The 57,671-nt window shown below is 69.4% G+C and carries 46 protein-coding genes (1 of these 46 running past the window's edge); 26 read left to right on the top strand and 20 right to left on the bottom strand.

Annotated elements, in window-relative coordinates; translation table 11 throughout:
- Nucleotides 1–645: the 5' portion of a hypothetical protein gene (locus ACGFH8_RS31010; RefSeq protein ID WP_393374172.1), read on the bottom strand. The gene continues 549 nt to the left of window position 1, outside the view; the window shows 645 of its 1,194 coding nt (coding positions 1–645); its start codon is at nucleotides 643–645; the stop codon falls past the left edge of the window.
- Nucleotides 646–895: 250 nt separating this feature from the next.
- Here ACGFH8_RS31010 and ACGFH8_RS31005 point away from each other — a divergent pair, with 250 nt between their 5' ends.
- On the top strand, nucleotides 896–1,387 hold the full coding sequence (locus ACGFH8_RS31005; protein ID WP_393374169.1) for a hypothetical protein: 492 nt from the start codon (nucleotides 896–898) through the stop codon (nucleotides 1,385–1,387).
- A gap of 330 nt (nucleotides 1,388–1,717) precedes the next feature.
- Here the strand turns inward: ACGFH8_RS31005 and ACGFH8_RS31000 are convergent, their stop codons facing one another.
- From ACGFH8_RS31000 to ACGFH8_RS30970, 7 genes are all read right to left on the bottom strand, one after another.
- A complete protein-coding gene (locus ACGFH8_RS31000) occupies nucleotides 1,718–3,001 on the bottom strand; it encodes a hypothetical protein (protein ID WP_393374167.1) in 1,284 nt (427 codons plus the stop codon).
- A gap of 953 nt (nucleotides 3,002–3,954) precedes the next feature.
- Nucleotides 3,955–4,452, bottom strand: coding sequence for a hypothetical protein (locus ACGFH8_RS30995; protein WP_393374164.1), 498 nt, complete (start codon nucleotides 4,450–4,452; stop codon nucleotides 3,955–3,957).
- Nucleotides 4,453–4,992: 540 nt separating this feature from the next.
- Nucleotides 4,993–5,415, bottom strand: a complete 423-nt coding sequence (locus ACGFH8_RS30990) for a YbaB/EbfC family nucleoid-associated protein (protein WP_393374161.1) — start codon at nucleotides 5,413–5,415, stop codon at nucleotides 4,993–4,995.
- A 45-nt stretch (nucleotides 5,416–5,460) separates the two neighbouring features.
- Nucleotides 5,461–6,024, bottom strand: a complete 564-nt coding sequence (locus ACGFH8_RS30985; protein WP_393374158.1) for a suppressor of fused domain protein — start codon at nucleotides 6,022–6,024, stop codon at nucleotides 5,461–5,463.
- Between the two features lie 32 nt (nucleotides 6,025–6,056).
- A complete protein-coding gene (locus ACGFH8_RS30980; protein WP_393374155.1) occupies nucleotides 6,057–6,560 on the bottom strand; it encodes a GH-E family nuclease in 504 nt (167 codons plus the stop codon).
- Nucleotides 6,561–6,801: 241 nt separating this feature from the next.
- Nucleotides 6,802–7,296, bottom strand: coding sequence for a hypothetical protein (locus tag ACGFH8_RS30975; RefSeq protein WP_357568839.1), 495 nt, complete (start codon nucleotides 7,294–7,296; stop codon nucleotides 6,802–6,804).
- 7 nt (nucleotides 7,297–7,303) lie between these two features.
- Nucleotides 7,304–7,627, bottom strand: a complete 324-nt coding sequence (locus ACGFH8_RS30970; protein WP_393374152.1) for a hypothetical protein — start codon at nucleotides 7,625–7,627, stop codon at nucleotides 7,304–7,306.
- A gap of 167 nt (nucleotides 7,628–7,794) precedes the next feature.
- On the opposite strand from ACGFH8_RS30970, the gene ACGFH8_RS30965 reads away from it, so the two are divergent.
- The 5 genes from ACGFH8_RS30965 to ACGFH8_RS30945 all read left to right on the top strand — a co-directional run bounded on the left by ACGFH8_RS30965 (nucleotide 7,795) and on the right by ACGFH8_RS30945 (nucleotide 13,348).
- Complete coding sequence (locus tag ACGFH8_RS30965) at nucleotides 7,795–8,649, top strand: restriction endonuclease (RefSeq protein ID WP_393374149.1); 855 nt, start codon at nucleotides 7,795–7,797, stop codon at nucleotides 8,647–8,649.
- Nucleotides 8,650–8,834: 185 nt separating this feature from the next.
- Nucleotides 8,835–9,788, top strand: coding sequence for a hypothetical protein (locus ACGFH8_RS30960; protein WP_393374147.1), 954 nt, complete (start codon nucleotides 8,835–8,837; stop codon nucleotides 9,786–9,788).
- Between the two features lie 174 nt (nucleotides 9,789–9,962).
- On the top strand, nucleotides 9,963–10,997 hold the full coding sequence (locus ACGFH8_RS30955) for a PQQ-binding-like beta-propeller repeat protein (RefSeq protein ID WP_393374144.1): 1,035 nt from the start codon (nucleotides 9,963–9,965) through the stop codon (nucleotides 10,995–10,997).
- Between the two features lie 900 nt (nucleotides 10,998–11,897).
- A complete protein-coding gene (locus tag ACGFH8_RS30950; RefSeq protein WP_393374142.1) occupies nucleotides 11,898–12,569 on the top strand; it encodes a DNA polymerase beta superfamily protein in 672 nt (223 codons plus the stop codon).
- A complete protein-coding gene (locus ACGFH8_RS30945) occupies nucleotides 12,569–13,348 on the top strand; it encodes a DNA polymerase beta superfamily protein (RefSeq protein ID WP_393374140.1) in 780 nt (259 codons plus the stop codon). The genes ACGFH8_RS30950 and ACGFH8_RS30945 overlap by 1 nt, the downstream gene beginning before the upstream one ends.
- 141 nt (nucleotides 13,349–13,489) lie before the next feature.
- Here ACGFH8_RS30945 and ACGFH8_RS30940 read toward each other — a convergent pair whose 3' ends face one another.
- The 6 genes from ACGFH8_RS30940 to ACGFH8_RS30915 all read right to left on the bottom strand — a co-directional run bounded on the left by ACGFH8_RS30940 (nucleotide 13,490) and on the right by ACGFH8_RS30915 (nucleotide 20,618).
- Nucleotides 13,490–14,143 (bottom strand): hypothetical protein, encoded by a 654-nt coding sequence (locus tag ACGFH8_RS30940; RefSeq protein ID WP_393374138.1) that lies wholly within the window; start codon nucleotides 14,141–14,143, stop codon nucleotides 13,490–13,492.
- Nucleotides 14,144–14,158: 15 nt separating this feature from the next.
- Nucleotides 14,159–15,904, bottom strand: a complete 1,746-nt coding sequence (locus tag ACGFH8_RS30935; protein ID WP_393374135.1) for a hypothetical protein — start codon at nucleotides 15,902–15,904, stop codon at nucleotides 14,159–14,161.
- A gap of 198 nt (nucleotides 15,905–16,102) precedes the next feature.
- Entirely contained in the window at nucleotides 16,103–16,783 is a 681-nt protein-coding gene (locus ACGFH8_RS30930) for a hypothetical protein (RefSeq protein WP_393374132.1), read from the bottom strand.
- 800 nt (nucleotides 16,784–17,583) lie between these two features.
- The gene (locus ACGFH8_RS30925) at nucleotides 17,584–18,738 is read right to left on the bottom strand and encodes an epoxide hydrolase family protein (RefSeq protein WP_393374130.1); all 1,155 of its coding nucleotides are present in this window, start codon (nucleotides 18,736–18,738) and stop codon (nucleotides 17,584–17,586) included.
- Nucleotides 18,739–19,064: 326 nt separating this feature from the next.
- Entirely contained in the window at nucleotides 19,065–19,802 is a 738-nt protein-coding gene (locus ACGFH8_RS30920; protein WP_393374127.1) for a hypothetical protein, read from the bottom strand.
- Between the two features lie 243 nt (nucleotides 19,803–20,045).
- The gene (locus ACGFH8_RS30915; protein WP_393374124.1) at nucleotides 20,046–20,618 is read right to left on the bottom strand and encodes a hypothetical protein; all 573 of its coding nucleotides are present in this window, start codon (nucleotides 20,616–20,618) and stop codon (nucleotides 20,046–20,048) included.
- Between the two features lie 354 nt (nucleotides 20,619–20,972).
- On the opposite strand from ACGFH8_RS30915, the gene ACGFH8_RS30910 reads away from it, so the two are divergent.
- The 4 genes from ACGFH8_RS30910 (at nucleotide 20,973) to ACGFH8_RS30895 (ending at nucleotide 24,843) form a co-directional block, all read left to right on the top strand.
- A complete protein-coding gene (locus ACGFH8_RS30910; protein WP_393374122.1) occupies nucleotides 20,973–21,545 on the top strand; it encodes an RNA polymerase sigma factor in 573 nt (190 codons plus the stop codon).
- Nucleotides 21,542–22,687 carry a hypothetical protein gene (locus ACGFH8_RS30905; protein WP_393374120.1) on the top strand — a complete coding sequence of 382 codons (1,146 nt, stop codon included), beginning with the start codon at nucleotides 21,542–21,544 and terminating at the stop codon, nucleotides 22,685–22,687. The genes ACGFH8_RS30910 and ACGFH8_RS30905 overlap by 4 nt, the downstream gene beginning before the upstream one ends.
- Nucleotides 22,688–22,963: 276 nt before the next feature.
- Nucleotides 22,964–23,878: an ALF repeat-containing protein gene (locus ACGFH8_RS30900; protein ID WP_393374118.1), complete on the top strand. Its 915-nt coding sequence runs from the start codon at nucleotides 22,964–22,966 to the stop codon at nucleotides 23,876–23,878.
- A 413-nt stretch (nucleotides 23,879–24,291) separates the two neighbouring features.
- A complete protein-coding gene (locus ACGFH8_RS30895) occupies nucleotides 24,292–24,843 on the top strand; it encodes a hypothetical protein (protein WP_393374115.1) in 552 nt (183 codons plus the stop codon).
- Between the two features lie 189 nt (nucleotides 24,844–25,032).
- On the opposite strand, the gene ACGFH8_RS30890 is transcribed toward ACGFH8_RS30895, so the two are convergent.
- Entirely contained in the window at nucleotides 25,033–26,526 is a 1,494-nt protein-coding gene (locus ACGFH8_RS30890; protein WP_393374112.1) for a sulfatase, read from the bottom strand.
- 134 nt (nucleotides 26,527–26,660) lie between these two features.
- Between ACGFH8_RS30890 and ACGFH8_RS30885 the strand changes: the two genes are divergently transcribed.
- Nucleotides 26,661–26,834: a hypothetical protein gene (locus tag ACGFH8_RS30885; protein WP_393374109.1), complete on the top strand. Its 174-nt coding sequence runs from the start codon at nucleotides 26,661–26,663 to the stop codon at nucleotides 26,832–26,834.
- A 46-nt stretch (nucleotides 26,835–26,880) separates the two neighbouring features.
- On the opposite strand, the gene ACGFH8_RS30880 is transcribed toward ACGFH8_RS30885, so the two are convergent.
- From ACGFH8_RS30880 to ACGFH8_RS30870, 3 genes are all read right to left on the bottom strand, one after another.
- Nucleotides 26,881–28,086, bottom strand: coding sequence for a hypothetical protein (locus ACGFH8_RS30880; protein WP_393374107.1), 1,206 nt, complete (start codon nucleotides 28,084–28,086; stop codon nucleotides 26,881–26,883).
- Nucleotides 28,083–28,424 (bottom strand): sigma factor-like helix-turn-helix DNA-binding protein, encoded by a 342-nt coding sequence (locus tag ACGFH8_RS30875; protein ID WP_393374105.1) that lies wholly within the window; start codon nucleotides 28,422–28,424, stop codon nucleotides 28,083–28,085. Before ACGFH8_RS30875 ends, ACGFH8_RS30880 begins: the two co-directional genes overlap by 4 nt.
- Before the next feature lie 150 nt (nucleotides 28,425–28,574).
- Nucleotides 28,575–31,340, bottom strand: coding sequence for an ATP-binding protein (locus tag ACGFH8_RS30870; protein WP_393374103.1), 2,766 nt, complete (start codon nucleotides 31,338–31,340; stop codon nucleotides 28,575–28,577).
- 683 nt (nucleotides 31,341–32,023) lie between these two features.
- Here ACGFH8_RS30870 and ACGFH8_RS30865 point away from each other — a divergent pair.
- The 6 genes from ACGFH8_RS30865 to ACGFH8_RS30840 all read left to right on the top strand — a co-directional run bounded on the left by ACGFH8_RS30865 (nucleotide 32,024) and on the right by ACGFH8_RS30840 (nucleotide 37,246).
- The gene (locus ACGFH8_RS30865) at nucleotides 32,024–32,848 is read left to right on the top strand and encodes an alpha/beta hydrolase (RefSeq protein WP_393374100.1); all 825 of its coding nucleotides are present in this window, start codon (nucleotides 32,024–32,026) and stop codon (nucleotides 32,846–32,848) included.
- The gene (locus ACGFH8_RS30860) at nucleotides 32,845–33,411 is read left to right on the top strand and encodes a hypothetical protein (RefSeq protein ID WP_393374097.1); all 567 of its coding nucleotides are present in this window, start codon (nucleotides 32,845–32,847) and stop codon (nucleotides 33,409–33,411) included. Before ACGFH8_RS30865 ends, ACGFH8_RS30860 begins: the two co-directional genes overlap by 4 nt.
- A gap of 157 nt (nucleotides 33,412–33,568) precedes the next feature.
- The gene (locus ACGFH8_RS30855; protein WP_393374095.1) at nucleotides 33,569–33,787 is read left to right on the top strand and encodes a linaridin-like RiPP; all 219 of its coding nucleotides are present in this window, start codon (nucleotides 33,569–33,571) and stop codon (nucleotides 33,785–33,787) included.
- A 131-nt stretch (nucleotides 33,788–33,918) separates the two neighbouring features.
- Entirely contained in the window at nucleotides 33,919–34,809 is an 891-nt protein-coding gene (locus ACGFH8_RS30850; protein WP_393374092.1) for a hypothetical protein, read from the top strand.
- 96 nt (nucleotides 34,810–34,905) lie between these two features.
- Nucleotides 34,906–35,661, top strand: a complete 756-nt coding sequence (locus ACGFH8_RS30845; protein WP_393374089.1) for a class I SAM-dependent methyltransferase — start codon at nucleotides 34,906–34,908, stop codon at nucleotides 35,659–35,661.
- A 73-nt stretch (nucleotides 35,662–35,734) separates the two neighbouring features.
- Nucleotides 35,735–37,246 carry a phytoene desaturase family protein gene (locus tag ACGFH8_RS30840; RefSeq protein ID WP_393374086.1) on the top strand — a complete coding sequence of 504 codons (1,512 nt, stop codon included), beginning with the start codon at nucleotides 35,735–35,737 and terminating at the stop codon, nucleotides 37,244–37,246.
- Between the two features lie 24 nt (nucleotides 37,247–37,270).
- Here the strand turns inward: ACGFH8_RS30840 and ACGFH8_RS30835 are convergent, their stop codons facing one another.
- The gene (locus tag ACGFH8_RS30835; protein WP_393374084.1) at nucleotides 37,271–37,618 is read right to left on the bottom strand and encodes a hypothetical protein; all 348 of its coding nucleotides are present in this window, start codon (nucleotides 37,616–37,618) and stop codon (nucleotides 37,271–37,273) included.
- 290 nt (nucleotides 37,619–37,908) lie between these two features.
- Between ACGFH8_RS30835 and ACGFH8_RS30830 the strand changes: the two genes are divergently transcribed.
- Nucleotides 37,909–38,940, top strand: a complete 1,032-nt coding sequence (locus ACGFH8_RS30830) for a sulfotransferase family protein (protein ID WP_393374081.1) — start codon at nucleotides 37,909–37,911, stop codon at nucleotides 38,938–38,940.
- A 15-nt stretch (nucleotides 38,941–38,955) separates the two neighbouring features.
- Here ACGFH8_RS30830 and ACGFH8_RS30825 read toward each other — a convergent pair whose 3' ends face one another.
- Nucleotides 38,956–39,591: an NADPH-dependent FMN reductase gene (locus ACGFH8_RS30825; protein WP_393374078.1), complete on the bottom strand. Its 636-nt coding sequence runs from the start codon at nucleotides 39,589–39,591 to the stop codon at nucleotides 38,956–38,958.
- 188 nt (nucleotides 39,592–39,779) lie between these two features.
- Here ACGFH8_RS30825 and dpgA point away from each other — a divergent pair, with 188 nt between their 5' ends.
- The 8 genes from dpgA to ACGFH8_RS30785 all read left to right on the top strand — a co-directional run.
- A complete protein-coding gene (dpgA, locus tag ACGFH8_RS30820; RefSeq protein ID WP_393374076.1) occupies nucleotides 39,780–40,910 on the top strand; it encodes a 3,5-dihydroxyphenylacetyl-CoA synthase DpgA in 1,131 nt (376 codons plus the stop codon).
- 32 nt (nucleotides 40,911–40,942) lie between these two features.
- Nucleotides 40,943–41,638, top strand: a complete 696-nt coding sequence (gene dpgB, locus ACGFH8_RS30815; protein ID WP_393374073.1) for an enoyl-CoA-hydratase DpgB — start codon at nucleotides 40,943–40,945, stop codon at nucleotides 41,636–41,638.
- Nucleotides 41,635–42,945: a (3,5-dihydroxyphenyl)acetyl-CoA 1,2-dioxygenase DpgC gene (gene dpgC / locus ACGFH8_RS30810; RefSeq protein ID WP_393374070.1), complete on the top strand. Its 1,311-nt coding sequence runs from the start codon at nucleotides 41,635–41,637 to the stop codon at nucleotides 42,943–42,945. The genes dpgB and dpgC overlap by 4 nt, the downstream gene beginning before the upstream one ends.
- On the top strand, nucleotides 42,942–44,597 hold the full coding sequence (locus tag ACGFH8_RS30805) for a thiamine pyrophosphate-binding protein (RefSeq protein WP_393374068.1): 1,656 nt from the start codon (nucleotides 42,942–42,944) through the stop codon (nucleotides 44,595–44,597). The genes dpgC and ACGFH8_RS30805 overlap by 4 nt, the downstream gene beginning before the upstream one ends.
- Complete coding sequence (locus ACGFH8_RS30800) at nucleotides 44,594–46,057, top strand: aldehyde dehydrogenase family protein (RefSeq protein ID WP_393374065.1); 1,464 nt, start codon at nucleotides 44,594–44,596, stop codon at nucleotides 46,055–46,057. The genes ACGFH8_RS30805 and ACGFH8_RS30800 overlap by 4 nt, the downstream gene beginning before the upstream one ends.
- A gap of 28 nt (nucleotides 46,058–46,085) precedes the next feature.
- Nucleotides 46,086–46,889, top strand: a complete 804-nt coding sequence (gene dpgD / locus ACGFH8_RS30795; protein WP_393374062.1) for an enoyl-CoA-hydratase DpgD — start codon at nucleotides 46,086–46,088, stop codon at nucleotides 46,887–46,889.
- A 71-nt stretch (nucleotides 46,890–46,960) separates the two neighbouring features.
- A complete protein-coding gene (locus tag ACGFH8_RS30790; protein ID WP_393374059.1) occupies nucleotides 46,961–48,112 on the top strand; it encodes an FG-GAP repeat domain-containing protein in 1,152 nt (383 codons plus the stop codon).
- A gap of 47 nt (nucleotides 48,113–48,159) precedes the next feature.
- On the top strand, nucleotides 48,160–57,671 hold a 9,512-nt coding region (locus ACGFH8_RS30785), incomplete at its 3' end, for an SDR family NAD(P)-dependent oxidoreductase (RefSeq protein WP_393374056.1).

Here is a 57,671-nt window from a genome sequence, read left to right as displayed (position 1 = left end):
TGCGGTATTGGGTCCGCGCCGGATGGTCAACGTGAGCACGCCCAGGCTGGCGGACCGCGCTCGCAGGTCGAACGGGTCCTTCAGGGCGTGGCGGTAGCGTTGGCGCCCCGTCGCCGACTCGTACGCCAGTACCTCGGACGTGTCCAGGTAGTCGAAATACTGACCAACTTGGAAGTCGAGCACGAGGCCGCCGTGGTCGGGCGTGATGGATACAGGCCGGTATACGGCGCCGTTGAAGAGGTGGTCCATGTGGTCGAGTCGGACGAGGGACTCGCTGTAGCGCAGCCGTCTGCCGCCATCCGGGTCGCGTGGCAGGAGGCGGCTCGCTCTGGCGGCGTTGGCCGCGCTTCGATCAGCAGTGATCGGCGCATCGAGCCACCTGAGTCGAACGCGATCAAGGCCGACGGGACTGGGAAGGATCCAGCCGTCGCTAGTTAGCATCGGGACGTCGTGCCGCTTCCAGGCTGAGTCGGCCCGGTTCCAGGCGTCCGCGCTCAACTGCGCCTGGTGCTTGCGCACACGCTCTCGGGTCTTGAGGTAGCTCCTGACGGACCGGCCGCGCAGGGTTGTCCAAATCGCGACGCCGATGCCGACCATGGTTAAGGCAAGACCAACGAGGGCAGTCCAATCCGAGACTTTCATCATGCTCCATGAGTGATGGAGTGGGATCTCACGGCTCCGGCAGGGTCAGTGTCGCAGGGCTGCGCTACGCCAGATGCCACCTGGTTTGGTGCCATCGGCATGCTGTCAAGCAGGCAGTTGCTGCCTCAGGTTGGACCAGGTTTCCGTGCGGCTCTGAGGCCACCGCGCTGACGGCAGGCGAGTCGCCTACCTGACACCGTCCCGTCCGGTCGGTGGGTGCCCAACACCCCGCCCACTCACAACCATGTGTTCGGTGAGCAAACTCAACCGGAAACAGAAAATCGGCCTTGGAATCGCGGCCCTGCTCGGCCTGTGCTGCTGCGGCGGCGGCATCAGCAGCGCGTTCGACGACGACACCAAGCCCGTGTCCGCGCCGAACTCATCCACCCCACCAGCTATCGGGCGACTTATCGACGGCGACACCACGCCCACCCCGGCGGTCGGTGAGACGTCAGCCGACGCGACAACCGCCCCGCCGGTGCCGACACCCACGCCAACGCGCACCGTGAAACCGGCGACGAAGCCCGCGCCCACGAAAACGACCGCTCCGAAGCCGAAGACGACCACGGTTAAGCCCAAACCGAAACCGACCACCGCGAAACCGTCAACGCCGTCAGTGCGGCAGGGCGTGCACCCAGGCGCGTTCTGCGCCCCGGAAGGCGCTCGAGGCGTTACATCGAAAGGCACACCCATGCGGTGCACACGTAAGGCCGGTGAGGAACGGGCACGCTGGCGGGCTGCGTGAGCGTGGACCCATAGAGCCCCGGGCGGTCGAGTCGGTACGCCCGGGGCTATGCCATCAAACCGCGGCGACGCCGCATGGGTGCGGTGAGGGCCGGCGCAGACTCCTCCGACCCGTCGGCTCGAGACGGGTTCGGGCCTGGTCTGACCGGATCGCCACCAGCCTGCGCATCAGCTGGATCATGTAATGCCGCGCCGCGATAGTCGGTGTCTGAGCTGACTAGGGCAGCGGTACCACGCTCGTCGGGTAGTCGCCGCGAATGCGGTACGTGGATGCGGCCTGGAGCACGCGCAGCCGAGAGCGGCGCGCAGGTTTGACGTAGTCGCTCGCGGTTCAACGGACGACGAGTGCGTCGCCGATGCGTAGAACGCTGTCGTCGTGGTGGATGTGCTGAACCTCGTCGAACGCGGTGCTGGTTATTCGGAACCGCGACGGTCGGGTGATCTCCTCGCTGGCGAGAGTCCACGGTACTGCGGGGTCTGCGCCTGGCACCGCGGCGAGTAGGACGGCGCGGCTGTGGTGCGGGACGTCGTAGTCGTCATGGGGCTCGTCGTACCGCGCGTGACGCAGCATGACCGGGCCGGAACGGATCGCCGCAGGTGGCACCTTGGGTGGTACGTGACGCCACCGTTGTTCAAGTTCCGCGAATGCTGTCTGGCGCTCGGCTTCACGGCGTGCGCTCGCGGCAAGGATGGCGCTGCCCGCATCGGCGGCGACACGGCAGATGTCGAGGATCGGGACGCCGGCGGCCAGGTTCGGATAGTGGTGGACCAGCCGAGCGTGGTTCATCAGCATGATGAGCGCTCGAGTGGCGGCCCGCTGCGGTGCGGTCAGGGTCGACGTCGGTGCCGGCTTCCGCCGTTGTGGCCGTGTGTGTGGCGTGGTGAGGTCGGCTGCCTGGCCGGCCGTCGACTCGTACCAGCGCGGGTCGTCGGGCCAGACTGAAGCCTCCGTCGCCTGCAGAAGACCGCTGCGCCCGATCGCCACGGCCGGCCCGAAGCTAGTGCGGCTCACGACCATCCCGATCCGATCGTCGGCGTCGAACTGTAAGTCGGTGACCCCGTTGAAGGTGAACCTCAGCGGCGCGGCGGGCCAGGGCATTGTGGACCCGTCCCGCGAGACACGTCCGGTACTGGGTGTGAACCGCCGTGGAGTGGCCAGGGTCAGGTGTACCAGCAATCCCTCATCCGAGGGTCGTGCCGTGAGCGAGCGCACGCTGCCGTTGGCGAGGTCGTAGTCGTGGGCCAGCGCGTCGATGATTTCCGCGGTCAGCCGGAAGGTGCCCGGGAAGACGCGCCCTTGGTAGTCCCGATGTACGGAACGCTCCGGCCTTGCGGTGGGGAGCACCCTGTCCAGGCTCGGGTCCAGGTCGACTATCAGCCCGCGTCGGTCGGCCCCGAGGTCAGCCATCCACCGCAGGGCGCTGCTGGCTCGTCTGGACCGAAGTGGCCACGGAGCACCTGCGGCGACCACCAGAGGCAGAGTGTTGTTGTCCCAGATGTCGGCGATGCGGCCGATGCGAGTCGCGTCGAAGCTCCGGGCGTCCGTGGCCAGGGTGGCGATCTCCCGGATGGAGCGATCGAGCAGCCCGGCGAAGGTTTCCAGCGGCGAGCTCACGTCGGCGAGTATGGCACCCGCGCGAAGAAGAGGGCCGCGTCGATCACGAGGTGACTTGCCGTGAGGGGTGCTTCCCGATCGACCGATGCGGCTGCTGGAGCCAGCGCTGGTTCCAACCAAGGCACTGGGCCGGCAGCTCACGATCGGTCGGCGGCCCGGTGCGAGGTTGAGGGAGCAGGTTGGGAGCAGCGGGGTGCCCTGAACGGCCTTGAACTGCGTGCAACGGCGACGAACGGCGCTCAACTGCACCCACCCCATCCTGCGGCTCCACGTTGCCGCAGGTCAGAGTCGGTGCGGCGTCCTGGTTCCCGCGGAGTGCTCCGCGGTCCTGTCGAACAGTCGACGACGCTCTATGTTTCCTGGCGGGGTGATGTGCGCAGGTCAAGGCGGTAAGGAGCCGTTGGTTGGCCTGGCCTTGCATCTGGGAGCAGATTGGGTGCAGGTTGGCGAAGGGGTCTCCGCGCCCGAAGTGCTCACCGATGCCGGACAGAGACGAGGGGCTTTGACCTGCGGTGATGGCAGTCGAGCGGTGCGGCGTGAGCTCCCAGTGGATACCGAAGAGGTCAAGCCTCCAGCCCTCGACTGGCTGGTGCCGGCTGTTGAACTGAGGCCTGCCGGCGCCAATCACGAGGCCAGCCCGCATCGATGCACGGCTTTGGCTGTCGTCGCGGTGGCGTTGGTACGGATCCCGCGAGCTGAGACCCAGATCCCACTGGCGAACCTCTGAGCAGGGCTTCCTGAACGTTGACCTCTTCGGCGAGCCCGAAGGTGTCACGAGCCGCCCTTGACCCCGGAGCCTCTGCGGCCCCTCAGGCCGGCGTTGCCGGTAGGCGAGGGCCTGCCGTGATGCGCGCGCCGTATCCCCATCACGGCCTCGTCGCGCGGGTCGAGGCGTTCCGGTGCTTGAACGAGTCGTCAAGGTGAGCTTGACGCCGTAGGGCGTGGCGGTTCGGTCACCGGGGCGGATCGACGTTAACCAACTCGGCGTCCAGCAAATCGGCTGCTTCCTCGACGGTGGCCACGAACTCTTCCGGTGGGATCCTGGCGACGAAAACCTTGCCCAGGTCATCCGGAAAGGGATGGTCTAGCCGCCAGAACGCGAAGACGATCACTCGGTCGTCGTCCAGGTAGGTGTACTTGGAGACGTTGTCGACGGTCTCGCCCCACTGCATGAACCAGGACTGCTCCCGAAACTCCGTGTCGTCTGCGTGGAGTAGCCGGAAGATCTCCTCCGCTGTGCGGCCCGGGAAGGGACAGGGCTTGACGTCGCGTCGGCGCACCTGCGCCGCGCTCGACCGCATAACGCGGATGAAGAACGGGAGGAAGGCGTAGTTGTCCTCGGTGGTCAGCCTCTTGCCAGCCGCCCACAGGTCGACGACGCGGAGTTGGTGCGGCTCGACCTCACCGATCTCCACCGCAAACGTGGCCCGGTCACCGAAGCGTCGTGTCATCAGCCCACGAGCGCAGTCATTAGGAAGGCCGTGCCTGACGGGGTAGCTTGCCATCCCTCGGCCAACGCCTTGCGGACAATCGCAGCGACCGCCGACGGGAGAACGGGCACGGCCGACCCGCCAATCCAGTTACTTGGATGATCCTGAGGCATGCTGGCCAGCAACACCCTGCCCTTGCAATCGACCGGTTCTACAGCGACAACGAGCGGTCGCTCACACGGCCCTTGGACATAGGTTGGTTTGCCGCGCACTCGCCACCTGTAGGTGACCACGCACTACCAGCACGGCAAGCTCGGGCCTCAACGTCGAGCTACCGAGTTTCGGCCAGAGTGCAGCCCCTGCAGCAGCGATGGCCCGGACGTCGGGCAGCCGGACACCTACTCGCCTCGGCACGCCGGCACGTAGTCGTCGTCGGTGAGTTGGCCGTCGAGCACGGCGACCGCGAACTGGAGATCAACCGAGTCGCCCGAGCGGTGCCTGCACACTGGCCGGCGTGGTGACGTGTTGGCCCGCCGAGACCCTGGGCGTATGAGGCGATCGTCAGCGTGATTCGTCGCGGCGGGCGGAGAGCCGGTTCTGTGCCTGAGCGATCGCCTCGATGAAGCCGCTCATCTGGCGTACCGATGTTTCCTGCAGCTTCTCCAGCTGCGCGGTGAGTGCGTTCGGGTCGATGGGCGGCGCGACGTTCGCGGTGGTGGAGGCTTGCAGGGTACGCAAGGCCTCGTTGACGGCGTCGCGGAGCTCTTCGGCGAGCGTCTCGGAGGGCACGCGCATCACACGGGGGTCGAGGCTGATGCGTTCGATCTGGCCGCCGGTGACGGCGGTGACCTCGATCATGCCGGCGGCGCCGGTGCCGGTGCCGATTACCGGCTCGGCGGGAGACTGGGCGACGTTCTTGCGGACGGTCGAACGGAGCGTCTCCAGGAGCTGCCCGAGGTCTTCGTTGCTGTGTTGGGCGGACACGATGCGGTCACCATCCAAGGGTCGTGGTCGGATGCGGGGTGCGGCTCAGACCGCCGAACGTCGGTGCATGTCGAGCAGATCGGTGGCCTGGTTCTCCCACGCGGTGTATAGGTCGTCGATGCTGTTGTTTCTGGCGTAGGTGAGTTCAGCGTGCGTCGCCGGCAGTAGCGTGATCAGCTGTAGCTCCGCCTTTCCGTCGGAGTCCGGCAGGGCGTCGAAACCATCGGCGGCGTACGGGTGGGTGCCAGCCACGACGCCGGCGATCTCGGTGCCGGGGACGACCGGGCCCGGATCCGCGGACATGATCACCTCGTCGAGGCCGAGCCCGGCCCGGCGCCCCATTACGATCTCGGTGGTCAAAGGCACGAGCATGTGTGCCTCCTTCCGTTGCTCCGCGTGTACGGTGCAGACCAACTCCTGCGGCAGCACCACGGTGATCCGCTGGAACCGCAGGCCATTGGTGACCACCGAGACGAGGCTGTTCGGTGCGTAGCAGAACAACAGGCCGTAGCCGCGGTTACGGCCGAGGGCGGTCGGTTCCTCGAACTCCCGAGCCGCGCCCAGGTAGCGCTCTAGGTGTGGCAGAAAGTCCGCGAATCGTTCGGTCATCAGAGGGTCCTCCCGGCCCCGGTGGCCGCTGGCTATCGTCGAAGTCTGGGCCGGCTGGTATCCATCGGCTGGGTCGAGCCGGCCGAAGACGAGCCGCCGCTGTCCGTGGCCGCCGTTGTGCTATCTGTCGTGGTGGTCTGCTGGGGCACCATATGGCTGTAGTGACCATAGCCGGGTTCTGTGGATTCCGATCCATGGGCGACGTTCGTCGGCGGGTGCTCGACCTGAAAGTGCCGGGGCTCGTTTAACTCGTCCCGGAACTGCTTGTTGGTCACCGTGCCGGGATGGTCCTCGACGACCTTGACGAGCCGTCGGTACTCGGAGTCCTCCTTGTGCCCGAAATGGTAGACCGCAGGATCGCCGGATGCGCTGGTCGGGTTGTCAACCGGGTGCGTGTACCCGTTCGGGTCCTGCTGGCCGCGGTCGTTGAACAGCAGCGCGTTGCCGTCGTCATCCCGCTTGCACGGAATGATCGCGCCGGAGTTCGGGCAGACGAAGTCCTCGCCGTTGGACGCCCGCTTGGCATCCTTGAACACGGCACGCCTGGTCGTGGTACGAAGCTTGGGGCGATCCACCGCGAGGACGGCCGGATCAGCCGGATCATTGGGACGGTACTTACGCCGCTTGGGCCGGACTTGCGCCCCGGCCGCCGGCAGCAGAGGCCCGCCGCCGGACGGCTGCTGCGGCGGGTCCTGGCGCCCTCGCCCGGAGCTTCCGCCGGAGGACTGTCCGGAGCCGCCCGAACTCGACGAGCTGCCGCCGCCGCTGCCCCTGCGCCTAGCCACCGAGCAACATTCCCATCGCCTGGTCGATCAGCATGCCGACGACGGCCCTCGCGATCGCCTGAAAGACCGGAATCTCCAGCAGCGACGCGCCGAACGTGGCAACCGCCGTCGCGATTGCCTGCGCCACCTGGACCGCGAGGATGATCAGCTGGACAATCATCTGCACCTTGAGGAAGAGGACCACTGCGGCGCAGACCATCAGCCCGGCACCCAGCACCAGCGCGGCCGTGGCACCGCTCGCGATCGCCGGCACCGGGCTGTCGGACGCCTCCCACCAGGCGCGGAACGCATCCATCGCGTCCCCGCTGTTCTGCGCGACGACCGGCTGCACCGCGCCGGTTGAGTCGCTCACCGTCTGCTCAATGGTGTCGGCGAAGCCGAGCCACGCCTGGCCCATCTCGAACAGCGCGGTCTCGTCGGCGTCGGGCCAGTCGTACCCGATCCAGCTCAGCGCCGTGACCAGCTCGCCGGGAAGCTCGAGTCCCACTCGCGGACTACCCGAGCTGCCCGCTGATCGAGGTGAACATCTGGGCCACCTCGTCCTCGACCGCCTCGTACGCGTCCGCCATACCGACCAGGTCGTCGCCGCCGATCGCCATCTCGTCGGCGGCCACGTACAAGCAGCCGATGATGTATTCGGCGGTCTGCCGGTAGGCGGGGCCAATCAGCGAAGCAAGGTCACCGCTGCCCCACGGCTCGCCGTAACCGGCGAGCGTGGCCTCAAGCGTCTCCACCGCATCGGCGAACCGGTCGCCGGCCTCGGCCAGCCGGGTGCCGCCGTCCCGCAGCGGCTCGGGCACCACGTCGAATCCCGCCACAGCGTCCCCCTGTCCGACTGCCCTACATCGACGCTCTTCTCGGTTGCCGAGTCTACAAGGGTCAGTCGACTGCCTTTCCCGATCGCGTCGGAGGAGCGGCGGGCGGTTATGGGGTGCGCACCACGAGGAAGTAGCGGCGAGGCTGATCCCACCGGCAACCGGGCGCTATGCCGACGCGGCATCCCGGCCAGGATCCCAATCAAGATCGGCCACGCCACCGGTACATCAAGAACACCGACGAGTACAAGCAGATCGCATTCCCGGCGGGGCAACGAACGGCCCTCTACCGGGACGTGCTGTGTCAAAGCACCTTGCGAGTGATCGACGATGTGTTCCGCTCCGACTATCTCGGGCAGGTGGACTCGATCGCTTTCAACGGATACGTCCACGGGCGAGACCCCGCGACAGGACAAGACGCGGACCGGTGCCTGGTAACAGCGATGGTCCGACGCGAGGACCTGCATGGGATACACCTGACAGCTGTTGATGCCGGCAACTGCCTCGCGGCCCTGCGGGGCCAAGTCTCTCCACAGCCGGATCGCCTGGTTGCGGTGCGGCCCGGCCGTCGAGCGGACACAGTCACCGACGCGCCGTCTGTGTCAACGCCTGACGAGACCACCGACGTCGACCTGCACGAGAGGGATCCCGAACAGTTCGAGGACCTGGTCGCGGACCTGTTCCGCGCCCGCAACCTGAAGGTGATGACCACGGCGCGCAGCGGCGACGAGGGCGTCGATGTCATCGCGGAAGATCCTGACCCAATCACGGGTGGCCTGATCGTCATCCAGGTCAAACGCTACCGAGCGACGGTCTCGCCAAGCGTCGTGCGGGACCTGTACGGCGTAGTCCAACATCGGGATGCCACGAAAGGCATCCTCGTCACCACCTCGGGCTTCGGCCCAGGCTCTTACGAATTCACCCAGGGCAAGCCGCTGACGCTCATTGGTGGCACGGAACTGGTGGACCTGCTGGCCCGTCATGGGTTACCCGGATCCCTCCACTCCCGCCTGCCGGACCAGTAGCTGGTTCCGTTAGCTGAGACACCGATCCCACTCGCGGCGCCGTGACCAGCGCATCCTCTGCGGCGACCCCTTCGGTGGATCCGAAGGCGTCAGCGTTGGCCCCCCGCGGAGGCGATAGGGCCGCGTCCGGCACATGTCGATGAGCGGATGTCCTGGAGTCCGTTGGCGTGTGATGATCGGCGGTGATGAGCAGTGGTCGAGATGCTGATGTCGTTCTCGGTGAGGCGCGTCAGCATCACCGGGCGCAGGTGAACGGCGTGCTTCGTCGTCCTGGCATGTATGGCAGGGACGAGATGGCCGAACGGCTTCTGCTCGAGGCGATGGCCGCTGTGGATGGATGCCTCAAGCGGTGGTCGGTGGAGTGCGACGGCCTACGTGAACGTGACGGGTTCACCGCGACAGGTGTCGGGGGCGCTTACCGCAACGTTCTGCCGGCAGGGGCCGTGCGTGATGCCACGGCGTCCGTCTACGCCGAGATCGCGCATCGTCTCGGCTGGCTTGAGCTGGATCGGGCGCTGTCCGAGGCAGAGTATGAGCAGCTCCACGCGGACATCAGCGGCTGGTTGTCGCGGGATCGGACGCTGCCCGAAGTCATCGAGACGTTCGGGCCACCGTCGCTCCAAATCGGGGGAACTAACCCGTATTACCCCAAGACGCTTGCCTACACCACGGCCGATCGTGACCACGACCTCATCTGCTTCCATCTGTGGAATGCCCTCGCGAACACAGCAGTCGAGACGGGGCCGCCGGGCGTCCATCCCGAACCGGTGCTTCTGGCCGTACGCCATCGGCCGGGCAAGTTTCCCGAGTCGTTCTCCTTTACGCCGGAGGGTCAGTACCGCAGGCCTACTGCTGGTCAGCGGAGTCCGCTCAGGTCAACCGTCTGGATCTTCCACGGTGACTCCGCCCGATATGCCTCCGGAGTGTCCGCCACTCTGGACGTCGGGCTGGCTTGGGCTGCCGAGCGCCACGTGACCGGAATTCTGGCCGAGTACGCCATCGGGGGCGCCTACGACGTCGCAGTCAGTGAAGGCCGGTTCACGCCATCGAAAGCGCATCACGGCACCTCGGACCACGTCGCCGCCTTCAGCCCCGGGTTACGTCACGTCCATCTGACCCGTGGCCGCCAAAATCAATAGGCATCTACTCATGCCGCCGATCGGGCGTCACAGTTCGTTACGAGCAGCCCGTGCAGCGAACACCCGGCCCTGCCGATGAGCGGGGGTGCCATCGATGGCCTGCTCGCCAGGCTTGCCGTCCTGGCGTAACGGCGTGCCGCTAGACCCTCGGGTTCGTGCGCGACACTAGGCATCGTGGATCAACCGCTGAAGGTGCTGTGGTCGCGGCTTCTGCACCTGCGCTCGAGCGCGGTGGCGTTGGCGGCGGCGTCCGGCGCCCTTGTCGTAGCGGAGCGGCACTCGCGTCTGGTTCGACTGGACCCCCAGACCGGAGCACCGTTATGGGAGCAGGGCGTTGAGGACTGCTGGGGCACTACCGTTATCGCGGGGGAACGCTGTCTCTATCTGAGTCAGGCTGGGGTCCTGCATTGTTTCGACTTGCACAGCGGGCAGCGGACGTGGTCGACACCGATGCTGCGTCTGCGCCACCACATCAGTGTTAGTGGATCTGTCGCTTTCCTGGGCGGGTGGCGCGGATACCGTCCGCTGATACGGGTGGATCTGGCGAACGGCGAGCTTCTTCCGGGCCAGTTCCCGGGACCCGCGCCGGACAGCAGCCTGGCCTGGCCGCTGCCCCTACGGCTGGACCTGGAGCGGGGCTGCACGACCGATGCGATCCTCATCGCGACTGCCAGTGAGGCGGCACTGCTGCTGTTGGACGCTCAAACCGGCGCTACCAGAGGTCAGTGGTCGCTGCCGGCGCCGGTGCGCTTTCCCGACTCCGGCATCGCCTTTAGCGCCGGCGAAGACGGCCGCATCGCCTTTCTCAGCGGTAGCCGCACCGTCATGGCCCTGCACCCAGCCAGCGGCGTGGAGATCCTGTGGCGGCACGAGCGTGACCTGCCATCGCTGCCGCCGATCCTCACAGGTCGAACGCTGTGGCTGGCCGAAGACACCGGCGTCACGATCATCGATCTCGACTGCGGGGTCCGTACAGAGGTGACGCATCTCCCGCCCGGTGCTACCAGTGAGGGTGTCCCTGTCTCCGGAGGTGCACTCTTCGTCCGTGCCGGTAACCAACTCATCATGGTGAACGGGGCCGGGGACATCGCCGCTTGCGTGCGACTGCCGGCACGCATCGACCGGCTACTTCCCAACGGTCGATCCCTGGTACACGCCATCGGCAAAGGCCACCTCACCACGATCGACATCTCGACCACGCCGAGGTGAGCTCGACCGATGCGGCTGCGGGAGGCAGCGCTGACGCCAACCAAAAGCACTGGGCCGGCAGTTCACGAGCGGCCGGCCGTGCGAGCCCGATCTAGGGGGAGCAGGTTGGGAGCAGTCGGGCGCACTGAACGGCCTCGAACTGCACCCAACGGCGTCGAATGTCGCCCAACTGCACCCGCCCCTACCTGCGGCTCCACGTTTGCGCAGCTCAGAGTGGGTGGAGCGTCCTGTTTCACCGCGGAGTGCTCAGAGCTTTCGGGCGGCAGTCGACAGTCCTCTATGTTTCCTGGCAGGAAAGTACGCGCAGGTTATAGCGGTAAGGAGCTGTCGGGTGGCCCGGCCTTGCAACTGGGAGCAGATTGGGTGCAGGTTGGCGAAGAGGTCTCCGCGTCCGAAGTGCTCACCGACGGCGGACAGAGGCGAGGGGCTTTGACCTGCGGTGATGGAGGTCGAGCGGTGCGGCGTGACCTCCCAGTAGAGATCGAAGTGGTCGGGAGTGTCGTTCCGGGATGGCTGGCGCCGGCCGGTGTCTCGGGTCGCCTGACATCACGCCTCTAGGTTTGCTGCAGGTCGATGAAAGGCATTGCCGACGAGCCGGCTGGAGTCCGTCATGGTTCCGTCATCTGAGACGCCGATCCCACGGGCAGCGCCGTGACCAGGCCATACAGGCTGGTGACCTCTTCGGCAGGTCCGAAGGCGTCAGCACTGGCGGTCCCGGTTGTCACTCCGGCGATGTCCGCCCATGCCGAGATCCGTGCTCTACGGCGACGAGTACGGGCCTAGGTCGCAGTCTGGCCGGACCACCATGAGGTCTTCTTCGTCGAAGAGCCGAACCTCACGGACGCGGAGTGCTCGAAAAGGGTGGCGCGTGCAGGGCGGTGATTGGGTAGCGTCCCGGGCGTGATCGATCTTGTCGAGCGGCATACGGTTCTCGCCGTTGTGGTCGGCTCGCGGGCGTACGGGCTGCATGACCGGGACTCCGACTACGACCGGCGTGGCGTCTATGTAGCGCCCACACGGGCGTTCTGGCACCTCGACAAGCCGCCCACTCACCTCGACGGTCCGGCGGTGGAGCAGTTCTCCTGGGAGTTCGAACGCTTCTGCGTCCTGGCCCTGCAGGGCAACCCGACAGTCCTGGAGGTGCTCTGGTCCCCGCTAGTCGAGACGGTCACCGCCGACGGGGAGTGGTTGCTGGCGGCACGGCAGGCGTTTCTGTCGAGGCGGGTGGCTGAGACCTACGGCAACTACGCCCGGGATCAGCTCAACCGAGTGGCGGCCCGCCGTGAGCGCACCGGCGAGACGAACCACAAGCAGGCCATGCACATGATCCGGCTGCTGGTCGCCGGAGCGCACGTGCTGCGTACCGGGGAGGTGCTGGTCGACGTTCGTCACCTGCGTGACCGGCTGCTCGCGGTGCGGCGCGGCGAGTTGCCCTGGGATGAGGTCGCCGCGTGGGCGGCGGACCTACTTGTTGAGCTCTCCGACGCGACCGCAAGCACCGCGTTGCCTGATCAGCCCGACCGGGTTGACGTGGATCGGCTGCTCGCGGCTGTACGGGAAAGGAACCTGTAGTGACCACCGAGGTGCCGCCGTGGGCTGCCGAGGCGGCCTGCGCCCTGCCCCGTCCGCTGCTGTTCGCCACCGTCAGCGGCGCGCATCTGTACGGATTCGCGTCCATCGACTCCGATCTGGACCTGCGGGCCGTGCACCTGCTCTCGCCCGAGGAAGTCGTCGGGTTGCGCACCGGTCCGCAGACGTTGCAGCACATGGGCGTGCGCGACGACGTCGAGTTGGACGTGGTCAGCCACGATCTGCTGAAGTTCGTCAAGCTGTTGAACAGCCGCAACGGGTACGTTCTGGAGCAGCTGTTGTCACCGCTGGTGGTTGTGACCACCGCGGTGCACGCCGAACTCATTTCCTTGGCCCGGCGGCTGGTCACCCGTCACCATGCGCACCACTACCTCGGCTTCGCCGCCACGCAGGAGAAGTTGTACGCCAAGACCGGGCAGCTTAAGCCGGCGCTGTACACGCTGCGGGTCCTGCTTACCGGGATCCACCTGATGCGGACCGGCCGCGTAGAGACGAACCTTGCCGTGCTCGGAACGAGGTTGTCGTACGTACCGGATCTCATTGCCGCCAAACGGGAGGCCGAGCATGGCCCGCTCCCCGCGGGCGTTGCAGGATGGCTCGCCACCGACGTGTCGCGGCTGCGCGCCGAGTTGGAGACGGCCCGGGACATCTCGGTGTTGCCCGAGCGCGTAGATCCGGCAGTCGTGGACGCCCTGAACGACCTGGTGGTGCGCACCCGACTGCACGGGCTCCCCAACCAGCGTCGTGAGTCAGCGGGCTGAGGTCCGCCGCAGGTCCGTCATCTGAGACACCGATCCCACGGGCAATGTCCTGAGCAGGCCCTTCAGGCTGGCGACCCTTTTCGGCGGATCCGAAGGCGTCAGCGTTTGGCGTCCCCGCAGAGGCGGTAGGGCGGCATCCGCTCATGTCGATGAGAGTGCCGCCGCCGTCATTACCGCGTTGCGCGCGAGGGCCTCGCGGGCACCGTCCGGGCCGAGGGCAATCACCGCGCGAACGCGTTCGAGGATCTCATCCTCCCAGGCGACCGGGTGCGGGCGAGAACGGTTCAGTTCACCGGCCTTCTCAGCCAGCGCTGCCGCGGCCAGCGCCGCGTCCCAGTCACCGCGGATCACATGCAGGTAGGCGAGTTCCTCAGACGCAACCATGTCGGGGTCGGTCAGGCCACGCTCCGCGTCCTGGGCTTCCCACTCTCGCCGGTACGCCAGGAAGCCCTCCACATCCCCGTAACGGTCCAGAAACGGAACGCCCTCCCTCAGAATGACCTCCCGGATGCCCGCCATCACCGGTTCGTAGCCGGCCAGGGTGTCCGGCTCAGGGAACACCCCGTCTAGCCGCCGTGCGCACGTGTAGCTGTCGGCGACCGGCACCGCTAGCAACCAGACGACTACCTCCACCTGGAAGTTGGGCCGTCGGTGCAGTGGTGGTAGCGGCTGCACAGTCTGTGCGGTCCAGCCGACAGTCCCTCGCACCAACCGGCCCTCTGCGGCACGCCAGCCGTCACCCAGAGCGGGTAGCAGGTACGTGTCGACGGCCTTCTCCCACCTGCCGACATCCACGTGCTCATCCCCTTCTCAGCATCGAACCGTGATCGCCGTAACGTTTCTATACCTTGCCGGGAGCTGGTTCTGCAGGTCCCCATACCACTTGGTCTCGAGCCCTTTGGCGCCGGTCTTCAGGTCGAGGAAGAGTTCCGGTCGCAGTTCGTTGACGCCGAGCACGACATCCGGCGCCTTGGCATCCTTCTCCCAGCCCTCCCGCCCGGTGACCGGGTTCTTCCACCTGCTGGCGAGACGACCGCCTCGGTAGCCGACCTCCGCGAACAGGTTGGCCGAGGCCGGTTCCGCACCGACGAGTTCCGCGAGTCGTTTATGCACCCGGTCGCCCCAGTGCTGCGGTGACTCCCCGGGCCACCGCTGCACGTCTTTGCAGGCCTGCTTCGCGAGTTGTTCGACACGGGTCTTCGCCTGCTGCTGACGGGTATTCAGGGTGGGCGGATTCGCGCCGGTTGGCAGGTACTCGTGAGGCTTGTCCGCCGGCTTGACGCCCAACGCGCCGTTGCGTTTGAGCTCGTCAGCGAGGTCCGCGGCCATCTTCTTGGTGTCCGCCGTGGTGACCGCCCGGGCGATCGCCGTGTACGAGGCGTACACCTGGTAGGTCTTGGGTCTTCGGGACGGCGGAATGTAGTAGGACGCGCGGCACTTGATGGTGGCGGTGTCCTTCGGCTTCATGGACAGGATTTGTGGTTGCGGGCAGGTATGCACCGGCTTGCCGCTCAACGTCATGGTGATGCTCACCTCGACGGTAACTTGCTTACCGACCGTCACGTACTTCGATGCCGACGTCACCCTGCTACGGAGCTTCAGGTTCGCGGTGCAGCCGCTGGTGTTGCAGGGGCTGAGGGTCACGTTGCCGGTGAGCGACACCTGGACGATGCTGTCAAGGGACCGCGCCAGGACGCCCATCTGGCGTTCCACCTCGTTGAACAGCATTTGCCGCTGGTCGTCGGTGAGGACCTGCAACTTAGCGCGCAACTCGACGTCGCTGACTCGGTGCGCGATCGTCTGGAAGCCGTTTCCCCCGTCGGCCACCAGGGTGGTGCTCACGCCCAGCAGCTGTTTCGGTTCGGTCGTGCTGATCAGGTACGTGACACCGTTGAGGATCACCGCTCGTGCCTCAACGCCGTCCACCGAGGTGAGCACGCCGAGTTCTAGCGACTCCTCCTGTTGCGGGTAGCCGTTTCCCTCGATGCTCGGCACCATGCCGGTGGCGAGCAGAGCGGGCGCCAGGACGTCACCGAAGTCGAATCCGAAGAGGTCGCCGGCTACCCGCACCCACCGGTTGGCGAAGGCGTTTTCGCGCCCGTCGGTGAGCCCGGCCTCGCGCCAGAACGCGGCACCAACCTGGAGGAATGTTCGATCGCTCAGGTCCAGGATTTCGGCGGTCTGGCCTCCGATGGCCAGCTTGCCTCGCACCGTGCCTTCATTGGTGACCTGGACGTCCATGCTGATGCTGTCGCCGTCTGGTCCGGTGAACGATCCCCGGTAGCGAACCGCCGGCGTGGTGAGCAGCCGCTCAGCCGCCTGCCTCAGCTGCTGATCGGCGGTGTTCGCTGCCGCCTGCGCCTCGGTGGCTCGCTCCTCCTTGTCACCGGGCTTGCCGGTGAGACGGGGCACCATGATGAGCGCGCTGGTCACGCAGATCAGCAGAAAGGCCAGGGCCACGCCACCGAACAGCAGCCCGAGCCGTCGCGGCCGTGTCTGTGCCTGCGGCGAAGGCGGTGGGGGCGGAGGAAACTGCGGCGGCGTTGGGAAGCTCATGGCCTCGGCCCCCGATCCATCGACGGTGAATAGGCCTTTGCCAAGGTATATGGTTCCGCAAGCCCCCCACGTGCCACTGCGCTGGCGCCTGGCAAGCAGGATCGAGTTCACTCTTCTGCCGCGATCCGCGTGATCTGGCCGACCGACCGGATACCGAGCGAGCAGCGTGCTGCCGAGGCGGTCCAGGTGTGCTTGATGTCAGGCCGCCCCGATCGGATATCCAATCGCGGCGACGTCCTGGTGCAGCCCGGCAACGGTTGCTTCCGGCTTCAAAGCTTGCACAACGACGTCAGTAAGCGGACGGTGCGCGACGACGTGTTCGACCACGGTCGGGTCGACCTCGATCTCGTAGTAGTCCTCGGCGAAGGTGACGTACCGATCGACGATGTCGTCGAGCAGGACCTCGAGCAGGTCAGAGCCGTCCGGGGCGTTGTCGTCGTACGGTCCGCGGAGTGGGGGGAACGTGATGGCTTCGCCGGCGCGCCAGCGGTCGTCGCCGGAGAGTCGCCACAGTACAGCGGTGGCGACGAACTGGCCCTCCTCGTCGCCGAATGCTGGTTCCTCGATCTGCGGGCGGAACACCGCCGGGATGCCGTCGAGCAGTCCCGGCCACAGCTCATGGTCCGGATCGAGATAGGGCGTCATCGCCGACTCATGGTCGAACACGCGGATGAATGCGCCGTCTGCGGTGAACACGACAGTCCACTCGTCGCCGCTGCCGTTGTTCATCAGCGCCGCCTCGTCGTCGCCCCAAGAGCGGGTGTAGGCGTAGTAGGGTTCGCCGCCGTCGACGATGCACTCCAGCACGGCGAGTGCCTTGCAGCGGTCCCGTAGCACGTCGATGGTGGGCAGTTTGGCGGCGATGTCGTACACGGTCACCCGGTGAACCTACGCCCAGACAGCACTGGCGCCGTCACGTGCCTTGAGGGCGTCCACGAGCCTCCACCGACAATGACCGCTCATGCCGCTGACAATGCGCGGCGATCATGAGCGTACTTCCCGATCAACCGATGCGGCTAAGGGAGGCCAGCGCTGGTGCCAGCCAAAGCACTGGCCGGCAGTTTACGAGCGGTCAGCGGTCAGCGGTCAGCGGTCAGCGGTCAGCGGTCGGCGAGCCGGTGCGAGCCGGGTTGGGGGAGCAGGTTGGGAGCAGCGGGGTGCCCTGAACGGCTTTGAACTGCGTCCAACGGCATCGAACGGCGCTCAACTGCACCCACCCCTGCCTGCGGCTCCACGTTATTGCAGGTCAGAGCCGGTGCGGCGTCCTGTTTCACACCGAAGAGGTCGCTGGTTCGATACCAGCATCGCCCACTCTCAGTTGTGCAGGTCAGTAGCCCGTTGCCGGAATAGTCGGTAACGGGCTTCGCTGTATGTGCCGCTTACATCGGGAGCAGATGGGGAGCGGCGCGGCTGGTTCTCCGTCTGGGCCGCCATGGAGGTCATGTACCCAGGTGACGGTGCTGTGTCGGGACGTGGCAGCCCACCTCGTTGCGTTCCGTGCCGCGAAGTGATCCAGGGCCTGACGGTCAGTCGCCGCCCATGCGGGAAGCTGCGCTAACCACGCCGTCCTGCATGGCCTCGGTCAGGATTGGACGGTGGTGCACGTCGTGGCCCGCGATCTCCTTGCAGGCGGCGGTGTAGGGCTCGCTAATCTGCAGGGCGGCGTGCCAGCGTTGCCATCAGTTGATGTCAGAGCGCTGCGCGAACGGGTCACGCTGTGCGCGCAGCGGGCGGAAGAACGCTCGCAGCTCCTCGGCGAGCAGCCGCGGCTCCTCGATAGCCGGGAAATGTCCGCCGCGCGGCAGCTCGGTCCAGCGCTCGACCTGGTAGAAACGCTCGGCCAGCTCACGCGGCGGCTTAGGCAGCGGTACGAACTCGTTGGGGAAGAGCGCGAACCCGGCCGGCACCGGGATTCGCTCGGTCACCGGCGTGGGTTGCCGGCGGTGCTCGTAGTACATCCGGATCGATGGCGTAATGGTGCCTGTGGCCCAGTAGAGCGTGAGCGTCGCGAGGAGGTGTGCACGGCCGATCCGTGCGTCGACGTCGCCGTGACTGTCCGACCAGTCGCGGTACTTCTCGACGATCCAGCCGGCCAGCCCGGCAGGGGAGTCGGTCAACCCGTACCCCAAGGTTTGGGGTTTCGTCGCGTGTTGATGTGCGTAAGCGCCCTCGGCGGCTTGCCACTCGTCCATCCAGGCGAGGTACCGCTGCTCCGCGTCGCTCCACGGCTGCTGCGGCCGCGGCATCGCCGTGGCGCTCAGGAGGATGCCGGTGACGCTCCTCGGATGCAGCTTGGCGAGCTGCGTGGTGACGCCCGCGCCGAGGTCGCTGCCGTGGGCGGCGAACGTGCGGTAGCCGAGGCCCTCGGTCATCAGCCGATGCCAGCGGTCCGCGACGACGGCGTTGACCACGCCCGGGGACACTGGCCAGTCGGAGAACCCGAACCCCGGCAGCGACGGCACCACCACGTCGAAGGCGTCGGCCGGGTCGTCGGGCTCGGTGAGCAGTGGGATGAGGTCGCGGTATTCCAGGAAACTGCCGGGCCAGCCGTGGGTGAGCACGATAGGTAGCGGGTCCGGCCCCCGGCCGCGGGCGTGGACGAAATGCGTACCCTCGAACCGGTAGTGCGGCAGCTCGTTGAGCGTCTTCTCGAAGGCCGGCCAATCGAAATCCTGCCACTGGCTCAGCAGCTCGCGCAGGTAACCCGGCTCGGTGCCGGACTCCCATCCTGGCTCCAGCGGTGCCTGCGGCCAGCGCGTGCGGCCGATGCGCTCACGCAGGTCAACAAGCACTTCGGGCTCGACGGAGATGCGATACGGCTCGATCGTCGACACCTGCGAACGATAGCCGATGCACTGCAGGCCGCCCGGTGGCATCGCCGCGAGCTGCCCCAACATCGCTCGTGTGCCCCCCCGTTCACGGGGCACCGATCGTCACAGTGACAGACCTGCTATACATCGATGTCCGGTCGCGTAGTCCCGATGAATTGGCGGGCGAGGTGTGCGCCACCTTGGCGCTTCCTCCCGGCGCCTGGCACGCCATCATCCCCACGCTGGTCATACCGCCGAAGATCGCCGGGTCGTCCTGGCGACCCGCGCGGTTCTAGCAGCAGGCCGGCACCTGGCGCCGCGAGGTGCGCACGCACGGCCGTGCGTGGCCATCAGGTGGGCAGCTTCCGTATCTTCTCCAGGCCAGCACGCAGATCGCGGCGCGCCGCTGGCTTCACCGCGAGCTGGAACCGCAGCCAACCATCGGAATCGAGTACGTCCACATCGCTGGCAGCGTCCTGGGTGAATTGCAGGGCCAGCTCGTTGTCGGACAGCGCCCACCCCCGAAGGCCAGCCTCCGCCACAGCGTGAGCGGGCTCGAAGCACACGACGTTGGGCTCATCGTCATCAGGATCTTGCTGGATGACGATCCCGCGTCCGGTGCCATCAGGGTGCTCGGCAACCCAAACCGAGAAGATGCCCTCGACCAGGCCGGAATCAGCCATCCGGAGCGTGTCCGGCGGGCCGTCCGCGCACCACCGGCAGTCGGTCGGCTCCGGCTGCGGCGGTACGGGTACCGCCCAGATCGCGTCGTCAAGCACGAACTGAGCCTGCCAGTCGCCCTCGCTGTCCATCCACGTCTGAAGGATTCGTCGGCGTGGCCCTCGGTGTACCTGGTAAACCAGCCCGTCGACATTCACATCACCGCAGTATGTTGCAGCGCCATGCCCCGAGTCGGTGTCCAGCGGTGTGACCGTGTAGCCGTCACGGCCCGCGAGGAACGCCCAGTGCTCGACCGCTTCGCGGCGGCCCCGCTCGCCCGCCGCCGGCGCGCCGGACCGTGCGCCGAACAGCAGGGTAGACGGGTCTCGCAGACGACTCAGCTCCGTCAGCTGCTCATACGTCGGCACACCCCGAATCGTAAACGGCGATCCCCGACCCCTTCGAGGCCGCACCCACCACGGTTGCAGGTCAATGGAACAAGTAGCCGATGACAGGATGCCGGAGCCGGCGTAGCACCGCGTTCACCCATCGACTGAGCGACCTGTGGGGCGATGCCTTACGGCAGCTTCGCCAGTCTGGGCACCCTCATCGCCCGGTCACGCTGCCCGTGGCCAGAGGCCGGCCCTCCCGAGAGGGCCGGCCTCTGCGCGTCACGCAGCCGCTCGGCTGATCGCGGCGCTGCCCAGCCCGTTCAACGTGGTCAGGTCGGCCACCCCCAGGTACGAGTCCGACATCATGACCACCACCACGTAGTGGCCAACCGCGGCGGCGACGTAGCCGACGTAGTGGTCGCCCTCGTCGTAGGTGCCGAGGAACAGCACCGTGTCCGGTCCGAGGTGGTCCTCGGCGACCGGGTCGAAGCCCTCCTCGTCGCCGCCCGCCCCGCACCGGGCGAGCTGCGCCTTCAGCTCGGTGATGTACGCGTGTGCCCCGTCGCCGCGATACCGGGCGACGTTCTCGTAGATCCGAAATCGGGTACCGAGATCGGCCGCCGCAGTGCGGCTCACGACCGGCTGCGGTACTGGCGTGTCCGCGCACGGCTGGGGTAGCAGCGACCACACCAGCCCGTCCTCCACCGGCCCCGGCACGGCCCCGCCGAGATCGTCCGGCTGCAACATGACCCGGTCAGGGATCCCCCGTGGCCGCTGCTGCGCCGCCGCCGGCCCGCTCGCCGACACCAGACCCAGGATCACGGCCGTCACCACAATCAGTGTCCTTCGCATGCGAACCATCCTCTCCATCACCGACTATCGATGGATGAGCAGGCATGCCCAGCTTTCCCTGAGTGCACGTACTCTCGACCGGAGTGCGAACTCGGTGCCGGGCCGTAGAAGTTCATCGGTCTGACGGTGCACCCGGGGGCGCCCACGCCTGCGGTGTCGCTCCTTGCCTCCGCGTCGGCCCTCGGCCCTGGCCTGGGCGCCACGCTTGGGCCCAACGCTTACCGCGCCGCAGCCGCTCATGCCGACCAGAGGTCGCTGTTGGGCGACCGCTTGCCGCCGGATCCTCGGTGCCTGAACACTTTCCCGCCTGATCGGCAATGACAGGTTGAAGCGCGGACTTAGCCGAGGAGGGCCATGGCTTCGGATGCGGATTTGATAGGCCGGTCGCTGGATGGCGATGTCGACGCCTTCGTGGAGGTGGTCGAGCGTCATGAGGCCGCCGTCGGTGCGTACCTCGTTCGTCGGGCGGGGCGGGATGCGGCTGAGGACCTCCTGGGCGAGGTTTGGGTTGCGGCGTTCGAGTCGCGGCGGTTGTACGACCGGTCGTACAACGATGCGCGGCCGTGGCTGTACGGGGTGGCATTGAATCGCTTGCGGCGCCACTGGCGGTCCCGGCCGGCCGAGGACCTGGTCGCGGACGTGCCGGACGTGGCTACTGGATGGGATCCGTGGTCGGCGGTGGACCTCGGCGTGGACGCCCGGGCGGTGCTCCGGTCGGCCCTGACGCGGCTCAAACCCGAAGAGCGGGAGGTCCTGAGGCTCGTCGCCTGGGAGGACCTGACCGCAGCCGACGCCGCGCGGGCACTCGGCATACCGGCCGGCACCGCGCGGCGGCTGCTGAGCCAGGCCAGGACGGCATTGCGCGACGCGCCGGGGGTGTCCGCGCTTCTGAAGGACCGCAACAGCACGAAGGAGAGACACCGATGACCGACGAGCTCGATCTGGTCGGTGCGTTGGGCAGCGCAGAACCACTGCGCCCGGAGGCGTATCAGCGGGCGCGGGCGGTGCTGCGGGCGGCTATGGCCGACGCCGGAACCGTGCGGCTGCTGGGCGCGACGTCAGCGGAGGACACGACTATGGAGGCGACTTCAACCATGGAGACGACGACAACCACGCGGGACCACGAATCCAGCCCGGCGATTCAGCGCCGCCGCCGGATGGGTATCGCGGGCCGATTGGGCATCGGCGCCGGGGTGGGGGTTGCCGCCGCGGCCGCAGTCGTCGCTGTGCTGCTCAATCCGCCAGCGACCGGGGGCACGCAGGCCGGCAGGGATTCGTCGGCCGCCGCCTCGGGCTCGACCACTGTCGAGGAGTCCGCCGAGCGCGCGCCGCTGATGACCCTGGCCGGATCCATCAAGACGGTCACCCCGCCGGCGGGCGACGCGTGGCTGGTGAAGGCGACGCAGGTCCACGGCACCAAGACCATGCAGGTCGTCTACACGCTGTACACCGACGGTCACGCGATCTACACGGGCAACAGCGTGCAGGACATCAAGCGTGCGATCGCCCGTCACCAGGACCAGATGACGGACGGCGGCTACGCTCCGCTCCTCGAGGCAGCCGTCGCCGCGGCGGACAGCAGCCCCGCCGACGGCCGGACCCAGATGCTCAAGGCAGCCAAGGAGCCGCTGGTGGGCCTCGATCCTGCAGCGCAGAAGGCGGTGTGGGACAAGCAGCAGGCGGCCGCCCAGGTGATCATCAAGCAGAAGGGCGGCAACGCCCCGCCGAAGCCGTACAGCCCTCAGGCCGTTCAGCAGCACTTCGACAACGCCCTGTGGACGTACAGCACCCAAGCGCTCTCCGCCGGCGACGGCAACACGCAGGTCCGGGCCGGTGTGCTGCGTCTGCTGTCCACCATCTCCGCGGTCAGCGTCGTGAACTCGACCACCCACGGCAAGGCCACGCTGACGATCACCGCCGGCCCCGAGATGTTCGGCGGCGGGGGCAGCGAGGTGCTGACCATCGACGCCAAGACCGGCATGCTGGTCAAGGACGTCTCCATCGTGCCGGGCACCCCCCAGGCCTCCACGACGTACGAATCCTCCCGCGTGACGAAGGCCGACCTGTAGCCCAGGAACTCCCACCCACCAGCATTCCGGCAGACAACGGTGCGGGCCGCCCAGCGGCGGCCCGCACTGTTGTTTTGCTGTTCGCACGGGCGTGCCTGACTGCGATGATCGACGCGTGACGCACCTCTCGGCCCTGGCGCCCGATGACCAGTGCGACTCATGCGTGGGCACCACTACTGCCGGCTTGCCCTTCGTGCACAGCGAAGTGGCGGGGACTGCTGCTCCCGGGCTGCGTTCCGCCAACCGACGGGCCCATGCGGCTCTCGGAAACCTTGTATGTTTCGCACTGAAGATCGTTCACGTGAGCGAGGGGAAAGAGTAGTCCACATGCGACTGAAGATTGCGGCTGGCGTCCTCCTGGCACTGGCCTTCCTGGCCCCGGCGACATCGGCGGTGGCTCAAACCAGATCCACCGTGCTCACCGAAACATCCTGCCAAGCGACCGTGTACACGGACATTCGCGAGCTTGTCACGGTCGACCTCGATACCGCCTCGGACACCGAGGTGCGGGTGCTTGCCAACCAGATCATGGCCGCGGCGGTCAGGGACTCGTTGACCACGTTGCCCGGCAGGATCCAGGCGGGGCTGGACGGCACCGCGGATGATCTCCGTGCGTTCCTCAAGACGGGCCTGCGGATCTCCTGGACCACGGATCTGCGGATCGCGGCGAACCGGACGATGCCAAACGCTGGGGACAACGTGCGGGCGGCCGCGCAGGTGGCGCTCGACAACGGGACCATCGATGCCCTCCTGACCTACCTCAACCACGGCCTGTACATCGCACGTGCGCTCGACGCGGGGTCCCTGAAGCTGTTCGCGGATATTCGCGAGCTTGTCACGGTCGACCTCGATACCGCCTCGGACACCGAGGTGCGGGTGCTTGCCAACCAGATCATGGCCGCGGCGGTCAGGGACTCGTTGACCACGTTGCCCGGCAGGATCCAGGCGGGGCTGGACGGCACCGCGGATGATCTCCGTGCGTTCCTCAAGACGGGCCTGCGGATCTCCTGGACCACGGATCTGCGGATCGCGGCGAACCGGACGATGCCAAACGCTGGGGACAACGTGCGGGCGGCCGCGCAGGTGGCGCTCGACAACGGGACCATCGATGCCCTCCTGACCTACCTCAACCACGGCCTCTACGTCGCGCGTGCGCTCGACTGCGTGTATCAGCCAGCGGCGTCGGCCTGACGTCTCGGAGGCCGTCGGGCGTCTTCGTCGGCTGTGGACGGCGGGCTCGGGTGGGCCGCACCAGGCGGGGGCGGCCCACCCTCTCGGCGGGCCCGACAGGTGGGCTGTCGGCTGACCCGCTCCAGGCTGGCGTCGTCGACCAGGACGGTCTGGTCGCACCCGGCGAGGCCGACGCCGGCTGGGGTCCACGGCGACGCATCTGAGCCGCAACCCGTCGACGCTTCCGCCGCCCACGAGTGAGCTTGTCGAGGATGGGCGACGCCACCATTCGTGCGATCCGCGCGTTTGCAGCTCGGTGGTTGATCCGGTTCGGGAGCCCGCTCACGGTGAGCGGGCTCCTCCCCGGAGCCGGAGGGTGCTGATGTTTGCCGGGTGAGGGTATCGAGCTGTCGACCGTTCGTAGGAGAGCAACCATGCCGACCCGGCACAGCCGCCATGGCCTGACGTTAAGTCCGAACTACCGGATGGTCGTCCTCCGCGACGTCTACTGCGACGCCGCCGTGGGCTCAGCGACCGCTATCAGCGAGGCCATCAAGAATGTGGCGGCGAGCACCGGATACGAGATCTACATCGTCGCGACCCAAGACCTCATAAAAGTACGAGCCGACGTGGAGATTTGGGACGAGGCCCCCGATGACGACCTGAGCGCGTCCGGGTGGACGGGGCCCCTGACGTTCGACCTGGACTGTCCTACCGGCAATCTGCAGGTTGGCGACATATTCGGCACGGTCATTTCTGGCATTGAACCGCCAAGGGGGCTCGGCCGGTATACGGTCGCGCTTTTTCATCGCGGGCGTGAGCAGGCAGACGGGGCATTCCACGAGATTCTGCAGGTGATGGGCACTGACGGCGACGATGAGCGCATCGACGACCTGCAACGGCAGCACTCCGGCATCGAGCAGTACCTGATGCGGATCTGGTGGCAGACCGACCTGCCACCGGACGAAGACGATGAAGACCTGTGACGACGCGTGAATCGCTCGTCTGGGTGACCAACTGGGTGACGACCGGTCGAGTGAATCGCCAACCCGAAGCGGTACGGCTCGTCGTGCTCGTGTGGCGGCCACCTGCGCCCAGCCGGGCGAGGACGGCGATCGGCCCTGGCCTGCGACAGCGCGAGGCCGCAGGTCAGGGCCGTTGCCGATGATGCGCCGTCAGGCCGGCACGTGACCTGCCGTCCAGCACGCCGAGTGGCTGTGGCAGGCGACGTACGCCGCGAGTGCGTCGTGTAGTGCGGCCCGGCGGGTTGTCGAGAGCCCGGCGGCGATGTTGTTGAGTTGGTGGGGGTCGACGGTCCGGTCGTAGTACTCCCGTTCGCCGTTCGAGTACTCGACGTAGGTGTAGGTCGCCGTCCGCAGGGCCTCGTAGGTGACCGGGCTGCCCTTGCGCCGGTCCTGGGCGTCGGGGTCGTCGGCCGCCTGGTTGGGGCCGTGGTGCTCGATCAACGCCCCGGTACGCCAGTTCGGTGCCACGTCGCCCTGGGCCAGGGGAAGCAGGTTACGCCCGTCGACCTGCGTGCCGACGTCTGCCGCCCCGATGCGCTGGAAGGTTGGTGCCAGGTCGATGTTCTGCACGATCTCGGCACGTTGCGATCCGGGGACGACGCCCGGTCCGGCGACGACGAGGGGGACCCGTACGTCGGTGTCGAAGGCGGTTTGCTTGCCTCCGGTCAGCCGGTACTCGCCCATGTGGAAGCCGTTGTCGGAGCTGAACACCACGTAGGTGTTGTCGGCGATGCCGCTCGTGGTGAGTTGGGTACGCAGGTTGCCGATCAGTCGGTCGACGGCCTGCACGGACTGGGCACGCTTGCGGAAGTTCGTGTCCAGGGTGCTCTTTTCCTGGGTGGTCAACGGCGCGTTGCCGGCCAGCCAGGACGGCGGGTTGGTGGGCAGCCGGTCGTACGCGGGGGTGCGCGGGGCGGTGAGGCCGGGGAAGTCGTCGAGGTCTTGGTTGGCCGGTGTGAACGGGCTGTGCGGGGCGAAGGTCGAGACCTCCAGCAGGAAGGGTGTGTTGGCGGCCGCCGAGCGCTGGATGAAGTCCTTGCCCTTGCGGGACAGCACGTTTGTCAGATAGTCGGCCGGCTGGCTTCCGTAGTGGACGACCGTGTGGTTCTCGTTGAGGTCGTAGTTGTACTCGGAGTATCCGTTGCCCGCCACGTACCACTCCGACCAACCGGGTGGGACGTACGGCAGCGCGCCTCCCTGGGTGTCCGCCGGCAGGTAGCCGTTGAGGTACTTGCCGAGGAAGCCGGTTCGGTAGCCCTTGGCCTGCAAGGCGGTCGCGAAGGTGCGGTTCTCGTTGCCCCGGCCCTTGAAGACCGCGAACCCGCCATCGTCTCCACCGTTTGTGAAGACGCCGGTGTCGTGCGGGAACTGCCCGGTGAGGATCGACGAGCGGGACGGGCAGCACAGCGAGTCGGTCACCGTGTAGTTGGTGAAGGTCGCCCCTTCACTCTGTAGTCGCTGCACCTGCGGCAGGTATTGCACCAGGTTCCAGGCGAGGTCGTCGACGAGAACGAAAATGATGTTGGGCGCGGTGGCGGTGGGCGCCGGAGCGGGCTCCGCGCCGCGTGCCGGTGTCCAGGCCGCGAGCAGGGTCAGCGCGGCCACGAGGGTGGCGGCGAGGAGGCGTCGGTGTGTGATAGCCATGCTGCCAAGCCTGGTCAAAATTTGTCAGCGTCTATTCAACAAGTGGTGATGATCCGATCAACACGCCGTTGGCTCCACCGCCCGGCTCTCGGGCCCGACGAGCGGCAGTCCGGAAGACGACGGATACTCACCTGATGACTGGACCGGATCTCGACCCCGAACAGTATCCACCCATCGACCCGCGTGAACCGGTGCCCGACGACGCGGGCGACCTTCTGCCCGGCGCGCCGGACGATCTGCCCGAAGCCCCGGCCGAACCGATGCCGGACGACGGTGGCAACGCCGGCGGCGTGCGCGAGCCGGCATAGATCCGGTCTGGCCGACCTCGTCGACGATGGCGAGGTCCAGCACGGCTTAGAAGGTGATCTTCGCGGCGCTGCTCGGCAGGCCGGCGGAGGAGCCGACGAAGAGGTGTTCGGCGTCCTCGGCCGGTAGGTGCATCGAGTGGGTCACCCGACCGGTCAGGTCGACCACGAGCAGGCGGTCGTACTCGTCATCACCCGGTCCGAGGACCGGGGCGGGCTGGTCCGATGCCGGTATCCCGCCCGCGTCGTGGAAGACGCGGATCAGCAGGTGCTGGTCGTCCGTCCAGCCGATCAGGCCGCCGGCAAGGGGCACCCTGAAGCTGTGCTGGACCGCCCCGGTGACCGGATCGACCACCGTGACGGGAGTCTGCCGCACCCCGTCGGAGTACGGCGCCAGCGCCAGTTGCCCGCCGTCCGGAGAGAAGCTGACGTCGTCCAGCGGGCCGCCGCTGGCGGGAACGGTGCGCACCACTCTGCCAGCCAGGTCGTAGATGCGGATCCCGGCCACCGTGGGCTCGTCGACAGACGTGGAGAGCGTCAGCGCGAGCCCGTTGCTGTCCGGCGTCCAGATCAGGCCGGTGGCCTGGTCGTTCTGCGCGGCCAGGTCGGGCAGTGGGACGAACGTTGTCGTGAGCGTCTCCGGATCCACAAGCACGAAGCCGGGCGTACCCGTGCGCGGCAGGTGGGTGAAGAGGATGCGCTGCCCGTCCGGCGACCAGCGCCCGTCGTTCGAATAGCCGGGGAAGCGGGCGTCGCTGGTGCTGCCGGAGTCGGCGATCCACCGTACGTTCCCGCTGGCCCGGTCCAGTACGCCCGCCCGGGTGGGATAGCGTGGACTGTTGTCACCCGTCGCGACCAGCACCTGGCTGCCGTCAGGGGACGGCATGGCATAGCGGTACGGCAGCCGGTCGTACTGGCCGGTCTTCGCGTTCAGCAGGAGCGAGTACTGAAAGTGCGGGCTCGGATCATCGATCTTCGGATCGCGGATGCCGCTGTACGCGGTCACCACGAGTGGCCTCAGCCCGCTACCGGCGACCTGGTCGCCGGCCGTACCGCTGAGCGGGGCGATGACGGCGACCACGCCGATCAGCGCGGCGCAGATCGCCGCCGCGAATCCACCGCCGACGGCCAGCCGGGTGACCCGTTGCCGGCGGGCGCTGACCAGTGCGGCCTGGGCCAGCCCGACCGGCGCGGGCGCGGTCTCGGCCAGTTCCTCGAATGCGGTCCGGAGCGCGCTGGTGAGGTGCGGGTTCATCGGTCTGCCGCCTCCTTCGTGGTGAGGATGTCGAGCCTGGGACAGAGTTCGCGCAGCCGGGTGAGAGCCCGTGCGGCCTGGCTGCGTACCGTGGATTGGGTGCAGCCCAGAATCTCCGCGATCTCGCCGTCCGGTCGGTCTTCGAAGTAGCGCAGCACGAGCGCCTCGGGGTTTCCGGTGCGGATCCGCCCCCAGTGTCGGGCGCCCTTGGTCAGTACGGTCTGGAGCAGATCCTCGGCCTGCTGACGGTGCCCGGTCAGGGCGAGCGCGGTCCGGAACAGTGCGTGCGAGCGGGCCGCGACGAAATCGCTGAACTCCCGATCGAGGTCAGCGTCCATGGATGTGCCTATTCCTCATACCGATAACAACGCCGGGCCCGCGGTGGCTGCTGCTTTGCCGGCCACGACACTTCCAACCGGCGTTGCGCGAGGCGTACCTGCTGTTCGGTCGGCAGCACGAGCTGCCTGCCGAGTTCGACGACGCTCCGATCACCGACCCCGGCCCGCGTCCCCGCTCACCCCCAACGCGATCCCGGCCCACTTCGCCGCGGCACTCGATTGCGATCGATACCCGGGGGAGGCCGGCGTGTGCGCCGACTGACCTCGACGGCGCTCGACGCCGTGCGGTGGGATGTACGTGAGGACCTCGGCGAGCTTGGCGGTGTTGCCGAGCCGGGTAAAGATCGCAGCGGCTTCCTCGAACGCCCGTCCTGCGGCCGACGGCTCAGTCTGCGCGTACGCCTTGCCCAGACTCGTGAGCGCCGCGGCCTGCATGGAGTGCCATCCGCGGGTCCGCCAGATCGCTACCGATTCCTCGAGGTGGTTGACCGCCCGTCCGGGGCAACCGTCGGCCATCTCGATCTCGCCCAGCAGCTGCAGCGCCTCCGCCAGGTGGTGGCCCATGTGGTATTTGCGGCTGAGCAGCGCCGATGTCTCGGCGGTGCCGCGCGCGGCTGCCGGATCACCCCGCTGCAGGTCCAGCCGAGCCAGTGCGAGCAACGTCAGGACCTCGGTGTACGTGTCGCCGAAGTGACGCGAGATGCTCAGCGCCTCCTGCAGCATGCTGTGGCTGCGCTCGAAGTTGGCGAGCTCGCGATGGGTGATGCCGGAGAACTGGAGGACGGTCGCGACCCAGCGCGGATTGTCCAGGACCCGCGCCTCGCCCAGGGCGTCGGCCAGGCCAGCGGCCGCGTCGTCGAACCGCCCCTGCTCGTAGTGGGCGACCGACATCGCCAACCGGGCCCGGATCCGGCCCCCCGGGTGCCCCGACCGGTTGGCCAACTGGAGGGCACGGGTGGCATAGGTGATCGCGGCGGGGCGGTCGCCCGTCGCGGTGAGCGCCCAGGAGCACATCACGGCGGCGTCGCTCATGCCCTGCTCGTGGCCCAGGAGGGTGAACATGTCCAACAGCCGGAACGCCTCGTCGTGCAGCCGGGACATCGCGTCGCCGTCGCCGTCGCCGTCGCCGGTGATCCAGGTGGTCACGTCGATCAGGCCGCGGAGCATGACCGCCTCACCGAGCAGGTTGCCCGCCGCGCGGCACGCGGACATGACCTCGGTGTTGGTGTCGACCCAGTCGCTGTACATGCCGCGCACGTCGAAGTACTTCTCCATGCACCCGGCCAGGTCGAACGCCACGTCGTCGAGGCCGAGCAGACACGCCTGCCGGATCAGGGACAGCAGTGCCGCCCTCTCGGCATCGAACCACAGGCCCGGGCCGATGCTCGGCGTGTACCGGTCGACCCAGCCCGTGGCCGGACGCGCCGTGGGTCCGCTGATCGCCGCGTAGCACGGCCCCGGGATGTGTCCAGCCATCCGCTCGGTGAGGGCCAGCCAGGCACCGAACCCGCTGGTGAGCGCAGCCGTGATCGACTCACCTGTCTCCTCGACAGCGGCGCGTTCACGAGCGAAGATCCGTACCAGGTCGTGGAAGCGGTAGCGCTGCTGTCCGGCCCCATCGGTGCCGGCGGCGGTCAGCAACTGCGCATCCACCAACGCCTCGGCGTGCTCGACGCCCAGGTCCAACCCGGAGTCCAGAATGGCCGCGGCGAACCAGGCCGCAAAGTCCGGCAGGTCGAAGAGGCCGAGCAGTCGGAACAGCCGCCGTGCCGTGGGGTCGAGCCCCTGGTAGCTCAACGCGAGCGAGGCGCGAACCGCCAGGTCACCGGCCGCCAACTGGTCCAGACGGCGGCGCTCGTTGCCGAGCATCGTCGCCAGGTGTCCGAGGTGCCATCTGGGCCGGGCGGCGAGACGCGCCCCGGCGACGCGAACTGCCAGTGGTAGCCCACCGCACAACGCGATGATTCTCTCCGCTGCGGCCTGCTGAGCGGTCAACCGCTTGTCGGTGATGATGCGGGCCAGGAGCCGGATCGCCGTCGTCGGTAAAAACACGTCGAGGTCGACGCGGTGGGCGCCCTCGATGCTTGTCAGCCGTGCCCGGCTGGTCACCAGGACAGCGCAGGTCGCCGTGCCCGGCAGCAGGGGCCGGACCTGGCTCTCCGTTGCCGCGTTGTCCAGGACCAGCAGCACGGAACGGCCGGCGAGGCGGGTGCGGTACAGCTCGGCACGTTCGGTCTCGTCGGCCGGAATCCCCTGGTTCGGCACACCCAGCGCGCGCAGAAACCGGGCCAGGATGTCACCGGGTTGCAAGGGCGACGTGTCGGCGCCGCGCAGGTTCACGTACAGCTGACCGTCGGTATACGTCTCGGACAGCCGGTGGGCAACGTGGACGGCGAGGGCTGTCTTACCGACGCCGCCCATGCCGCTGATCGTCGCGATGACCGGCGCGTGGTGGTGTTGGCCGGCACGCGTCGCGCCCGACAGGTGCTCGAGCAGCGACGGCACCTGCTCCTCGCGGCCGGTGAAGTCGGCGATGTCGGGGGGCAGCATGGCCGGCACGGGTCCGTCGTCAGGTGTGGGCTGCGGCGCGTCGTGCATGACGGGTGCCGCGTGATCCGACCGGGTCGGAGCGGCGGCGAGCGCGTTGCGCGTCGCGACCCACCTGGCGACGTCCGAGCCGTCGAGCCCGCAGGCTCGGACGAACGTCGCGACGATGTCGCTCCTGGGCAGGGTGGCGCGGGCAAGCATCGAGGCGGTCGTGCTCGCCGGGAGCACCTCACCGGCGGTCTCCGCCCGCTGGGCCAGCTGCCGGAATGACAGGTCTGCCCAGGCTCGCAACTGTCGGAGAGCGGCAGTGAACTCGCCCGGCTCGGTGACCCCATTCGGATTCGGCGGACCTCCACCATACTGAGTCATACGTCCCCCGTGTCGACGTCGCTCTGTGTTTGATCATCGTGGTTCTCGATGGCTCGTGGAACCAACGGCGTTCGAGTCTGTCCGGGACATACTGGCTCTACGCGGTATAGCGGGGGTCTATCGACACCCTCGGATGCTGGTCACCGTCTGGGTCCTGGCCGGCCCGCGACGGCTCGTACACCCCCGCCGCTGGGTCGCAGATTGGACCCCTGGCGCGCCCTCCGGCCGCGTACGGCGCACTCTCCCAGGGCCCCATGAACGCCAATCCTGGTGGGGCCACCTCACCAGGGAACGGCACACTTCCGCCACGTCCTGCTGTCCGAGACACGATCGGACACGGCTTTGATCAGCGGGGACAGCTCGCGTCTGTCCGGGACGGTCGGTTGCCGTTGCTCCGGCCCGTTGGCGGGAAGCAGTATCGGTATCACCCCCGTTCAACAACCACCGCCAGGGGACGGCGAGCACGTGATGTGCCCGCGTAACGGACCCGGTCGGATGCTGGACAACCACCGGGGCCACGGGGTGAGACGCGCGCAGAGCAGGGCGTTTGCCGGGAGGAAAGGGGTGTGCCGACGGTGCGGACATTGTCGTTTGAACGGAAATTCGCCATCGGTGTGGCGGCGCTGTGCGCCAGCAGTTGGGCGATCGGTGCGCGGACGCGGTTTGTCGGTAGGCGTCGGCGGATGGCGATGTCTTCCACGATGCGTCGTGCCGATGGCAGTCTCGTCGAGGTCGATCACAAGCGTCCGACGGACGCCGCATTTGGTGTGGTCTTCTTCAACGGGCTCGGCTCTCCACCCGAAGAGTGGGCCTGGGTGCGTGAGTACCTGCCCGAGCACGCCGCCTGCGTCGGATACAACAGACCTGGCCACGGACTCAGCAGCCCGCTACCCGGGGCCACCCTGGAGGAGCAGTTCCAGATCGTCGACGAGCTGCGTGGGCACTACCTCGAAGGGCTGCCGGTGGTGCTGGTGGGGCACTCCCTCGGCGGCTACCTGGCCGCCGCGTACGCCGAGTCGCGCGGCGGTGCGGGGTTGTCGCACGTGGTGATGGTCGATCCCACGATCATCACCGACCTGAAGGCCTTCGCCGGCACGCTTCCCGACTCGTGGGCGCGGCAGCACCTGCTGCTGGAATCCCTGTGGGCCGCCACCGGCCTCAACGTCCTACGGCCGATAGGAGCGTTCAGCGAGCATTACGCCGACGAGGTCAAAAGCAGGCTCATCGAGTACCACGCCTTGCCTCGCACGTGGACCACGTCGTACCGCGAGTACATGGCCGCACGCTCCTACCCACCCGTGCAGAGGCTGGCGGTCCCGTTGCAGGTGGCGACGGCGACGAAGGGCACGAATATCGCGAAGCACCGGGCGTCGCAGGAACGGATGCTGAAGCTGTCGGACCGCTCCTGGCACCACGTGTACGAGGACGCCACCCACATCGGGATCGTTGCCGAGCAGACACACGCCAAGCAACTCGCCGAACTGATCGTCCCTGGGAGTTGGGAGTGAACAGACAACGTGTCCTGTATGCCGCGCTATCGACCGGACTCGCGGCGTGGCTGGTCAACACCGCCGCCGGTCAGCTTCCCGACCAACGGTTCGACCACCTGCTCGAGCGGGGACCCCTGCGACTCCTCCGGGCACCCAACTGGAGGTTCTTCGGGCCCAATCCCGGTGTGTCGGACATGCACCTGCTCTACCGTGACCTCACCAGCGGCACGGCGACTGAGTGGAAAGAGATCGAGCTAGTCCCGGACCGGCCCTGGTACGGCCTCTTCTGGAACGCGACAAACCGCGTTCCCAAGGTCATCTTCGACGCGCTCCAGGTCACCGTCAAGGCGGCCAATGAGTCGTCCGCCGACCTGCCGCACATCGTCGCCAACTCCGGCTACCAGCTTTTGAAGCGTTACCTGCTGATCCAGGTCCCGCACGAGCCGGGCGCCGACCACACCCAGTTCATGATGCTGCAGGGTCACCCCGAGGATGAGGGGAAGTACACGGTGAAGCCGATGTTCGCTTCCGAACACATTCCCCTGACCTCCGCGCTTCCGGCAGCCGCCACCGCACAGTAGGCCACATCGGCTGAGAGCCCCGTCCTCAGGCCGCCATACGCGCTGTGAGGGCGGTACCCCCAGCCGAAGTGGGCGTCCTGCCCCACTGGGGAGCGGTCACTGGTCTTTCGGAAGGACCACCAAGGGATCCAACAAGGATCAGGAAGAAGGGATCCACATGTCTCTCGTCGCCCACTACGCCAACGAAATCCTGCCCGACGTCTCGCCGGGGATGCTCACGCAGATCGAAATCGTCTCTCCGTTCGACGGCACCGCCGAACCCGTCTTGTTCACCCCCCTCACCATTACCTGCCCGGAGGTCACTGCGCTCGCCGGTGCTGCGTTGGCGGCGCTCGCGGCGAACGTCAACAACTACGTCGCACGGAACGCCTACTGAGATCCGAAAGGAGACTGAGTACCGCTGACTGAGAACGAGGAGATCGCCGGCGGTGGTGGTGCGGAATGCGCCCCCACCACCGCCGGCGATGCCCAGGTCTGGCAGTCAAATCCAGCAGAAGGAGTTTTTTTGTGTTCCGTCGTCTGACCCGGGTGGCCTCGTTCCTCAACGCGCTGGACCCGGCCACCACCGCGCGCCGCATCGCCTCCGCGGGGACGTTCATCGCGGCGTTGGAGACGCTCAGCCAGCACAAGCGTTTCGCGAAGGGCGATCTGCTGGGGAGCCAGATCGATGCCTTCGAGCCGACGATGGCACAGGATCACCCCGGGCTGCACCGCGTGTTGGCGTCCAGAGCGCTCCCCTACACGATCTTCGGGGCGCAGGCCGCACTGTCGGCGGCCACCTTCATCTGGCCCAAGAACCGGCCGCTGCGGATCGCGGGCGGCGCGACGCTGGCCCTTCTCCAGAGCGTGCAGGGCCAACTCATGCCGTTCGGCCGAGACGGCGCCGACCAGTTGCAGTTGGTCATCAACGCCACGATGGCCACCACCGGCCTGATCCGCGACCAGGAGCGGGCCGACGACCTCGCCATGCGGACGCTGGCACTGGAGACATCGCTGTCCTACGTCGCGTCCGGATTGGTGAAGGTCGTGTCCCCGGTCTGGCTGAAGGGGGACGCCGTCGCCGGAGTGATCCGGACGAAGAACTACGGGCACCCGCACGCGCACAAGCTTCTGACCCGCTACCCGGTGATGTCCAAGGTTCTGTCCTGGGGCACGATCGCCATCGAGTTCGGATTCCCCCTCATCTACGTGCTTCCCAAGCCCGCCGCCCGCGCCTACCTCGGCACCATGACGGCGTTCCACCTCGGCATCGGCGCGTTCATGGGGCTCAACCGGTTCGTTCTCGCGTTCGGCGCCACTCATCCGGCGATCCACTACGTGCTGTCGCAGCGTCGGCGTGAGCTTGCCCTCGTGCCCCAGCCCGCCACACCCCGGCCGGACGCTGCCCTTGCCGCCTGAGCGGTGCACCACGCCCCAGCGATCTGCGCATCGCCCGAGACGGCAAGCCCTCACCGCGAGGGCGCTTCGACAACCGAGCACTGGGACGGAGAACCCATGACGATCGCGGACATCGGCTACGGCAGACAGTTCGGAGGCTGGTACGACCGCATCTTCCGGGACGGTGGCGCCACGGGGGTCACCGTCGACGCCCTGGTCGAATGTCACCCGGAGCCCGCCTGGGGGACCCTGGAGCTGGGCGTGGGGACGGGCCGCGTCGCGTTACCGCTGTCGCGCCGTGTCGGCCCCGTCACCGGGGTGGACTCCTCTCCGGAGATGCTGACAACCCTCGAGAAGAAGTCCGACGAGGGTGAGGTGATCGCCGAGCTCGGCGATATCCGGACCTACCGTGGCGACCGGCAGTACGGCCTCGTCTACTGCATCTGCGCCACGCTGGCGCTGATCCTCGACCCCGAGGAACAGCGAAACGTCATCGCCCGTGCGGCGGAACACCTGCGGCCCGGTGGCAGGCTGCTGGTCGAGACACACAACCGTCCCGGCGTCGAGGCGTTGCATCAGGGCTTGGCACGCAGCACAGCTTTCCTGCCGTTGTCCGAGCCGGACACCGGCATCCAGATGAACGCCCTGCTCCTGGGGGAGAACCGGATCTGGCAGGTGTCCACCATCCTGTTCGAGTCGGATGGCACGCACCGCATCGGTACGGAGATCACGCGCCTGCTGACGCCCAGCGAGGTGGATGTCTACGCCCAGGACGCCGGGTTGCGGCCGGAGGGCCACTACAGCGACTGGCACCGCAACGAGTACCTTCCCACCGCCGGTGTGTTCGTTTCGTCGTACACGAAGCCGGCATGATCGGTCGCGCTACTGTTCGCGGGCGCGGCGCCGGCCTCGCCGAACAGCGGGTCCTTACTGACACCGCACCGGCATGACGCGCGCCGACGTCGCCGTCGTCGGCAGCGGACCGAACGGGTTGGCCGCCGCCGTCACCATGGCGCGTGCCGGGCTGACCGTGCACGTTCACGAACAGGCCGCCACGGTCGGCGGTGGCCTGCGCGGTGCGGCGCTGTTCGACTCCGCGATCTGGCACGACACGTGCGCGGCCGTGCACCCCATGGCTGCCGCGTCGGCGTTCTTCCGGGAGTTCGACCTCGCGGCCCGCGGCGTTGCGCTGCTGCGGGCGCCGATCGCCTACGCGCACCCCTTGGACAGGGGCGCCGCCGCGTTCGCCTACCACGACCTCACCAGGACCTGCGATCGGCTCGGCCCGGACGGGGGCCGCTGGCGGCGGCTGATGGCTCCGCTGGTGCGGCACAGCACGGGCGTAACCGATTTCCTGCTGTCCGGCCAGCGGTCCCTGCCGCACGACCTGGCCGCACCGCTGCTGCTCGGCCCGCGTCTGCTCGGGCATCTCCTGGGGAGTGACGGGTTGCGCACCGAGGCTGCCCGGGCACTGCTCACCGGGGTTGCGGCGCACGCGGTGGGCCGGCTGCCCAGCCTGCCCGCGGGGGCCATCGCGCTGCTGCTCGGGCACCTGGCGCACGCCACCGGCTGGCCGCTGCCCCGGGGCGGCAGTGTCCGCATCGCCGAAGCCCTCGTCGACGATCTGCGGGCGCACGGTGGCATCGTGCACACCGGCCGTCGGATCACCGACCTCGCGGAGCTCGACGCGCAGGTGATCATGCTGGACACCACACCGCACGGCCTGCTGGCGCTGGCCGGCGACCGGCTGCCGCCGCGCTACCGCCGGGCGTTGGAGCGCTTCCGCTACGGCCCCGGGGCGGCGAAGGTCGACTTCCTGGTCAGCGGACCCATCCCGTGGGCCAACCCGGAGGTGGGCCAGGCGGGGACAGTGCACGTGGGTGGCGCTCGCGCCGGCATGGTCGCGGCGGAGAACGCGACGGCCCGGGGCGAGGCGGCCAAGGAGCCGTTCGTGCTCGTCGTCGATCCGGCCGTGACCGACCCCGGCCGCGCGGTGGGTGGCCGTCGCCCGGTGTGGGCCTACGCACACGTGCCGAACGGCGATACCCGGGATCCGGTGCCGCTGGTCACTCGCCGCATCGAGCGGTACGCGCCCGGCTTCGCCGACACGGTCATCGCGGCGCGGGGTGTGTCGGCGGCCGAGTACGAGACGTACAACCCGAACTATCGCGGCGGCGACATCGGCGCGGGGGCTGTCACGCTCACCCAGGCCGTGTTCCGGCCGGTACCCGCCTGGAACCCGTACCGCACGCCCCTCGCCGGTGTGTACCTGTGCTCGGCGTCGACGCCTCCTGGCCCCAGCGTGCACGGTCTCTGCGGACACCTGGCCGCCCGGGCCGCCCTGCGCAGGGAGTTCCACCTGGCCGCGGCCCCGCCTCTGGGGCCCACGGACGAGACGAGCAGCCCGAGCACGATCATGGGCCGTGATCCCGGGGACAGCGGTTCGCCGAGTCGTTAGCCGAGGGGACGCGCGGGCTCCCCCTCAGCTGTGGTTGTCGAACCGCAGGGGCACCCACGGCAGCGCCGCCCGCCATCCGGCCAGCTCGAAGGCCCAAGCCGTGAGCACGGAGTGGACGAGCCGCTTGTCCTCGGTGAACGCCTGGAAGTGACTGTCTTCGCCACCCTCGCGGTACTCGACCTGGTATCCGTTTGCCTCGGTGCGGGCAACCTGCGCGAACGTCTGACCGGTGGCATCGGTGAGACGTTCCACGACGAGGAACATCTCCTCGCCGCGCTCCATGTCCGACAGCAACTCGAACAGCAGATCCTCTGAGGGGTCGTGCCAGATCTGGCCGGACTCCATCGTGACGCGAAGCAGCGCAGCAGTCATACCGTAATGATCCAGGAGCCCGGGTTGCCGGTGTGTCCGCTCCGTACCCGATGAAGGGGTGGGCCGGGACCAACGGCTTGCTTCCGCATGCCGGCGGCCGTCGCTCGAGGCAGCGTCGCCGATACCGATTAATACCTATATGGGCGGTAGAGTATGTAGAAGGGGCATAGGGGTCGATGTGTCCGATTGGGGGTCCACGTGACGCCCGTTGCTTCCTAGCGTCGAGGAACGAGCCGCCGAGGCCGTCGACGGAACCGCGGCGGCGCCTTGCGACGAGCATGGAGGCGTTGATGGTTGTCACGTTCATCGTCGGAAGCGGCCGCTGCGGATCGACACTCATGTCCCGGCTGCTGCGCAGACATCCCGCGGTGCTCAGCGTCAGCGAGTTCTTCGCCGCGCTGACTGTGCGGCGCGACGCGATCCCGCTGGCACCCTTGGACGGGGCCGCGTTCTGGGAGATGCTCTCGGCCAACGACCCGTACCTCGACGCGATGGTGCGCGACGGGTTACGCGCGCCGGAGCTGACCTACCCGTACGAGAGCGGGCGCTTCGGCCCCGCCGCCGGCGTACCGATGATCTCGCACATGACGCTGCCGATGCTCAGTGACGACCCCGACCGGCTCTTCGACGAGCTGGCCGCGGAGGTGCCGGCCTGGCCGCTGCGCCCGGCCGGCGAGCAGTACTCCGCGTTCTTCGAGCTGATGGCCCGCCGCCTCGGCCGGCCCGTGGTCGTCGAGCGCTCGGGCGCCTCACTGAGCCTGGTACCCGACCTGCTGGCGCACTTTCCCGGCGCGCGGTTCGTCCACATCCACCGCAACGGCCCCGACTGCGCCGAGTCGATGAGCCGGCACATCGGCTTCCGGCTGACCGCGCTCGCCCGGCACGCCGCCCGGCTGGCCGGGGTCGCGTCGCCCGCCCAGCTCAATCCGGAGACGATGAAGCGCGTGCCGGCGGAGCTCGTCGATCTGCTGGTGCCGCCCTTCGATCCCAGCGCGTTCCGCGACTACCGGATCCCGGTCGAGGTCTTCGGTGAGATGTGGTCCGAGATGATCACCGAGGGGTGTACGGCTCTCGCCGCGGTGCCCGCCGAGCGTCAGGCCGAGCTGAGCTTCGAGGCGCTGCTCGCCGACCCGGACGAGGAGCTCACCCGGGTGGCCGCTTTCCTGGGCGTCGACGCCGACCCGGCCTGGCTGGCGGACGCCCGCGGCGAGATCGACCCCAGCCGGATCCACGGCGCGGCCGGGCTCGACCCGGCGGCCGGTGAGGCTCTGCGCGCCGCCTGCGAACCCGGCGAGCGGTCGCTGCGCACGCTCGTGGGCTGAGCGGCGCGAGCCCGGCTACGCGCCGGATCCCACCATGGGGTCCGGCGCGTTCTCCGCGCGTACCGCAAACGGGGTGGCGGCGAAGCCGACGACCTGGCGCCCGAGCAGGTCCAGGCGCATCGCCGCCTTGGTGTCCGTGCACGTCCCGTCCGGCTCGAAGCCGATCCGGCCGCTCTCCAGGCACACGCTGACCGGCACCGGCCACCCGCGCAGGGCGTGGATCACCGCGCGAAGCGAGTCCAACGTGGAGCCCAGGGCCTGCCCACCCAGCGCCGCCACCACGCAGCCGACCGCCCGGCCGTCCAGGTAGGGCCGCTCGTCGAGGCTCAGGTCCTCCAGGTAGTCCAGCGCGTTCTTGACCAGGCCGGAGACGCCGGCGTGGTACGCCGGAGTGGCGACGATCAGACCGTCCGCGGCGCGCACGGCCTCGACCAGCCTGATCGCGGCGGCGGTGCGTTCCGGCCGCTCCGGGGCGTACGCGGGTAGGTCCGCCAGGAAGCGGCCGTCGAAGCACAGCGTCCGTGCGCCCAGGCGCTCGGCCACGCCCAGCGCCGCCCGCAACCCGCGCTCCGACGTGGAGCCGCTGCGTGTCGTGCCGCCCAGGCCCACCACCAGCGGCGCCGGTCCCGAGGACTCCGTCAATACGGTCATCTTCCCGCCTCGCCGCTCGTCCGGGTGTGCCTTCGCCATGGTGCCCGTGGCCGGCGGAGCGGAGAACCCCTTAAGGGGAGCGGCCGCCCGTTTTAGGTGTCCCTAGGGGTGTGGGTGCAGTTCGCGGCGACCGTAGCGTCCGGGACGGACCTGGTGGTCCCACCGATCCCACGAAGAAGGGTGCCGCCGTGACGAGCGTGTTGCAGGTCGACGACCCAGCCGTGCGAGGCGACCGCCTCCCGCCGGAATCAGTTCTCGCCGGTGCGCTGCCCCGTATCGCCGGCGTCGGTACCGCGGTGCCGACGTTCAGCTACACGCAGGAGGAACTGCTCGGCATCTTCCGGATCGCCGACCCCAAGATCCGCTCGGTGTTCCGCAGCAGCGCGATCGACCGCCGCTACCTGACCCTGCCGCCGAACGGGCCGGACGGCAACCCGCGCATGGAGTCGCAGGGTGAGCTCATCGCCAAGCACAAGCGACAGGGCATCGACCTGGGCGGCCGGGCTCTGCAGGAGTGCCTCAAGAACGCGGACCAGACGCTCGCGGACGTGCGCTACCTGTGCTGTGTCTCCTCGACCGGCCTGCTCACGCCCGGCTTCAGCGCCCTGCTGATCAGGGAGCTCGGCCTGCCGGTCGGCACGTCGCGCCTCGACGTCGTCGGCATGGGCTGCAACGCCGGGCTCAACGCGCTGACCGCCGTGGCGTCCTGGGCCTCGGCGCACCCCGGCCAGCTCGCGCTGATGGTGTGCGTGGAGGCGTGCTCGGCGGCGTACGTCTTCGACGGCACCATGCGTACGTCGGTGGTGAACAGCCTCTTCGGCGACGGCGCCGCGGCCGCCGCGATCATCGCCGACCCCGACCCGCGCGAGGCGGTGCAGGGACCGACAGTCCTCCGCTTCGCCAGCTGCATCATCCCCGACGCCGTGGATGCCATGCGCTACGACTGGGACGACGAGGCCGGCAAGTTCAGCTTCTTCCTCGACCGCGACATCCCGTACGTCGTCGGCGCCCACGCCGAGACGGTGCTCGCGGACCTGCTGGCGGACACCGGCCTGCGGCGCAGCGACATCGCCCACTGGGTCATCCACTCGGGCGGCAAGAAGGTCATCGACTCGATGATGGTCAACCTCGGCATCACCCGGCACGACGTACGGCACACCAGCGGCGTCCTGCGCGATTACGGCAACCTGTCCAGCGGCTCGTTCCTCTTCTCCTACGCGCGGCTGCTGGAAGAGGGCGTCGCGCGCCCGGGTGAGTACGGCGTGCTGATGACCATGGGACCGGGCTCGACCATCGAGACCGCGCTCATCCGCTGGTGAACGACGCGACCACGAGCCAAGGAGACAGCCGCATGACCGACAGCGTGGCACCCGCCCTGGTCCTGGACCGGGAGGAACCGGTGCGGATCGAGATCACCGTGGACACGGCGCAGCCGCTCGGTGCCCCGCTCATCGCGGACGTGGAGCGCCTCTGCGACCGCATCGAGGAGGCCGGCGGGGCGGCGGTGGCGCTGCTCCACCTGACCGGCGGCGCGCTGGCAGAGTGGCCGGGCGGCCCCGGCATCCACGTGGTCAACAAGTGGGAACGCGCCCTGCGCCGGCTCGAACGCTCCGCCGCGGTGACCATCGCGCTCGTCGACGGACCCGTCGTCGGCGGCGCCCTGGAGATCCTGCTCGTCTGCGACCAGCGGATCGCCGCTCCCGGCGCGACCGTGACGCTGCCGGGCACCGGCGGCGCCTGGCCCGGCATGGCGCTGTACCGGCTGGCCAACCAGATCGGCGCGGTCGCCGCCCGCCGGCTGACGCTGTTCGGCGCGGACCTCAGCGCCGAGCAGGCCCGTGCTCTCCACATCATCGACGAGGTCACCGCGGACCCGACCGCCCGGGCCGCCGAACTGCTGGGCGCTCGGCCAGTCGACGGAGCCGAACTGGCCATCCGCCGCCGGCTGCTGCTCGACGCGGTAAACACCAGCTTCGAGGAGGCGCTCGGCGTCCACCTCGCCGCCTGCGACCGGACCCTGCGCGCGAGCGCGGGCGAGCCGCGATGACCGCCGCGCTCACCGTGCCCACACTGCGCGGTGACCGGGCAGCCGACGCCCGCGCCCTGTCCGAGGTCACCGCCGGCGCGGAGGAGATCCTCGCCGGCCTGCCGCCGCGCGTCGACCGGGACGCGGGCCAGCAGGACCTGGCCGCCCGCGTGCACGCCGACTGCCGGGCGCTGCGCGAGGAGTTCCTGCGCGCCCACGCCGCGCAGTTGTACCGGGAGCTGACCGGCGACCACACCCGCCGGCCGCGGCTGCCCGAGGTGGCGTACGCCGCTGCCGACCTGGTTCCGGGCCTGGTGCCGACGGCCGCCCAGATCGCCGCGGAGCTGCGCCACGAGCAGGCCGGCAAGGAGGGGCGCGAGATCGACCAGGGCATCCTGTTCGGCGCGCTGCTCGCTCTGCCGGACGCGGGCGAGCACCTCGTCGAGTCGATGCTCGGCCCGGTACCGCGCTCGCTCGAGCTCGCCGACCTGTTCGCGCGTAAGGGTCAGCTGGAGTTGGGCAGCGTCCGGCTCAGCCGCACCGGCGGGGTGACCCGCCTCGAGGTGCACAACGACCACTGCCTCAACGCGGAGGACAACCAGCTCGCCGAGGACATGGAGACCGCTGTCGACCTGGTGCTGCTGGACGGCGAAACCCGTGTCGGCATGCTGCGCGGCGCACCGATGTCGCACCCGCGCTACGCCGGACGGCGCGTCTTCAGCGCCGGGATCAACCTGCGCGACCTGCACCGCGGCCGGATCTCGTACGTCGACTTCCTGCTGGCCCGGGAACTCGGCTACCTCAACAAGATCGTGCGCGGCCTGCACCCGGGCGACGGGTCGCCGCCGGTGCAGAAGCCGTGGGTCGCGGTCGTCGAGTCGTTCGCCATCGGCGGCGGCGCCCAGCTGGCCATGGTCTTCGACCGGGTGGTCGCCGCGGCCGACGCGTACTTCAGCCTGCCCGCGGCGCAGGAGGGCATCGTGCCCGGCGCGTCGAACCTGCGCCTGATCCGGCGGGCCGGCAGCCGCCTCGCCCGGCAGATGATCCTCGGCGGCCGCAAGGTGTGGGCGCACGAAACCGACGGCCGGCTGCTCTGCGACGAGGTGGCCGATCCCCGCGAGATCGAGGCGGTCGCCGCCCGCGCAGCGGAACAGCTCAGCGCGCCCGCGGTCGTCGCCAACCGGCGGATGCTGGGCCTGGCCGAGGAGCCGCCACAGCGGTTCCGGGAGTACATGGCCGCGTTCGCCGGTGTCCAGGCGTACCGGATGTACAGCGACGACGTGCTCGGCAAGGTGGAACGGGCCGCGCTGCACGGGATGAACGGATGACCCCGCTGCAGGCGCTCTTCGCGGTGCTCCGCGAGGAGGGCGTGACCCGGATCTTCGGCAACCCCGGAACCACCGAGCTGCCGCTGCTCGACGCGCTGACCGAGCTGCCCGAGTTCGAGTACACGCTCGGGCTGCAGGAGGGCTCGGTGATGGCGATGGCGGACGGGTACGCGCGGGCGACCGGCCGTACCGCCTTCGTCAACCTGCACGTGGCCGCCGGGCTCGCCAACGGCATGGTCGGCATGCTCAACGCGGCCCGGTCCCGGACGCCGCTCGTGGTCACGGCCGGTCAGCAGGACCGGCGGCACCTCGCGCAGGACCCGATGCTCGCCGGCGACCTGGTCGGCATCGCCCGGCCCGTGGCCAAGCAGGTCTTCGACGTGCAGCACGCCTACGACCTGCCGCTGCTGCTGCGCCGGGCGTTCGCGCTCGCCGCGCGGCCACCGGCCGGCCCGGTGTTCCTGTCGCTGCCGATGGACCTGATGGCCGAGCTGACCGAGGTGTCGCTGCCGTCCCGCTCGGTGGTGGCCCCCGCCGGCCCGGCGCCCGGCCTGGCCGACGCCGCCCGGCTGCTCGCCGCCGCACGGTCGCCCGTCATCGTCGCCGGTGACGGCGTCGGCCGGGACGCGGCCGTACCCGCGCTGGTGGCGGTCGCCGAGGCGCTCGGCGCGACCGTCTACCACCAGCCGATGAACGACGGCGTCGACTTCCCCGGCAGCCACCCGCTGCACGCCGGCACACTTCCGGCCCGGCACGCGGGCATCCGCGCCGCGCTCACCGGCCACGACGTCGTGCTCATCGCCGGCTGCCACGCCTTCACGCCGCACCACTACACGCCCGAGCACCCGCTGCCGGACGGGATCACAGTCGTACAACTGGACAGCGACCCGGCGGAGATCGGGCGCAACTTCGGTGCCGACCGGGGCCTTGTCGGCGGCATCCGGGCCTCGCTGCAGGGGCTGGCCGCACTGCTCACCGGCACCGCCGACGGGTCGGCGGAACGCCTCGCCGCCGGACGTCTCGCCGCCGAGCGTCGCGACGCGGAACTCGCCCGGCAGTTGGGCGGCCTGCGCGCGGTCGCGCCGATCGACCCACTCGCCGCCGCGGCCGCGGTCGCCGCCGGGCTGCCCGACAACGCCGTCCTGGTCGAGGAGGCCATCACCACAGGCGTCCTGCTGCGCCGGGTGCTGCGGCTCGACCGGCCCGGCTCGTACGTGCACACCGTCGGTGGCGGTCTCGGCTCCGGCATCGGGTCCGCAGTCGGCCACCGCCTCGGTGACCCGCGACGGCCCGTGGTCGCCGTGCTCGGCGACGGCTGCACCATGTTCGGCCTGCAGGGGCTCTGGAGCGCCGTCCGCTATCGGGTGCCGGTGACGTTCGTCGTGATGAACAACGGCGAGTACCGCACGCTCAAGCACACGCTCGACGACATCGACGGCCCCTCCGCGCGGCAGCGCCGCTACCTGGGCCTGGATCTCGGCCCGCCGGCGCTGGACTTCACCCGCGCCGCCGCGTTCTTCGGCATGGACGCGATCCGCGTCCGCGACACCAACGAGCTGACCGAGACCCTGGCCAAGGCCGGAACCCGGGACGCGCCGCTGCTGATCGACGTGCCCATCACCGGGCACCGACACCCGGAGGAGGACGCATGACCAGCACCGACCAGCGGCTGCGGATACCGGCCGCCACGGTTTTCAGCGACGGGTGGCGCACCGCCGCCGGCGGCACGCTGGAGGTCACCGCACCGGCGACGGGCGCGGTGCTCACCACCGCCGGCCGGGCGAACCCCGGAGACATCGATGCCGCCGTACGCCGGGCACAGGTCGCCCAACCCGCCTGGGCGGCCCGGCCCGCACCCGAGCGGGCGGCGATCCTGCGCCGCGCCGCCCACCTGCTCACCGAACACCGCGCCGACGTCGCCGGCTGGCTGACCCGCGAGGGCGGCGCCGTGGCGGCCAAGGCCGGCTTCGAGATCGACTCGGCGCTCGACGAGCTGTGGGCCGCGTCCGCGCTGCCGACGCAGCCGTACGGCGAACTCCTCGCCACACCGGCCGGCGCGCACAGCGTCGCGCGCCGGATCCCGCTCGGCGTGGTCGGTGTGATCACCCCGTGGAACTTCCCGCTGATCCTCGCGCTGCGGGCGGTGGCGCCCGCGCTCGCGCTCGGCAACGCCGTGGTGCTCAAGCCCGACCTCAACACCCCTGTCGCCGGCGGGCTGGTGATCGCCCGGCTGTTCGAACTCGCCGGGCTGCCCGCGGGGGTCCTGCACGTGCTGCCCGGCGACGCCGACGAGGGCGCCGCGCTTGTCGACCACCCCGACGTCGCCATGATCGCGTTTACCGGCTCCACCGCGGTGGGCCGGGTCATCGGTGAGCGGGCCGGTCGCGCGCTCAAACGCACCGCGCTGGAACTCGGTGGCAACAACGCGCTGATCGTCCTCGAGGACGCCGACCTGGACGCCGCGGCCGCTGCCGGCACGTTCGGCGCCTTCTTCCACCAGGGCCAGATCTGCATGGCCGCCGGACGACACATCGTCGTCGAGGCGGTCGCCGACGAGTACCTGGACCGGCTCGCCCGGCGCGCCGACAAGCTGCGCGTCGGCGACCCCGCCGACGGCGACACGGACCTCGGCCCGCTGATCAACCGTGCGCAGCTCGACCGGGTCCGCCGCCTCGTCGACGCGTCGGTCGCCGTCGGCGCCACGGTGCGTGCCGGCGGCAGCCACGACGGGCTCTTCTACCGGCCGACGGTCCTGGCCGGGGTCACCACCGCCATGCCCGTCTTCGCCGAGGAGGTCTTCGGCCCGGTGGCGCCGGTCGTCGTCGTCCGCGACGAGGACGAGGCCGTGGCGGTCGCCAACGACACGCCGTACGGGCTCGTCGCGGCCGTGCAGACCGGCGTACCCGCCCGCGGCGCCGCGCTCGCCGACCGGCTGCGCACCGGCATCGTCCACGTCAACGACCAGACGATCTACGACGACGCGTACGTGCCGTTCGGAGGTCGCGGCGCCTCCGGCGACGGCAGCCGCTTCGGGGCCACCCACAGCCAGGACGAGTTCACCCAGTGGCAGTGGCTGACCGTACGCGACAGCCCGCCCCCCTACCCGTTCTGATGCACCCCGGAGCAGGGATGAGACCGCGGTGACCGGCGAACCACGAGTCCGCTACGAGCGCCACGGCGCGGTCGCCCGGGTGACCATCGACCGGCCCGCGGTGCTCAACGCCATGGACCGCGCGACCCACGCCGAGCTGGCCCTGATCTGGGACGAGGTGGAGCGCGACGACGCCGTCCGGCTGGTCGTGCTCACCGGCGCCGGCGACCGGTCCTTCTCGGTGGGCCAGGACCTCAAGGAACTGGCCACCCGCAACGCCTCCGGCACCGCGCCGAGCACGTTCGGCAGCCGAGGTCAGCCTGGCTGGCCCCGGCTGACCGAACGGTTCCGGTTCAGCAAACCCCTGATCGCCCGGGTCAACGGGTACGCCCTGGGCGGCGGCTTCGAACTCGCCCTGGCCTGCGACATCGTGGTCGCGGCCGAGCACGCCGAATTCGGTCTCCCGGAGGCGCGGCTCGGCCTGGTGCCCGGTGCCGGCGGGGTGTTCCGGCTGGCTCGGCAGGCGCCGTTCCGGGTGGCACTGGGCCACCTGCTCACCGGACGGCGGATGAGCGCCGCCGACGCGCTGCGGCACGGCCTGGTCAACGACGTCGTCCCCGCCGCCGACCTGGACTCCTGCGTCGACGGCTGGGCGCGTGACGTGCTCGCCTGCTCGCCGCTGGCGCTTCGGGCGATCAAGGAGGCCGCCACCGCCTCCGTCACCATGCCGCTGGAACAGGCATTCGCCACCCGCTTCGAGTGGGAGGAACGCCGCCTCGCGGGTGACGAGTGGCGCGAGGGCCCGCGCGCCTTCGCCGAAAAGCGCCCGCCGCACTGGGTAGGGGAGTCTTAGGGGTCCCGGCCCCCGGTCACGCGCACCTACTTTCGCTTCAGAACGCGGAGCGAAGTCCACTGAGGAGACACATGCGCGAGCACGGGGACAATCAGGGCGTACGCCGGGCCGCCCAAGCCACGGCCTTCACTATAGGCGCCGCCATCGTCGGGACGACCGTGCTGCCCGCGGCGGCCCTCGCGGCCGGCTCCAGCTTCGCCCCCGCGGCGGTCGTCGCCGCCGGGCCGGGCGCCACCTCCATCGTCGCGGCCGACCTCGATCGGGACGGCCGCGCCGACCTGCTGACGCCCAACTTCGACGCCGGCACGCTCAGCGTCCTGCGCGGCGACGGCACCGGGCGGATCGTCGCCGACCCACCCATCGCGGTCGGCGCGGGCGCCGCCGACGTCGTGGTCGCCGACCTCAACCACGACCGCATCCCCGACGTCGTCGTCGCGAACCTCATCGACAACACCGTCGCGGTGCTGCTCGGCACCCGCGGCGGTGGCCTCACCGCGCCCGTCGCCCACCCGGCCGGAGCCCGCGCCGGCGACCTGGCGGTCGGCGACGTCACCGGGGACGGCGTACCGGACGTGGTCGTCACCGACCACGACACGGTCGGCGTGCTCGCCGGCGACGGTCACGGCGGCCTCGCGCCCACCCGGACCTTCGCGGCCGGCACCGACCCGACCGACGTCACGATCGCGGACCTCAACCGCGACGGGCGGCCCGACCTTGCCGTGTCCAGCGTCGCCACCGGCTCGGTCAGCGTGCTCCTGGCGGACCGCACGGGTGGCTTCACCGCACCGCGCACGTTCCGGGCCGGCACCGGCCCGGTCGGTATCGCGGCCGCCGACGTCGACCGTGACCACGACACCGACCTGGTCGTCAGCGACTACCTCGGCAACGCCGTGGTCGTGTTGCTCGGCGACGGCCGGGGCGGATACCCGCTCACCCGCACCTTCGCCACGGGCGCTGGCCCCGCCGACGTCGTCGCGGCTGACCTCGACGGCGACCGCAAGCTCGACCTCGCCACCGCCGACGTGCACACCAGCACGATCAGCGTGCTCAGCGGCGACGGCCGCGGCGGCTTCTCGGCCGCCACCAGCCTGCCCGCCGACGGCATGCACCCGTCGGAGATCGTCGCGACCGACCTCAACCGCGATCGGCGGCTCGACCTCGCCACCGCCAACTACACGTCCGGCGACGTGACCGTCCTGCTGAACACCACCACCCGCGGCTGACCAGCGCGTAGCAGTTCCAGGCACGACCGCTGACACGAGGGGGATCCATGGGAGAGCTCGTCCGCCCGATCTCGGAGCTGCTCCGCGACCAGGCCGACCGGCACGCCGACAAGGTCGCCTTCGAAGACGACCGGCGCGCGGTGACCTACCGCGGCTTGGAACTGCGATCCCGGCGGCTCGGCGGTCATTTGGTCGCCGGTGGTCTGCGCCGCGGTGAGCGGGTGGCGATCTTCCTGCCCAACGGCGTCGCGGTGCTGGAGAGCTACTACGCCGTGGCCCGTGCGGCAGGGGTGGCCGTACCTGTCGACCCGGCCACCACCGAGGCCGAGCTCGCCCACCTGCTCACCGACAGCGGCGCCCAAGTGGTGATCACCGACCGGACCCGGCTCGACCGGGTCCGGCGGGTCGCCCCCGGCGTGCGCACGATCGTCGACGACGGCACCGGACCCGGCTCGTTCGAGGCGCTCGCCCGGTTCGAGCCGCCCGAGCCCGCCCCCGACGACCTCGGCCTCGACGAGATCGCCTGGATGCTCTACACCTCCGGCAGCACCGGCCGGCCCAAGGGCGTGCTCTCCACCCAGCGGGCCTGCCTGTGGTCGGTCGCCAACTGCTACGCGCCCATCCTCGGGCTCGGCGAACAGGACCGCCTGCTCTGGCCACTGCCGCTGTTCCACAGCCTCGCCCACGTGCTCTGCGTGCACGGCGTGCTCGCCGTCGGCGCCACCGCGCGCATCATGGACCGGTTCGCCGCCGAGGACGTCTTCGACCTGCTCAACGCGGGCACCTACACGATGCTGCCGGGCGTACCCGCGATGTTCCACTACCTGCTGCGCGCGGCCGCCGACACCGGCGCTCGGCTGCCCGAGCTGCGCGCCTGCCTGGTGACCGGCGCCGTCGCACCCGCCGCGCTGCGTGCCGAGTTCGGCCGTACCTTCGGCATCTCCCTGCTGGACAGCTACGGCAGCACCGAGACCTGCGGTGCGATCACCATGAGCGTGCCGGCGGCCGGCGCGCCGGACGGCTCCTGCGGGCGGCCGGTACCCGGCCTGTCGGTCCGCGTCGTCGAACCCGAGAGCGGGCGCGACGTCCCGGCCGGCACCGAGGGCGAGGTCTGGGTCAGCGGCCCCAACCTGATGGCCGGCTACCACGACCGGCCCGAGGACACCGCCAGCGCGGTGCGCGACGGCTGGTACCGCACCGGCGACCTGGCCTGGACCGACGCCGACGGCAATCTCACCATCAGCGGCCGCCGCAAGGACATCATCATCCGCGGTGGCGAGAACATCCACCCGACCGAGGTGGAGGAGGCGATCCGCGGTGCCGCCGGCGTGGCCGACGTGGCGGTCGCCGCCGTCTCGCACGACGTGCTCGGCGAGGTGCCGGTGGCGTACCTGGTCACCGACGGCCCGGTCGACCCGGACGAGATCTTCGAGCGCTGCGAGCGGGTCCTCACCGCGTACAAGCTGCCCGAACGCCTCTACCAGGTCACCGCGATACCCCGAACCGGCTCACGCAAGGTACGGCGGCACGCGCTCGCCGGTCATCCGGCCCGGCTCATCGCCGTACGCGGGCAATTGCCGGTCCTGCTGGCACGACGCTGGACCCGGCCGCCCGCCGCGCCCGGCACCACCGTGGCCAAACTGGTGATCGCCGGCCCACGACCTGACGCCCTGGCCGCCGCACCGGTGCGCACCGACCTGACGGACCTGCCGGCCGACGCCACCCACGTCCTTTTCCCCTACCCGGGCGACGACCCCCTCGCCTGGGTGCACGACGTGCTCGCCCGGTGGCAGGACACCGCCACCGGGCGGGCAGGTCCTGTCCTGATCGCGCCCGAAGGGTCCGGAGTGGACCGCGCCGACCGCGGCCCCGCCGTGCTGGTCGAGACCGCCGGCGACCCGCGCTGGGCCGACCTGCCCGGCCTGCTCGCCGGCGACGAGCCCCACATCGTCCTGAGCGCGGACGGCGGCCGGGTGCCACGGCTCGTGCGGATGGCGGCCGGCACCACGACACCTGTGCCCATCGACGCCGCCACCACAGCAGCGGTCACCGGCACCGCCGGGGAACTCGGCCGGCTGGTGGCGCGGCACCTGGTCACGGCATACGGGGTACGCCGTCTGATCCTGACCGACGCCGGCCCGGAGATCGCCGCCGAGCTGGCCGCGGCCGGGGCCGAGCCGATCCTGGCCGCTCCCGAGCAGGTCGCCCGGCTCCTCACCGAGTCACCGGCCGGCACCCGCCTGGTCGCCGAGACCGGGCTGGTCCTACCCGGCGACCTGCCTGCCGACCTCCTGCTCGCCTGCGCCCCGCTCGGCTCCGGCGACGACCTCGCCGCCGAGGCCCGGGTCCGTGACCACCGGGCCGCCGGCCGGTCGGCGGTCTCGCTGGCCGCCGGCCCGGTGACCGAACGTGACCTGCTGGCCTGCCTCGACGTCGCGCTGGGCGCCACCGAACCGCACGTCGTCGCCCTCGCCACGGACGCGCCGCAGGCGATCACCGCGGTTCCGGCGGCCCAACTGCGCGACCTGACCGGCCGACCCGCGACCGGGCCGGACACGGACGTCCTCGCCGCGCTGCGTACCCGCCTGGGCGCCGTCGGCCCGACCGAGCAGGACCGGATCCTGCTCGACCTGGTCCGTGGCCGCGTCGCGACCGTGCTCGGCATGACCGAACCCGGACGGGTCGCCGCCGACCGCAGCTTCACCGACCTCGGCTACGACTCGCGGATGGCGGTGGAGCTACGCAACGCGCTCACCGCCGCCACCGGCCTGCGCCTGCCCGCCACCCTCGCGTTCGACCAGCCGACGAGCCGGGCCGTCGCCACTTACCTCGCGGCCGCACTGCTGCCGGAACGGGCCGCCCACATCGCGGCCGCGGACAGCAACAGCGCCGGCGCCGCGCCTGACGAGCCCATCGCCATCGTCGCGATGGGTTGCCGCCTGCCCGGCGGCGTCACGTCGCCCGCCGACCTCTGGCGGCTGGTCACCGACGGCGTCGACGCCGTCTCCGGCCTGCCCGCCGACCGCGGCTGGAACCTCGACACCCTCTACGACCCCGACCCGGACCGCGCGGGCAAGAGCTACGTCCGCGAAGGCGGCTTCCTCGACGGCGCCGGCGACTTCGACGCCGCGTTCTTCGGGATCAGCCCGCGCGAGGCGCTCGCCATGGACCCGCAGCAGCGGCTGCTGCTCGAGGTCGCGTGGGAGACCGTCGAGCGGGCCGGGATACCCGCCACGGCACTGCGCGGCAGCCGCACCGGGGTGTTCGCCGGCCTCATGTTCCACGACTACGGCGCGGGAGTGATCGACGCTCCGGACGGCGTGGAGGGTTACCGCGGCATCGGCGGCGCGGGCAGCGTGGTGTCGGGGCGGGTGGCGTACACCCTCGGCCTGGAAGGCCCCGCGATGACGGTGGACACCGCCTGTTCGTCGTCGCTTGTCGCGATCCACCTGGCCGCGCAGTCGCTGCGGTCGGGGGAGTGCTCGCTCGCCCTCGCCGGCGGCGTGGCAGTGATGGCCACCCCGTCCGTGTTCGTCGAGTTCAGCCGGCAGCGCGGGCTGGCCCCGGACGGGCGGGTGAAGGCGTTCGCGGCGGCAGCCGACGGTACGGCGTGGGGTGAGGGCGTCGGCGTCCTGCTGCTGGAACGGCTCTCCGACGCGGAGCGCAACGGTCACCAGGTGCTGGCCGTGATCCGTGGTAGCGCGGTCAATCAGGACGGCGCGTCGAACGGCCTGACCGCGCCGAACGGGCCATCCCAAGAGCGCGTCATCAGGCAGGCGCTCGCGGCGGCCTCGCTCTCCGCCGGGGACGTGGACGCGGTGGAGGCGCATGGCACCGGTACCACGCTGGGTGACCCGATCGAGGCGCAGGCGTTGTTGGCCACGTACGGCCAGGATCGGTCCGAGCCGCTGTGGCTGGGGTCGCTGAAGTCGAATATCGGTCACACGCAAGCGGCTGCGGGCGTCGCTGGGGTCATCAAGATGGTCGAGGCGATGCGGCACGGGGTGTTGCCGGCGACGTTGCACGTGGATGAGCCGTCACCGCACGTCGACTGGTCGGCGGGCGCGGTTTCGCTGCTCACCGAGGCGCGGGAGTGGCCGGAGGTCGGTCGGCCGCGGCGGGCGGCGGTGTCGTCGTTCGGTGTTTCGGGGACGAATGCGCATGTGATCGTGGAGCAGGCGCCTGAGGCCGCGGATGTGGTGTCGCCCGAGTTGCCTGTTGTGCCGTTGGTGTTCTCCGCGCGTGGTCAGGCGGCTTTGTCGGCGTTGCGGGAGCGGGTTTCTGGTGATTCGGCGGCGGTTGGTGCTGCGTTGGTGCGGCGGTCGGTGTTTGAGGATCGGGCGGTGCGGGTCGGTGACGAGCTGATCGAGGGCACCGCTGTGGTGTCGCGGGATCGTGTGGTGTTGGTGTTCCCCGGTCAAGGGGCGCAGTGGGTCGGCATGGGCGGCCAGTTGCTTGATGAGTCGTCGGTGTTCGCCGCGTGGGTGGCGGAGTGTGAGCCGTTGGTGGATTTCTCGCTGACTTCGGTGTTGCGTGGTGGTGATCTGGGCCGGGTGGATGTGGTGCAGCCGGTCTCGTTCGTGGTGATGGTCGGGTTGGCGCGGGTGTGGCAGTCCCTCGGCCTGCCGATCGCGGCCGTCGTCGGGCATTCACAAGGTGAGATCGCCGCCGCCTACATCGCGGGTCGGTTGTCGTTGGAAGACGCGTTGCGGGTCGTGGTGCTGCGGTCCCGGATCGTTGGTCAGCGGTTGGCCGGTGCCGGGGCGATGGCCTCGGTCGGCCTGCCCGCGGATGAGGTGCAGGTGTTGTTGACCGACGGGTTGAGTGTGGCCGCGGTCAACGGCCCATCCCAGGTCGTCGTCGGTGGTGACCCTGCCGAGGTGCAGGCGTTGGTTGCCGCCTGCGAGCAACGCGGGGTGCGGGCCCGGTTGGTGCCGGTGGACTACGCCTCGCACACCGCCCAGGTCGATGTCATCCGCGAGGAACTCCTCACCGCCCTGGCCGGGGTCACGTCACAGCCGGGTGTGCTGCCGATGTATTCGACCCTCACCGGCGGGTTGCTGGATGAGACTGTGCAGCTCGACGCCGAGTATTGGTTCGCGAATGTGCGCTCGACGGTGCGGTTCGCTGACGCGGTGCGGGCGTTGACCGGTGACGGGTTCGACGTGTTCGTGGAGTCCAGTGCTCATCCGGTGTTGACGTACAACATTGATGCCCCGGTGGTGGTGGGGACGTTGCGCCGTGGCGAGGGTGGTTGGGATCGGGTGGTGCGGTCGGCGGCGGAGGCGTGGGTGCAGGGCGTCCCGATCGACTGGGCCGCCCAGTTCGCCGGCGTCACTCCCGCTGACCTGCCCACCTACCCCTTCCAACACCAGCGCTACTGGCTGACCTCTGGCGGCAACCGCGGCGACGTCACCGCCGCCGGACTCCAGGCGGTCGACCATCCCGTACTCGGTGCCGCGATCCCGGTCGGCGACGAACTCGTGCTGACCGGGCGCCTGCCCGACAAGGCCCGAGACTGGCCGGCTGGCGCGCTCCTGCTCGAACTCGCCATCCGAGCCGGCGACGAGACGGGGTCCACTCACGTGCGCCGGCTCACCGTCCACCGGGCGCCGGCGAGCCCGGCGGACGTGCAGGTGCACCTCGGCGGTGACGACGGCACCGGCGTGCGTTCGGTGCGCATCTCGTCCCGCGACGAGGGCACCGGCACGTGGGTCGAGAACGCCACCGGAACACTGACCACCGAGACACCGGCAGCCGCCGCGACCACCGGAACCTACGCCGAGGTCGTCCTACCCACCGACGACCACGACCAGGCCGCAGGCTTCGCACTGCACCCGGCCCTGCTCGGGCTCGCCCTCCAACTCGACGCGGGATTCGAGGCCACCGACTGGCAGGGCGTGACGCTCCACGCCGCCGGTGCCACGGTGCTACGCGTCCACGAGACCGCCCGCGACGACCGTACGAGGCGGCTGGACCTGACCGACGCCGCCGGCGTACCGGTCGCCACCGTCGACGCGGTCAGCGTCGCGCCGCTGAACGAGCCCACCCGGCTCCACGACCCTCTCTACGCGGTGCGGTGGGTTCCGGTGGAGTCGGGGGGTGTGGATACGTCGGGTGATGTGGTGTTGCGGGTTGGTGGTGGTGATGTGCGGGTGGTGTTGGGTGAGGTGTTGGCGGCGGTGCAGGGGTTCGTGGCGTCGGATGCGGGTCGGTTGGTGGTGGTGACTGAGGGTGCGGTGTCGGGTGTGTCGTTGGCGCATGCGGCGGTGTGGGGGTTGGTGCGGTCGGCGCAGTCGGAGCATCCGGGTCGGTTGGTGTTGGTGGAGGGTGATGCGGGGGTGGGGGCGGGGTGTGGGCGTTCGCAGGTGTGGGTGCGTGGTGGTGTGGTGTTGGAGCCGCGGTTGGTGCGGGTTGATGGTGCGGCTGCGGCTGCGGCTGCGGCTGCGGTTCCGGCTGCGGCTGCGGCTGCGGCTCCGAGTGGGGGTGGGGGTGTGTTTGGTGATGTGGTGTTGGTGACTGGTGGTACGGGGGCGTTGGGTCGGTTGGTGGCGGGGCATTTGGTGGCGCGTCATGGTGTGTCGCAGGTGGTGTTGGTGGGTCGTCGGGGTGTGGTGGATGGGGGGTTGGGTGTGGGTGTTCGGGTGGTGGCGTGTGATGTGTCGGATCGGGCGCAGGTGGCGGCGTTGGTGGAGAGTTTGCCGGGGTTGTCGGCGGTGGTGCATGCGGCGGGTGTGTTGGATGACGGTGTGGTGGAGCAGTTGTCTCCGCAGCGGTTGGACAGTGTGTTGGCGGCGAAGGTGGATGGTGCGTGGCATCTGCATGAGTTGACCAAGGATCTGAAGGCGTTCGTCCTCTTCTCGTCCGTCGCAGGAGTCTTCGGCAGCCCGGGACAGGCCAACTACGCCGCGGCGAACGCCTACCTCGACGCGCTCGCCCAGCACCGCCGCGACCAGGGGCTGCCCGCGACCTCAGTCGCCTGGGGATTCTGGGAACAGCGCACCGGCCTCACCGCCGGACTCGGCGACACCGCCCTACGCCGCCTCACCCGCGGCCTGCGACCCCTCCCCGACGAACGCGGCCTCGCCCTCTTCGACGCCGCGATCGGTGCCGCCGACGCCGCAGTCGTCGCCGCCCTGATCGAACCCACCGCCATCCCCGCCGACACGGTCTCACCGCTGCTGCGCTCGCTGATGCGCGGCCACCGCCGAGGACAGGCCGCAGGTACACCCGCCACCGCCGCCCTCGCCGATCGGCTCCGGACCGCCGGCGGCCCGGAGGAACAATACGAACAACTCCTCGACATGGTCCGCACCGAGGCAGCCGCCGTCCTCGGCCACGAGTCGACGACCGCCGTACCGCCGACGCGCGCCTTCAAAGAGTCCGGCTTCGACTCCCTCACCTCGGTGGAGCTGCGCAACCGGCTCGGCAAACGTGCCGGCCTCCGCCTCCCCGCCACCCTCGCCTTCGACCACCCGACCCCAGCCGCCCTCGCCAGCTGGCTGCGCGACACCCTTCTCGGCGAAGAACCGGCGCCCGCAACGAAGACGGACCGACGCCGCGCAGCCGCCGACGAACCCATCGCCATCGTCGGCATGAGCTGCCGCTTCCCCGGCGGCGCGGACACCCCGGAACGCTTCTGGGAACTGCTCGCCGAAGGTCGCACAGGCCTCACCGGCTGGCCTGTCGACCGCGGTTGGGACATCGAAGGGCTCTACCACCCGGACCCCGAACACCGTGGCACCGCCTACGTCAACCAGGGCGGCTTCCTGCCCGACGCAGGCCACTTCGACGCCGCCTTCTTCGGCATCAGCCCACGCGAGGCGCAAGCCATGGACCCCCAGCAGCGCCTGCTGCTCGAAGTGGCCTGGGAAACATTCGAGCGCGCGGGCCTGGTGCCGGAAGACGTACGCGGGCCTGGCACCGGCGTCTTCATCGGCACCAACGGCAACGACTACGACGCCACCCTGGCGAACATGCCGCCCGGGGACGAGGGCTACCTGATCACGGGGAAATCGCTGAGCGTGCTATCCGGGCGGGTCGCCTACACCCTGGGCCTCGAAGGTCCAGCGGTGACAGTGGACACGGCGTGTTCGTCATCGCTGGTCGCCCTGCATCTGGCGGCGCAGGCGTTGCGGCAGGGCGAGTGCGACCTCGCGCTCGCCGGAGGCGTGACCGTCATGTCGACGCCTGAAGCTCTGGTGGCTTTCAGCGCGCAGCGGGGGCTTGCCAAAGACGGGCGAGTCAAGGCATTCGCGGGTGCGGCGGATGGGACGGGTTGGGGTGAGGGTGTGGGGTTGTTGTTGGTGGAGCGGTTGTCGGATGCGCGGCGTAATGGTCATCCGGTGTTGGCGGTGGTGCGGGGTAGTGCGGTGAATCAGGATGGTGCGTCGAATGGTTTGACGGCGCCGAATGGTCCGTCGCAGGAGCGTGTTATTCGGCAGGCGTTGGCTAATGCGCGTTTGTCGGTGGTGGATGTGGATGTGGTGGAGGCGCATGGTACGGGTACGACGTTGGGTGATCCGATTGAGGCGCAGGCGTTGTTGGCGACGTATGGGCAGGGTCGGGTGGTGCCGTTGTGGTTGGGGTCGGTGAAGTCGAATATTGGTCATACGCAGGCGGCTGCGGGTGTTGCTGGTGTGATCAAGATGGTGGAGGCGTTGCGTCGGGGTGTGTTGCCGGCGACGTTGCATGTGGATGAGCCGAGTCCGCATGTGGATTGGTCGGCGGGTGCGGTGTCGTTGTTGACCGAGTCGCGGGTGTGGCCGGAGGTGGGTCGTCCGCGCCGGGCGGGTGTCTCGTCGTTTGGTATTTCGGGGACGAATGCGCATGTGATCGTCGAGCAGGCTCCGCCGGTGGTTGACGCTTCCGTGGAGGCTTCTGCCTCAATTGGCGGCTCGCCGGTTGAGGAAATCGCTGCGGCGACTGGTGTGGTCACCGATGCGGTTGCTGGTGCGGGTGCCGATTCGGTGGTGGGTGGGGTGGTGCCGGTGGTGGTGTCGGGGCGTTCGGAGCGGGCGTTGGATGCGCAGATCGATCGGCTCGGTGGTGGTGTGGGTGTGGGTGTTGCGGGGGTGTTGGTGCGGGGTCGGGCGGTGTTTGATCATCGTGCGGTGTTGGTGGGTGGGTCGGTGGTGGGGCGGGGTTCGGTGGTGTCGGGTGGTGGGTTGGGTGTGGTGTTTACGGGTCAGGGTTCGCAGTGGGTGGGGATGGGGTTGGGGTTGCGGGTGTTTCCGGTTTTCGCGGAGGTTTTTGATGATATTTGTGGTCGGTTTGATGGGTTGTTGGGTGGGTCGTTGCGGGGGGTGATTGAGGGGGGTGGGTCGTTGTTGGATGAGACGGTGTTTGCGCAGGCGGGGTTGTTTGCGGTGGAGGTGGCGACGTTTCGGTTGTTGGAGTCGTGGGGTGTGCGTGCGGATGTGGTGGGTGGTCATTCGTTGGGTGAGGTGGTGGCTGCTCATGTGGCGGGTGTGTTGGATGTGGGGGATGCGTGTGTGTTGGTGGCGGCGCGGGGTCGGTTGATGCAGGCGTTGCCGTCGGGTGGGGTGATGGTGGCGGT

The sequence above is a fragment of the Micromonospora sp. NPDC049175 genome, from assembly GCF_043197345.1.
Lineage (GTDB): Bacteria > Actinomycetota > Actinomycetes > Mycobacteriales > Micromonosporaceae > Micromonospora.
This window is presented reverse-complemented; position numbering and strand designations above follow the sequence as displayed.

Bases quoted from the DNA above. Each gene is read 5' to 3' on its own strand.
- ACGFH8_RS30995 (WP_393374164.1), bottom strand. From the start codon at position 4,452: ATGACACGACGCTTCGGTGACCGGGCCACGTTTGCGGTGGAGATCGGT.
- ACGFH8_RS30985 (WP_393374158.1), bottom strand. From the start codon at position 6,024: ATGACCGAACGATTCGCGGACTTTCTGCCACACCTAGAGCGCTACCTG.
- ACGFH8_RS30965 (WP_393374149.1), top strand. From the start codon at position 7,795: ATGCCGACGCGGCATCCCGGCCAGGATCCCAATCAAGATCGGCCACGC.
- ACGFH8_RS30960 (WP_393374147.1), top strand. From the start codon at position 8,835: ATGAGCAGTGGTCGAGATGCTGATGTCGTTCTCGGTGAGGCGCGTCAG.
- ACGFH8_RS30935 (WP_393374135.1), bottom strand. From the start codon at position 15,904: ATGAGCTTCCCAACGCCGCCGCAGTTTCCTCCGCCCCCACCGCCTTCG.
- ACGFH8_RS30915 (WP_393374124.1), bottom strand. From the start codon at position 20,618: ATGCGAAGGACACTGATTGTGGTGACGGCCGTGATCCTGGGTCTGGTG.
- ACGFH8_RS30910 (WP_393374122.1), top strand. From the start codon at position 20,973: ATGGCTTCGGATGCGGATTTGATAGGCCGGTCGCTGGATGGCGATGTC.
- ACGFH8_RS30905 (WP_393374120.1), top strand. From the start codon at position 21,542: ATGACCGACGAGCTCGATCTGGTCGGTGCGTTGGGCAGCGCAGAACCA.
- ACGFH8_RS30900 (WP_393374118.1), top strand. From the start codon at position 22,964: ATGTTTCGCACTGAAGATCGTTCACGTGAGCGAGGGGAAAGAGTAGTC.
- ACGFH8_RS30895 (WP_393374115.1), top strand. From the start codon at position 24,292: ATGCCGACCCGGCACAGCCGCCATGGCCTGACGTTAAGTCCGAACTAC.
- ACGFH8_RS30890 (WP_393374112.1), bottom strand. From the start codon at position 26,526: ATGGCTATCACACACCGACGCCTCCTCGCCGCCACCCTCGTGGCCGCG.
- ACGFH8_RS30885 (WP_393374109.1), top strand. From the start codon at position 26,661: ATGACTGGACCGGATCTCGACCCCGAACAGTATCCACCCATCGACCCG.
- ACGFH8_RS30880 (WP_393374107.1), bottom strand. From the start codon at position 28,086: ATGAACCCGCACCTCACCAGCGCGCTCCGGACCGCATTCGAGGAACTG.
- ACGFH8_RS30875 (WP_393374105.1), bottom strand. From the start codon at position 28,424: ATGGACGCTGACCTCGATCGGGAGTTCAGCGATTTCGTCGCGGCCCGC.
- ACGFH8_RS30870 (WP_393374103.1), bottom strand. From the start codon at position 31,340: ATGACTCAGTATGGTGGAGGTCCGCCGAATCCGAATGGGGTCACCGAG.
- ACGFH8_RS30865 (WP_393374100.1), top strand. From the start codon at position 32,024: ATGGCGATGTCTTCCACGATGCGTCGTGCCGATGGCAGTCTCGTCGAG.
- ACGFH8_RS30855 (WP_393374095.1), top strand. From the start codon at position 33,569: ATGTCTCTCGTCGCCCACTACGCCAACGAAATCCTGCCCGACGTCTCG.
- ACGFH8_RS30845 (WP_393374089.1), top strand. From the start codon at position 34,906: ATGACGATCGCGGACATCGGCTACGGCAGACAGTTCGGAGGCTGGTAC.
- ACGFH8_RS30840 (WP_393374086.1), top strand. From the start codon at position 35,735: ATGACGCGCGCCGACGTCGCCGTCGTCGGCAGCGGACCGAACGGGTTG.
- ACGFH8_RS30835 (WP_393374084.1), bottom strand. From the start codon at position 37,618: ATGACTGCTGCGCTGCTTCGCGTCACGATGGAGTCCGGCCAGATCTGG.
- ACGFH8_RS30830 (WP_393374081.1), top strand. From the start codon at position 37,909: ATGGTTGTCACGTTCATCGTCGGAAGCGGCCGCTGCGGATCGACACTC.
- ACGFH8_RS30825 (WP_393374078.1), bottom strand. From the start codon at position 39,591: ATGACCGTATTGACGGAGTCCTCGGGACCGGCGCCGCTGGTGGTGGGC.
- dpgB (WP_393374073.1), top strand. From the start codon at position 40,943: ATGACCGACAGCGTGGCACCCGCCCTGGTCCTGGACCGGGAGGAACCG.
- dpgC (WP_393374070.1), top strand. From the start codon at position 41,635: ATGACCGCCGCGCTCACCGTGCCCACACTGCGCGGTGACCGGGCAGCC.
- ACGFH8_RS30805 (WP_393374068.1), top strand. From the start codon at position 42,942: ATGACCCCGCTGCAGGCGCTCTTCGCGGTGCTCCGCGAGGAGGGCGTG.
- ACGFH8_RS30800 (WP_393374065.1), top strand. From the start codon at position 44,594: ATGACCAGCACCGACCAGCGGCTGCGGATACCGGCCGCCACGGTTTTC.
- ACGFH8_RS30790 (WP_393374059.1), top strand. From the start codon at position 46,961: ATGCGCGAGCACGGGGACAATCAGGGCGTACGCCGGGCCGCCCAAGCC.